At 70.8% G+C, this 56793-nt stretch carries 50 protein-coding genes and 1 pseudogene (2 of these 51 only partly in view); 18 read left to right on the top strand and 33 right to left on the bottom strand.

Going from position 1 to position 56793, the window contains the following annotated elements; translation table 11 throughout:
- Window positions 1-428: the end of a DUF1996 domain-containing protein gene (locus ACFWV3_RS12670; protein WP_382411228.1), read on the top strand. It extends 481 nt beyond the left edge of the window; the window shows 428 of its 909 coding nt (coding positions 482-909); its start codon lies off the left edge, out of view; its stop codon occupies window positions 426-428.
- Between the two features lie 32 nt (window positions 429-460).
- Window positions 461-955, top strand: a complete 495-nt coding sequence (locus ACFWV3_RS12665) for a DUF305 domain-containing protein (protein WP_382411227.1) — start codon at window positions 461-463, stop codon at window positions 953-955.
- Here the strand turns inward: ACFWV3_RS12665 and ACFWV3_RS12660 are convergent.
- From ACFWV3_RS12660 to ACFWV3_RS12630, 7 genes are all read right to left on the bottom strand, one after another.
- A complete protein-coding gene (locus ACFWV3_RS12660; protein WP_382411226.1) occupies window positions 946-3141 on the bottom strand; it encodes a discoidin domain-containing protein in 2196 nt (731 codons plus the stop codon). The genes ACFWV3_RS12665 and ACFWV3_RS12660 overlap by 10 nt on opposite strands.
- Window positions 3142-3235: 94 nt before the next feature.
- Window positions 3236-4249 (bottom strand): LacI family DNA-binding transcriptional regulator, encoded by a 1014-nt coding sequence (locus ACFWV3_RS12655; RefSeq protein WP_382411225.1) that lies wholly within the window; start codon window positions 4247-4249, stop codon window positions 3236-3238.
- Between the two features lie 40 nt (window positions 4250-4289).
- Window positions 4290-7427, bottom strand: a complete 3138-nt coding sequence (locus ACFWV3_RS12650; protein ID WP_382411224.1) for a PA14 domain-containing protein — start codon at window positions 7425-7427, stop codon at window positions 4290-4292.
- A 213-nt stretch (window positions 7428-7640) separates the two neighbouring features.
- Entirely contained in the window at window positions 7641-7919 is a 279-nt protein-coding gene (locus ACFWV3_RS12645; protein WP_382411223.1) for a DUF6510 family protein, read from the bottom strand.
- Window positions 7920-7930: 11 nt separating this feature from the next.
- Window positions 7931-8671, bottom strand: coding sequence for a ferredoxin reductase (locus ACFWV3_RS12640; protein ID WP_382411222.1), 741 nt, complete (start codon window positions 8669-8671; stop codon window positions 7931-7933).
- A complete protein-coding gene (locus ACFWV3_RS12635; protein WP_382411221.1) occupies window positions 8641-9240 on the bottom strand; it encodes a sulfite oxidase-like oxidoreductase in 600 nt (199 codons plus the stop codon). The genes ACFWV3_RS12640 and ACFWV3_RS12635 overlap by 31 nt, the downstream gene beginning before the upstream one ends.
- Window positions 9241-9306: 66 nt before the next feature.
- Window positions 9307-10050 carry an SDR family NAD(P)-dependent oxidoreductase gene (locus tag ACFWV3_RS12630; protein ID WP_382411220.1) on the bottom strand — a complete coding sequence of 248 codons (744 nt, stop codon included), beginning with the start codon at window positions 10048-10050 and terminating at the stop codon, window positions 9307-9309.
- 54 nt (window positions 10051-10104) lie between these two features.
- On the opposite strand from ACFWV3_RS12630, the gene ACFWV3_RS12625 reads away from it, so the two are divergent.
- Window positions 10105-10881, top strand: coding sequence for a crotonase/enoyl-CoA hydratase family protein (locus ACFWV3_RS12625; protein ID WP_382411219.1), 777 nt, complete (start codon window positions 10105-10107; stop codon window positions 10879-10881).
- On the opposite strand, the gene ACFWV3_RS12620 is transcribed toward ACFWV3_RS12625, so the two are convergent.
- From ACFWV3_RS12620 to ACFWV3_RS12610, 3 genes are read right to left on the bottom strand one after another with little or no spacing between them, the layout of a single operon-like run.
- Window positions 10878-13043 carry a penicillin acylase family protein gene (locus ACFWV3_RS12620; RefSeq protein ID WP_382411218.1) on the bottom strand — a complete coding sequence of 722 codons (2166 nt, stop codon included), beginning with the start codon at window positions 13041-13043 and terminating at the stop codon, window positions 10878-10880. The two genes, ACFWV3_RS12625 and ACFWV3_RS12620, sit on opposite strands and share 4 nt — an antisense overlap.
- Before the next feature lie 16 nt (window positions 13044-13059).
- Window positions 13060-15378 (bottom strand): FtsX-like permease family protein, encoded by a 2319-nt coding sequence (locus ACFWV3_RS12615; protein ID WP_382411217.1) that lies wholly within the window; start codon window positions 15376-15378, stop codon window positions 13060-13062.
- Window positions 15375-16070, bottom strand: coding sequence for an ABC transporter ATP-binding protein (locus ACFWV3_RS12610; protein WP_382411216.1), 696 nt, complete (start codon window positions 16068-16070; stop codon window positions 15375-15377). The genes ACFWV3_RS12615 and ACFWV3_RS12610 overlap by 4 nt, the downstream gene beginning before the upstream one ends.
- 140 nt (window positions 16071-16210) lie before the next feature.
- Here ACFWV3_RS12610 and ACFWV3_RS12605 point away from each other — a divergent pair, with 140 nt between their 5' ends.
- From ACFWV3_RS12605 to ilvC, 3 genes and pseudogenes are all read left to right on the top strand, one after another.
- Entirely contained in the window at window positions 16211-16990 is a 780-nt protein-coding gene (locus tag ACFWV3_RS12605; RefSeq protein ID WP_382411215.1) for a sensor histidine kinase, read from the top strand.
- Window positions 16987-17646 carry a response regulator gene (locus ACFWV3_RS12600; protein WP_382411214.1) on the top strand — a complete coding sequence of 220 codons (660 nt, stop codon included), beginning with the start codon at window positions 16987-16989 and terminating at the stop codon, window positions 17644-17646. Before ACFWV3_RS12605 ends, ACFWV3_RS12600 begins: the two co-directional genes overlap by 4 nt.
- Window positions 17647-17879: 233 nt before the next feature.
- A pseudogene (ilvC, locus tag ACFWV3_RS12595) lies at window positions 17880-18452 on the top strand (ketol-acid reductoisomerase); the annotation flags it as partial.
- A gap of 401 nt (window positions 18453-18853) precedes the next feature.
- Here ilvC and ACFWV3_RS12590 read toward each other — a convergent pair.
- The 12 genes from ACFWV3_RS12590 to ACFWV3_RS12535 all read right to left on the bottom strand — a co-directional run bounded on the left by ACFWV3_RS12590 (window position 18854) and on the right by ACFWV3_RS12535 (window position 32000).
- Window positions 18854-20197, bottom strand: a complete 1344-nt coding sequence (locus ACFWV3_RS12590; RefSeq protein ID WP_382411213.1) for an amidohydrolase family protein — start codon at window positions 20195-20197, stop codon at window positions 18854-18856.
- 39 nt (window positions 20198-20236) lie between these two features.
- Window positions 20237-21940, bottom strand: coding sequence for a CocE/NonD family hydrolase (locus tag ACFWV3_RS12585; protein WP_382411212.1), 1704 nt, complete (start codon window positions 21938-21940; stop codon window positions 20237-20239).
- Window positions 21941-22027: 87 nt separating this feature from the next.
- A complete protein-coding gene (locus tag ACFWV3_RS12580) occupies window positions 22028-22717 on the bottom strand; it encodes a 4-carboxy-4-hydroxy-2-oxoadipate aldolase/oxaloacetate decarboxylase (RefSeq protein WP_382411211.1) in 690 nt (229 codons plus the stop codon).
- The gene (locus ACFWV3_RS12575) at window positions 22714-23448 is read right to left on the bottom strand and encodes a PIG-L deacetylase family protein (RefSeq protein ID WP_382411210.1); all 735 of its coding nucleotides are present in this window, start codon (window positions 23446-23448) and stop codon (window positions 22714-22716) included. Before ACFWV3_RS12575 ends, ACFWV3_RS12580 begins: the two co-directional genes overlap by 4 nt.
- Window positions 23449-23499: 51 nt before the next feature.
- Window positions 23500-24201: an alpha/beta fold hydrolase gene (locus ACFWV3_RS12570; protein ID WP_382411209.1), complete on the bottom strand. Its 702-nt coding sequence runs from the start codon at window positions 24199-24201 to the stop codon at window positions 23500-23502.
- A 3-nt stretch (window positions 24202-24204) separates the two neighbouring features.
- On the bottom strand, window positions 24205-25050 hold the full coding sequence (locus tag ACFWV3_RS12565; RefSeq protein WP_382411208.1) for a class III extradiol dioxygenase subunit beta: 846 nt from the start codon (window positions 25048-25050) through the stop codon (window positions 24205-24207).
- On the bottom strand, window positions 25043-25396 hold the full coding sequence (locus ACFWV3_RS12560; protein ID WP_382411207.1) for a protocatechuate 3,4-dioxygenase: 354 nt from the start codon (window positions 25394-25396) through the stop codon (window positions 25043-25045). The genes ACFWV3_RS12565 and ACFWV3_RS12560 overlap by 8 nt, the downstream gene beginning before the upstream one ends.
- A complete protein-coding gene (locus ACFWV3_RS12555; protein ID WP_382411206.1) occupies window positions 25393-25671 on the bottom strand; it encodes a muconolactone Delta-isomerase in 279 nt (92 codons plus the stop codon). The genes ACFWV3_RS12560 and ACFWV3_RS12555 overlap by 4 nt, the downstream gene beginning before the upstream one ends.
- Window positions 25672-25892: 221 nt before the next feature.
- Window positions 25893-26591, bottom strand: a complete 699-nt coding sequence (locus tag ACFWV3_RS12550; RefSeq protein WP_382411205.1) for a Crp/Fnr family transcriptional regulator — start codon at window positions 26589-26591, stop codon at window positions 25893-25895.
- A 180-nt stretch (window positions 26592-26771) separates the two neighbouring features.
- The gene (locus ACFWV3_RS12545) at window positions 26772-28259 is read right to left on the bottom strand and encodes an aldehyde dehydrogenase family protein (protein WP_382411204.1); all 1488 of its coding nucleotides are present in this window, start codon (window positions 28257-28259) and stop codon (window positions 26772-26774) included.
- Between the two features lie 422 nt (window positions 28260-28681).
- On the bottom strand, window positions 28682-29212 hold the full coding sequence (locus tag ACFWV3_RS12540) for a hypothetical protein (RefSeq protein WP_382411203.1): 531 nt from the start codon (window positions 29210-29212) through the stop codon (window positions 28682-28684).
- Window positions 29213-29318: 106 nt separating this feature from the next.
- Window positions 29319-32000, bottom strand: coding sequence for an ATP-binding protein (locus ACFWV3_RS12535; RefSeq protein WP_382411202.1), 2682 nt, complete (start codon window positions 31998-32000; stop codon window positions 29319-29321).
- A 113-nt stretch (window positions 32001-32113) separates the two neighbouring features.
- On the opposite strand from ACFWV3_RS12535, the gene ACFWV3_RS12530 reads away from it, so the two are divergent.
- The 3 genes from ACFWV3_RS12530 (at window position 32114) to ACFWV3_RS12520 (ending at window position 36681) form a co-directional block, all read left to right on the top strand.
- Complete coding sequence (locus ACFWV3_RS12530) at window positions 32114-32434, top strand: hypothetical protein (RefSeq protein ID WP_382411201.1); 321 nt, start codon at window positions 32114-32116, stop codon at window positions 32432-32434.
- Window positions 32431-32931, top strand: coding sequence for a YceI family protein (locus tag ACFWV3_RS12525; RefSeq protein ID WP_382411200.1), 501 nt, complete (start codon window positions 32431-32433; stop codon window positions 32929-32931). The genes ACFWV3_RS12530 and ACFWV3_RS12525 overlap by 4 nt, the downstream gene beginning before the upstream one ends.
- Window positions 32932-33111: 180 nt before the next feature.
- Window positions 33112-36681: a discoidin domain-containing protein gene (locus ACFWV3_RS12520; RefSeq protein WP_382411199.1), complete on the top strand. Its 3570-nt coding sequence runs from the start codon at window positions 33112-33114 to the stop codon at window positions 36679-36681.
- On the opposite strand, the gene lgt is transcribed toward ACFWV3_RS12520, so the two are convergent.
- From lgt to ACFWV3_RS12500, 4 genes are all read right to left on the bottom strand, one after another.
- On the bottom strand, window positions 36608-37531 hold the full coding sequence (gene lgt, locus ACFWV3_RS12515; RefSeq protein ID WP_382411198.1) for a prolipoprotein diacylglyceryl transferase: 924 nt from the start codon (window positions 37529-37531) through the stop codon (window positions 36608-36610). The genes ACFWV3_RS12520 and lgt overlap by 74 nt on opposite strands.
- Window positions 37532-37595: 64 nt before the next feature.
- The gene (locus tag ACFWV3_RS12510) at window positions 37596-39380 is read right to left on the bottom strand and encodes a CocE/NonD family hydrolase (RefSeq protein ID WP_382411197.1); all 1785 of its coding nucleotides are present in this window, start codon (window positions 39378-39380) and stop codon (window positions 37596-37598) included.
- A 140-nt stretch (window positions 39381-39520) separates the two neighbouring features.
- Window positions 39521-40639: a fatty acid desaturase family protein gene (locus tag ACFWV3_RS12505; protein ID WP_382411196.1), complete on the bottom strand. Its 1119-nt coding sequence runs from the start codon at window positions 40637-40639 to the stop codon at window positions 39521-39523.
- 109 nt (window positions 40640-40748) lie between these two features.
- Window positions 40749-41804 (bottom strand): ferredoxin reductase, encoded by a 1056-nt coding sequence (locus ACFWV3_RS12500; protein WP_382411195.1) that lies wholly within the window; start codon window positions 41802-41804, stop codon window positions 40749-40751.
- A gap of 122 nt (window positions 41805-41926) precedes the next feature.
- Between ACFWV3_RS12500 and ACFWV3_RS12495 the strand changes: the two genes are divergently transcribed.
- Window positions 41927-43045 (top strand): PucR family transcriptional regulator, encoded by a 1119-nt coding sequence (locus tag ACFWV3_RS12495; RefSeq protein ID WP_382411194.1) that lies wholly within the window; start codon window positions 41927-41929, stop codon window positions 43043-43045.
- On the opposite strand, the gene ACFWV3_RS12490 is transcribed toward ACFWV3_RS12495, so the two are convergent.
- The gene (locus tag ACFWV3_RS12490; protein ID WP_382411193.1) at window positions 42972-43655 is read right to left on the bottom strand and encodes a hypothetical protein; all 684 of its coding nucleotides are present in this window, start codon (window positions 43653-43655) and stop codon (window positions 42972-42974) included. The two genes, ACFWV3_RS12495 and ACFWV3_RS12490, sit on opposite strands and share 74 nt — an antisense overlap.
- Window positions 43656-43771: 116 nt before the next feature.
- On the opposite strand from ACFWV3_RS12490, the gene ACFWV3_RS12485 reads away from it, so the two are divergent.
- The 8 genes from ACFWV3_RS12485 to ACFWV3_RS12450 all read left to right on the top strand — a co-directional run bounded on the left by ACFWV3_RS12485 (window position 43772) and on the right by ACFWV3_RS12450 (window position 51607).
- Window positions 43772-44323, top strand: a complete 552-nt coding sequence (locus tag ACFWV3_RS12485) for an RNA polymerase sigma factor (RefSeq protein ID WP_382411333.1) — start codon at window positions 43772-43774, stop codon at window positions 44321-44323.
- Entirely contained in the window at window positions 44320-45096 is a 777-nt protein-coding gene (locus tag ACFWV3_RS12480; RefSeq protein ID WP_382411192.1) for a zf-HC2 domain-containing protein, read from the top strand. The genes ACFWV3_RS12485 and ACFWV3_RS12480 overlap by 4 nt, the downstream gene beginning before the upstream one ends.
- A complete protein-coding gene (locus tag ACFWV3_RS12475; protein WP_382411191.1) occupies window positions 45093-45857 on the top strand; it encodes an ABC transporter ATP-binding protein in 765 nt (254 codons plus the stop codon). The genes ACFWV3_RS12480 and ACFWV3_RS12475 overlap by 4 nt, the downstream gene beginning before the upstream one ends.
- Before the next feature lie 103 nt (window positions 45858-45960).
- Complete coding sequence (locus ACFWV3_RS12470) at window positions 45961-46719, top strand: ABC transporter ATP-binding protein (protein ID WP_382411190.1); 759 nt, start codon at window positions 45961-45963, stop codon at window positions 46717-46719.
- Between the two features lie 5 nt (window positions 46720-46724).
- A complete protein-coding gene (locus ACFWV3_RS12465) occupies window positions 46725-48065 on the top strand; it encodes a hypothetical protein (protein WP_382411189.1) in 1341 nt (446 codons plus the stop codon).
- The gene (locus tag ACFWV3_RS12460) at window positions 48062-48625 is read left to right on the top strand and encodes a hypothetical protein (protein ID WP_382411188.1); all 564 of its coding nucleotides are present in this window, start codon (window positions 48062-48064) and stop codon (window positions 48623-48625) included. Before ACFWV3_RS12465 ends, ACFWV3_RS12460 begins: the two co-directional genes overlap by 4 nt.
- A 33-nt stretch (window positions 48626-48658) precedes the next feature.
- Window positions 48659-49141 (top strand): hypothetical protein, encoded by a 483-nt coding sequence (locus ACFWV3_RS12455; protein WP_382411187.1) that lies wholly within the window; start codon window positions 48659-48661, stop codon window positions 49139-49141.
- A gap of 225 nt (window positions 49142-49366) precedes the next feature.
- Window positions 49367-51607 (top strand): glycoside hydrolase family 3 N-terminal domain-containing protein, encoded by a 2241-nt coding sequence (locus tag ACFWV3_RS12450; RefSeq protein WP_382411186.1) that lies wholly within the window; start codon window positions 49367-49369, stop codon window positions 51605-51607.
- Here the strand turns inward: ACFWV3_RS12450 and ACFWV3_RS12445 are convergent.
- The 6 genes in view from ACFWV3_RS12445 to ACFWV3_RS12420 are tightly spaced (each overlapping or abutting the next) and all read right to left on the bottom strand, a layout consistent with a single transcriptional unit that may run on beyond the window.
- Window positions 51585-52358 carry a hypothetical protein gene (locus tag ACFWV3_RS12445; protein ID WP_382411185.1) on the bottom strand — a complete coding sequence of 258 codons (774 nt, stop codon included), beginning with the start codon at window positions 52356-52358 and terminating at the stop codon, window positions 51585-51587. The genes ACFWV3_RS12450 and ACFWV3_RS12445 overlap by 23 nt on opposite strands.
- Complete coding sequence (locus tag ACFWV3_RS12440) at window positions 52355-54103, bottom strand: class I SAM-dependent methyltransferase (protein ID WP_382411184.1); 1749 nt, start codon at window positions 54101-54103, stop codon at window positions 52355-52357. Before ACFWV3_RS12440 ends, ACFWV3_RS12445 begins: the two co-directional genes overlap by 4 nt.
- Window positions 54100-55239 carry a glycosyltransferase gene (locus ACFWV3_RS12435; RefSeq protein ID WP_382411183.1) on the bottom strand — a complete coding sequence of 380 codons (1140 nt, stop codon included), beginning with the start codon at window positions 55237-55239 and terminating at the stop codon, window positions 54100-54102. Before ACFWV3_RS12435 ends, ACFWV3_RS12440 begins: the two co-directional genes overlap by 4 nt.
- The gene (locus ACFWV3_RS12430; protein WP_382411182.1) at window positions 55236-56003 is read right to left on the bottom strand and encodes an alpha/beta fold hydrolase; all 768 of its coding nucleotides are present in this window, start codon (window positions 56001-56003) and stop codon (window positions 55236-55238) included. Before ACFWV3_RS12430 ends, ACFWV3_RS12435 begins: the two co-directional genes overlap by 4 nt.
- Entirely contained in the window at window positions 55996-56256 is a 261-nt protein-coding gene (locus ACFWV3_RS12425) for an acyl carrier protein (RefSeq protein WP_382411181.1), read from the bottom strand. The genes ACFWV3_RS12430 and ACFWV3_RS12425 overlap by 8 nt, the downstream gene beginning before the upstream one ends.
- Window positions 56256-56793 carry the 3' portion of a beta-ketoacyl synthase N-terminal-like domain-containing protein gene (locus ACFWV3_RS12420; protein WP_382411180.1) on the bottom strand. It continues 3161 nt past the right edge of the window, so the window shows 538 of its 3699 coding nt (coding positions 3162-3699); its start codon lies off the right edge, out of view; the stop codon is at window positions 56256-56258. The genes ACFWV3_RS12425 and ACFWV3_RS12420 overlap by 1 nt, the downstream gene beginning before the upstream one ends.

Here is a 56793-nt window from a genome sequence, read left to right as displayed (position 1 = left end):
AGTGCGGTGACAGCTTCCACAACTGGGACATCCCCGCCTACTGCACCCCGGGCACCCAGCTCAACGTCCGTTACCAGGCACCGAGCTGCTGGAACGGCCGTGACCTCGACTCGGCCAACCACCAGTCGCACATGGCCTACCCCGACCGTGCCACCCTGGTCTGCCCGTCGACCCACCCGGTCGCGGTACCGATGATCGAGTTCAAGATGGCGTTCCCCGTCTCCGGCGACATGTCCCGGGTCCGGCTCGCCAGCGGCCGCGGCTACACCTGGCACTACGACTTCATGAACGCCTGGGACGCCCCCACCCAAGCAGCACTCGTCCGCCACTGCATCAACGGCGGACTCCAATGCGACCCACGCGGATTCGACCTCTACAAACCGGATCGAGGAGCAGCACTCGGACCGGACTACCGGTTGCCGCGGTGACGTTCTCCTCCTCATGCACCCCAGGGCGGCGCGTGCCCTGGGGTGTTTCCGCGGTGCTGCTGCTGTCCGCGTGCTCGGCCGCGCCCGCCGACCCGCCCGCTCCCCCGTCCGCGTCGCCGTTCAACAGCACGGACACGGCCTGGGTGCAGCTGATGATCCCGATGAACGAACAGCTCCTGCCCGCCCTCGACGTCGCTCCGCCGCAGCTGCGGGAGTTCGCCGCCGAGCTGAGGACCTCGCACACGGGCGAGCTGGCCCGGCTGAGGGAACTGCGGGACCGGGCCGGGCTGCCGGACACCAACCTGCACGCCGGCCACCAGATGCCCGGCCTGGTCTCGGCGGCGGACCTGCTGGCCATCCGGTCGGACCCGGCGTCGCTCGCGAAGAAGCTCCACGAGCACCTGGACCAGACCGCGAAACTGGCGCGCAGCGAACAGGAGAACGGGACGGACGCCGCGACCAAGAGCTTCGCGGCGTCCATCGAGTCGTCACGCAGGAGGCAGCTGGACCGCCTCGGTCAGGGGTAGCTCACGACGTAGCGGACCTGGTTCGCCAGGTCCGCCTGACCGCCCGTGCCGTTGATGACGTTGGCGATCGTGCCCACCCCGCCCAGCGACACCGAGACCAGGTGCGTGAACTTCACACCCGACCGGTTCGGCGCCTCGAAGGCGTTGTCGGTCACGATGCTCGGGTCGGCCTGGTTGAAGGCGTAGACGCCGACGCCGAACGCCTGGTGCGTGGTCACCGAGTCGGCGACCTTGTAGCCCGCCCAGCCGCGCTTGGAGCCGTTCATCCACGCGGCCTGGTTCGGCGGGTCGTACGGCAGCTCGTTCTGGTACAGGTACACGCGGCCGCCGTTGGCGTTCCAGACCAGGTTGTTCTGCTGGTAGTGCTCGACGAACAACCCGTACGCGGTCACGTTCTCGCCGTTGACGACCACACCGTTCTGGCCGGGGTTCGCCGTCCAGCTCACGCCGGAGCCGTGGTCCGCGCGCCACACCCAGGTGTGGTCGATGATGGTGTTGCGGCTGTTGACCCGCATGCTCACCGTCGCCTTGCCCGCCTGCGACCCGCCGACGCGCAGGTACACGTCGTGCAACGAGGTCGGGTTCGACGAGTGGTCCGCGCTGGTCGAGTCACCGATCTCCAGCAGCACCGGCGAGTTCTGCACGCCGGCGTCGACCAGGAACCCGGCGAGCTTCACACCGTCCACATCGGACGTGGTGAGCGCCGCCTTGCCGGTGGTCGGGGTGAGCGTGGCGAGGCCCAGGCCGAGCACGACCGTGTTCGCGCGGGTCACCTTGATCGTGTCGTCGAGCTGGTGGATGCCCGGCGTGAGCAACAGGTGCTTGCCCTGCGCCAATGCCGAGTTGATCGTCGCGACCGGCGTGCCGGGCTTGACGATGAAGAAGTCGGCCAGCGAGATGGACGAGCCGGGGTTGCCGTTCTCCCAGCTCGTGCCACGGGAGTTGGTCCGCAGCGCCGGCACGAACACCCGGTACGAACCCGAGCTGTCGATGTACAGGTACGGCTTCTCCCGCGTCACCGGCGAGGTGTCGACGGTCGTGTGCGACGGGTTCGGGAAGTGATCGGCCGGAGCACCCTGCGTGCCCGCGAACACCATGTTCCACACCGAGCCAGACCAGCCACCGGCGAGGTTGCTGTTGCGGGTCAGGAACTGCTGCTGCGAGCCGGAAACGACGACGCCGTCGATCTTGCTGTCGACGATCAGACCACCACTGGCCCAGCCGTCGTAGCCGTTCCACAGGTGCGCCTGACCACGCAGGTGCATCCGCCGGTAAGCGGTGGCCTGGGAGACCGCCCAGCGCTCGATCTGGTTGGCGGGCAACGTGACCGAGAGGTTCTCGGCGCCGCGCCAGAAGTTCTGCGTGGCGTTGCCGAGGTTGTTCGGGTCGTTGCCCTGCTGCAGCCAGTCGGCCTCGACCCGGATGTGGCCGTTGATGTTCACGTCGTCCGGGTTCAGTCCCAGACCCGCGACCTGCGTGTAGAACCGCAGGTTCACATCGGCGTTGTACGTACCCGGCTTGAAGAGCACGGCATGGCGTTGCGAGCCGAACTGGTTCGTCTTCATCTGCGCGGAGATCGAGTCCAGCCGCGACTGCATCTCCGACTGCGACGACCCCGGCCCGTAGACGTACACGTTCGGACCGAAGTCCGGGTTGCGCGGGTCGGTCGCCGGGATGCCGGTCGAGCCGTCCTCGGTGAACACACCGAGCTCCCACAACGAGTAGCCGTAGCCGGTACCGCGCTGGGTGCCCAGCACCCGCACGTACCGGCCAGAGCCACTGACGTCGAGGGTCTGCGTGCCACCGGTGCCGGTCGTCGTCGAGTACACGCTTCGCCACGACGACGAGTCAGCGGCGTTGTCGGTCACCTGGACCTGGAAAGCCTTGCCGTACGCGCCTTCCCAGGTGAGGGCGACACGGCAGACCTGTTGCGTGGAGCCGAGATCGACCTGGATCCACTGCGGGTCCGAGAACTGCGACGACCACCGCGTACCCGCATTGCCATCCACCGCAGCGGAAGCGGGAGTACCACCGTTCTCGGTGGAGGACGCCGTGGCCGACTTGCCGAGAGCGACGTTCGTGGAGCCGCACGCGGCGGCGCCTGCCTGGGAGGGAGCACTGACGGTGGTCACCAAACACAGAGCGGCAGCGCCGAGCGCGGCGGCCCTGGACAGGGTTGAGCCCATGATCCTGCCTGACGGGGGAAGGGCTGAAAGCCTTGGACAGGGGCGTGAGAGCGCTCTCCCAAGGGACGTTAACGCCGGGTGTCGGACAGGTCAATCAGGCAGAGGCCCGTACGACGAGTTCCGGTTCGAAGATGACGGATCTCGGCCGTTGTCCCGGTTTTTCCAGGTCCGCCAGCAGGAGGTCGGCCATCTGCGCCGCCATCCGCTCGACGGGCTGCCGCACGGTCGTGAGCTGGGGGCGGCAGGTGCGGGCGGGCGCGCTGTCGTCGAACCCGACCACGGCCACGTCGTCGGGCACGCGCAGTCCGTGCTCGTGCAGCACGTCGACGGCGGCCTGGGCCATGAGGTCGTTCGCGGCGAACACGGCGTCGAGGTCGGGACACTCGACGAGGAGCCGCCGCATCGCCGTGGCCCCGCTTTCGGCCGTGAACCCGCCCTCGGCGGTCGGCACGTACGGGAAGCCGTGGCGGGCCATCGCGTCGCGGAAGCCGGCGTGCCTGTCCTGGCTCGCCAGCACGTCGAGCGGGCCGGAGATCGTGGCGATGTTGTAGCGCCCCGCCGCCACCAGGTGGTCGGCGGCCATCGTGCCGCCCGCACGGTGGTCCATGTCCACGTAGCTGACCGGCATCGGCCGGCCGGGCCGCGCGTAGAGGACAGCGGGCACTCCGGCCTCGAGCAGCCGGCCGGGCAGGGGGTCGGACGGGTGGGTGGTCACCAGGAGCGCGCCGTCGGCGCTGCCCTGTCTGAGGAACTCGACCACCTCGGTGCGCGACTGGTCGGAGTCGGCGAGCATGAGCACGGGGTGCACGCTGTGCGGCCGCAGGAAGTCCACGACGCCCGCGGTCACCCGGCCGAAGAACGGGTCGGTGAAGACGTCCGATCCCCCGCCGGCCCCGGAGATGACCAACGCGACCGTGCCGGTGCGGCGAGTGACGAGAGACCGGGCCACGCGGTTCGGCGTGTACCCGGTCTGCTCGATCGCACTGCGCACCGTCTCCTGGATGTGCGGGTCGACGTTGCGTGTCCCGTTGACGACCCTGGAGACCGTCGCACGAGACACGCCCGCCACTTTCGCGACGTCCTCCAGCGTGGGTGCGCTCTTGCTCATGCACCAGGTTGTACCACGTCTGGAGAGCGTTCTCCCAACATCAAGAGAGCTGGGCCACCTCCGCGTCCGTCAACGCCTTGCCGACCACGTCGACGTCGTCGACCGCGCCGCGCCAGTAGTCGACGTTCTGACCGTTGTACTTGGCCCGGCCGACGGTGAACGCGCCGGTGCTGACGAGCGCAGGACCCGCCGCCGCCGTCGCGACCTTCACGCCGTCGACGTAGAGCCGGATCTCGTTGCCGGCGCGGACACCGGTGAGCTCGTACCAGCGGCCGATCTCCGGCACGACCTCGTACCGGGCGCGGTTGCCGCCGGGCGTGCTGAACGCCCACGCACCCTGCCCGTACTGCAGGTAGAAGGGGTTCTCCCGCTCCCTGCCGTCCTGGCTGACCGCGGTCGCGTAGTTGCCGGGAACCTCGTCCAGCTTCACCTTCGCGTGCACCGTGTAGTCACCGGTCGTGTCGACGACCGGGCCGTAGGTGTCCGCGGAGCCGCCGCTGAACTGCAGCGCGCCGTCCTTGAACGTCACCCCGGCCGGCGTGAGCGACAGCGCGTTGTTGCCGCCGCTCGAGTCCTTCGCCGTGGTGCCCTTCTTCTCGTCGAAGTTCCACTCGCCCTTGCCCGCGTAGGGGTAGGGCTTGCCCGCGTTGGCACCGGCCTCGATGACGCGCCGGTTGATCTCACGGACGGGTCCCGGATCGACCTTGATGCGCTTGCGGTCGTAGGTCCAGAGCCCGTTGAGCTCGCCTTCGAGGTCGGTGACCTGCGTGTACACCGACGCCGACATCTCCTGGCGCGCCTGGCCCAGGTAGAACGTGCGGGTGTTGTCGACGTACTTCGCCGTCAGCGCCGCCTTGTCCGCCACACCGCTGTAGATCGCGATCGGCGCACCCGGCCACTGGTGACCCGGCGTGCGCAGCGTGAAGCCGCCGTGCTCGCCGTCCATCACGACACGCGAGCCACCGTCCGGGCGGGCCGGGTCGGTGTTGTTGTAGTCGTGGTGGTCGATGACGTCGCCCCTGCCGCTGTCACCCTTGGAGGCGCAGCAGTTCACGCCGCTGTGGGCGTTGACGATCCGGCTCGGGTCGAGCGCCTTGACCTCGTCGGTGATCTGCCCGGTGACGGTCTTGTCCCACTCGCCCCAGCCCTCGTTGAACACGATCCAGGCGTAGATGGACGGGTAGTTCTCGAGCTGGTGCATCAGCTCCTTGCCCTCCTTGACGAACCGCTCCTGCGAGAGCGGGTTGTTGCCGTCCTCGAGGGCCACGAAGTCCTGCCACACCATGAGCCCCAACCGGTCCGCGTGGTAGTACCAGCGGGCGGGCTCGGCCTTGATGTGCTTGCGGACCGAGTTGAAGCCGAGATCCTTCTGCGCCTTCAGGTCGAAGACCAGCGCCTCGTCGCTCGGCGCGGTGTTCAGGCCGTCCGGGTAGAAGCCCTGGTCGAGCTGCATCAGGTTGAAGATCGGCTGACCGTTGAGCGTGAGCTTCGGGACGCCGTTGATGGTCGTGATGCCGGTGGAGCGCATGCCGAAGTAGCTCTTGACCGCGTCCTTGCCGAGGGTGATGTCGAGCTTGTAGAGATACGGGTCGTCCGGGGTCCACAGGTGCGCGTTCGGCACCGGCAGCGACAGCTTGGAGTTCGCCGCACCGGTGACCTTGCCGACCTGCTTGCCCTTGGCGTCCCTGGCGACCGCCGTGACGGTGGCGTTGCCCGCGGACTTGACCTCGACCGCGAGCGAGCTCGTCGTGAGGTCCGGGACCGTCTTGATCTCGTCGATGCCCTGGTCGGCCACCGGCTCCATCCACACCGTCTGCCAGATGCCCGACGACGGGGTGTAGAAGATGCCGCTGGGGTTGGGCGACTGCTTGCCCTTGGGCTGGTTCGGGCCGGTCGTGTCGGTGACAGCGACGACGATCTCCTGCTCACCGCCGCGCTTCACCGCGTCGGTGATGTCCGCGCTGAACGCGGTGTAGCCGCCGGTGTGCTCGGCGACGAGCTTGCCGTTGACCCAGACCTTGGCCTGGTAGTCGACCGCGCCGAAGTTCAGCTTGAGCCGCTGGCCGTTGCCGATCTTCCAGTCGTGCGGCACGTTCACCGTGCGGCGGTAGAACATGTGGTCCTCGTGCCGCTCCAGCCCGGACAGCTGCGACTCGACCGGGTACGGCACGATGATCTTCTCGGGCAGCTTCTTCCCGAACGTGGGCGCCTGGCCCTCCTTGGCCGCCGAGAACTCCCACGGACCGTTCAGGTTCACCCACTTGTCCCGCTCGAGCTGCGGACGCGGGTACTCCGGCAACGGGTTGCGCGCGTCGAACTTCTCACCCCACGGCGTGCGAAGCCGTTCCGTCGAGGTGTTCGTGATGACCCGCGCGGCCTTCTCGACCTTCTTGCCGTCGACGGCGAGAGCGCCCGCGCCGTCGTAGTAGATCCGCACCAGCTGGCCCTTGAGGACCCGCTCGGCCAGCTGGATCGTGACCTTGTCCCGGCTGCTCGTGATGACCGAGACCGGCATCGGCGTCGCGTCGACCTCGACGCGCAGGTGGTCCTTCAGGTCGCCGACGCCCGAGACCCGGCCGCCGAAGTCCGCGGTGAGGGTGCGGCCGTCCTTGGAGACGGTCGCCGTGCGCGGCACGGCCTGGAAGCCCGCCGGCGGCGTGAACGCCGACTCCGGCACGATCTGCTTCGCGACGCCCGCGGTCGACCACCGCAGGAACATGTTGGCGCCGCCGACGTCCTGGAACATCTCCAGCTTGAAGTCGTACTGCTTGCCCGCGGTCAGCGTGACCGGCGCGCTGGTCTGCTCCTTGTCCCAGTCCGGGACCCAGTGGTCGATCACCGGCTGGCCGTCGATCAGCAGCCGGAAGCCGTTGTCGCCAATGGCGTAGAACGTGTAGTCGCCGGTCTGCGGCACGGCGATCTGCCCGGTCCAGCGGGCGGTGGTGTGCTCGGTCTGACCGTTCAGGAACCCGAAGACACCGGTCAGGTCGGACTGGTTGATCTGGCTGTCGAGCACGGTGCCGCCGAGCTTCGCGAAGTCGCGAGCCCCCGGCGCGGACATGCTGAAGTACTCGCCCTTCAGACCGTGCACAGCCTCGGCGGCGCTCGCCGGTGGCGTTCCGGGCAAGACGCCCAGCGCCAGCAGCAGCGCGAGGAGAACGGGGGCGGCTTTTCTCATCGGCGAGATTCCCCTTCGTTTTTACAACGTTGTAAGAGCGCTCCCGTACATCCACGCACACAGGTCGGACGCTGGTCTACGGCCAAATGGCGGTATCAGGCCTGTCAACCGGACAAATTTCGTGGAAATGACCGCGTTGTTACGTCAGGACTGGACGTGTTCCAGACCCGGAGGGCCCAAAACGTGGTCGCTCTCCCGGTGGGCACACGCCCGTCAGGACGGCAGCGGGATCTCCAGGCTGACCGTGCCGCGCAGGTCGAGCCACGCGCGGTCGCGGCCGCGCACGAGCCGCAGCACGACCTCCTCGCAGTGGGGGCAGCGCGCGACGACGCCCGGTGCGTTCTGGTAGACCCGCAACGTCGCCACCGAGCCGCGGTAGCCGCAGCCCGAGCACTGGCCGGTGGCCGCGGTGAGGTCCACGGCGAAGATCTCCCGGAGGTCACCCGCCAGGGCGTTGCCGTCCACGTGGCCGGGGTCGTGGTCCTCGCTCATCGGTGCTCCTGTCAGCCGAAACGTTCGGTGCGGACGCGGCGCGGGTCGTGGCCGAGGGCGACGAGGACGTCCGACACGGTCTCGACGAACCCGGTCGGTCCGCACACGAACGTCTGCGGACTGAACTCGGCGGGCCAGGCGTACGTGTTGAGGGTGGCCACACCCAGCCGGCCCGGCGGCTCCGGAGATCCTTCCGGAGCCTGCCGGGTGTACACGATCCGCACGTCCAGGCCCGCGTCCTCGCGGGCGCGGCGCCGCAGCTCGTCGGCGAAGTAGACGTCGCCGGGTGTGCGGACGGAGTAGACCAGCCGGAACGGCACGCGGCTGCCCTCCTGGGCACGCGCCCGGACCATCGCCATCAGCGGCGCGATGCCGGAACCGCCGGCCACGAGCGTCACCGGAGACGGGTCGGAGGCACGCCAGACGAACCAGCCGCCGACCGGGCCGCGCAGCTCGATCTGCGCGCCGACGGGCAGCACGTCGCACAGGTACGGCGACACCTCGCCGTCCTCGACGCGCTGCACGGCCAGCTCGACTCGGTCGCCGTCCGGTGCCGACGAGATCGAGTAGCTGCGCTGCACCGAGTAGCCGTCCTCGGCGGTGAGGCGCAGGTCGACGTGCTGGCCCGGCAGGTGACCCGGCCAGTCCGGTACGTCGAACACGAGCCGGCGCGCGCTCTTCGTGATGTCGCCCGCCTCGGCGAGCGACGCCAGCCGCCAGGTCAGTCGCCCTGATACCGCTGTTCGCGCCATGGGTCTCCGTAGTCGTGGTAGCCCGCGCTCTCCCAGAAGCCGGGTTCGTCCTCCAGCAGCAACTGGATCCCGCGGACCCACTTCGCCGACTTCCAGAAGTACAGGTGCGGCACCAGCAGCCGCGCCGGGCCGCCGTGCTCGGGCGTCAGCTCGTCGTCGTCGTAGCGGTAGGCGATCCACGCCTGCCCGTCGAGGAGGTCCTCCAGCGGCAGGTTGGTCGTGTAACCGCCGTAGGAGTGGACGAGCGCGTAGTCGGCCGCCGTCTCCACGTCCTCGAGCAGCACGTCGAGCGAGACGCCCTTCCAGCGCGTGCCCAGCTTCGACCACTTGGTGACGCAGTGGATGTCCGTCGTGACCTTCTCGGCGGGCAGCTCGATCAGCTGCTGCCACGACCAGGTGTACTTCTGCCCCACCTCGGTGCTGACGGTGAGCTCCCACCGGTCCGTCGGCACGCGCGGCGTGGGACCGGCCGTGAGCACCGGGAAGTCCTCCGCCAGGTACTGACCGGGTGGCAGCCGCACCTCCGGCGACTGGCGCCGTCCGGTGAAGCCGGGAGAGACGATGGCCATGGCGCACAGTAGACGGCATCGGCCGCCGCGGCGCCAGTGATCATGTCGGCGGTCACCGGGCGGGGCTCAACCGGCCGTGGCCCCGCCGTCGATCGGCAGCGCGGCGCCGGTGATGAACCGGGCCTCGTCGCTGAGCAGGAACGCCACGAACGCCGCGATCTCGGCGGGCGCGGCGGTGCGCTGGGAGGGGTTCGGCGCCTCGCCGAGGTCGTCGTCCGGGCCGGCGTGCAGCAGGCCGCGGTACAGCGGCGTGTCCACGTTGCCGGTGACCAGCGCGTTCACCCGCACGCCCCGCGCGGCGCACTCCAGGGCGACTGACCGGGTCAGGCCGATCACCCCGTGCTTGGCCGCGACGTACGGGGACATGCCGGGGATGCCGGTGGTGGCGCCGATCGAGGCGTTGTTGACGATCGACCCGCCTTCCGTCAGCGCCGGGATCTGGTGCTTGAGGCCGTAGAACACCGAGGTGAGGTTGCTCGCCAGGTCGGCGGCCCACGCGTCCGCGTCGATGCCCTGCACGGGACCTCCCGCCGTGACCGTGCCGGCGTTGTTCACCGCGACGTCCAGCCGCCCGAGCTCGCGCACAGCGGCCGCCACCAGCGCTTCCGCGTCGGCCTCGACGGTGACGTCGGCGCGCACGAACACCGCCCGCTCCCCCAGCTCGGCGACCAGCGCCCGGCCTGCCTCGGCCCGGCGTGCGCCGACGACCACCGCGACACCCTCGGCGACGACGCGGCGTGCGACGGCTTCGCCGATGCCGGAGGTTCCGCCGGTGACGAGGACGACCTTGCCCGCGAGACGTTCGGTCATCCGGTTTTTCCACCAGCCGGAAGGCCTAACCTCAGGTCGGACCGAGGAGGGCCGATGGACGACGTGCGCGTCGAGACGCGAGGCACGACGACGGTGATCTGGATGAACCGTCCCGACCGGCGCAACGCCGTCGACCGCAGGATGGCGGACGACCTGCGGGACGCCTTCGAGGCGTTCGAGGCCGACTCCGCCCAGCGCGTGGCGGTGCTCGCCGGGGCGGGCGGGACGTTCTGCGCGGGGGCGGACCTGAGTGCCGTCGGCGACCCGGAGCGGCGCAACGAGCTCGACCCGGACGGCGGCGGTTCGGGGCCGATGGGGCCGACGCGGTTGCGGCTCACCAAGCCGGTGATCGCGGCGGTCAGCGGGTACGCCGTCGCGGGCGGGCTGGAGCTGGCGCTGCTCGCGGACCTGCGGGTGGTCGAGAGCGACGCGACGTTCGGGGTGTTCTGCCGGCGGTGGGGTGTGCCGTTGATCGACGGCGGCACGGTGCGGCTGCCGCGGGTCGTGGGGCTGGGGCGGGCGTTGGACCTGATCCTCACCGGGCGTGCGGTCAAGGCGGACGAGGCGCTGGCGATCGGGCTGGCCAACCGGGTGGTCGAGCCAGGCCAGGCCGTGCCCGCCGCGCTGGAGCTGGCGGACCAGATCGCCTCGTTCCCGTTCGAGTGCGTGCTCGCGGACCGGGCGTCGACCTACGCGGGTCTCGACCTGCCGCTGGAGGAGGCGCTGCGGGCGGAGGGCGCGGCGGGAGTGCCTGTCGTGCAACGGGAAGGGGCCGCCGGCGCTGCCCGCTTCACGTCCGGAGCGGGCAGGCACGGCGGCTTCGAGGGTTAGAGGCAGCGCACGGAACGGGTGTCCGCGGCGATCTCCCGTTCGGTGAACGCGGCCGTCACCCACTGCTTCGCCGCGTACAGCCGGGCCTGGTCCGTGTGGTGCGCTGAGGCCGGGTCGGCGGACTCGCCGTAGACCAGCAGCGACCGCATGCGCGGGCCGGAGCGGGTCAGCTCCACCGCCATCACGAAGCTGGTGCCGTGCGGGATGTGCGCGGTGGGCCGGGGTGAGGGCGTCGAGATCACGTTGAAGCAGCCCTCCGGACCGCGGCAGCCGTGGATCGGGATGCCCTCGTACTGCTGCACGTCGTCCAGCCGCACGTCCACCGGGACGCTGCCGGACGCGAACAGGTTCACGGCGTCGGCGAACGCGCGCCGGACTCCGGGATCCGCGGCGTTGACACCGCGCGGGGTGTGCACGGGATCGGCCGGGTCGTACGGCACCTCCCACATCGACACACCGGGCCTGCCGGCCGCCGCGATGAACGCCCGCCAGAAGTAGGCGCCCCGGCTCGACGGACCGGTGTCGCCGGTGCCGGACCACGACGCCAAGGCGGCACACGCGGCACGGACGTCCACCGCGCTGCCGTCGCTCGCGGTCAGCGTCGGGTTGGCCTGACACATCGCCACCACGGCGGGGCGTCCCTGCTCGGCGGTCAGGTTGCGGTTGCGGAGCATCGTTTCCTGCACGCCCTCCAGCGAGAAGCCGCCCGGCCCGAACATCTCCAGCCCCATCCGGGTGCGCGGCGACCGTTCGGTGCCGACGTCGCCGACGATCGACGGGTACCCGGTCAGCGGCGCGGCCGGGTTGGCCAGCCACGGGCTGTCGTTCATGTTGCTCACCTGGTCCTGCCGCACCAGCTCCGGCAACCGGCCGGGGCCGAACCTGCCCGGCGCGACTGCGTCCTGGTCGCTCCCCCACCCGCACGACGCGCGGCTGCCGTCGAGGACCACCAGGTCCACGTCCAGCCCGGTGCCGCACGACGCGCGCTTGTCGTCCGTGACGTGCGGGACGACCTGGATGTCGCTGTAGTAGGCGGTTCCGGTGGAGTCGGACGCGAGCGTGTTCACCCACGGCAGCGCCTGGAACCGCACCAGTGCGGCGCGCAGTTCGGAGACCCTGCGGGCACGGGCGATGGCGAGCCATTGGTCGATGACCCGCAGGTTGCCGTAGTTGACGTCGCGCAACACATACGCGGTCGTGTCGGTCCACTGGAACAGCCGGTCGTCCTCGAACACCGGGCCGTCCGGCGTGCGGTACAGCGTCCGGGAGACGCCTCCCACCGTCACCTGCTCGGCGATCATGCGCCGCACCTGGCCGTCGACGACGTAGGCGGTGGGGTCGCCGGGGACGAGGGCCAGCTTCGACAGCGTCACGGTCTGCGCCTCCGACGCCGTGTGCGTCCACCCCAGCCGGTCGTTGTGGCCGATGTTGACCACGGGCACGCCGAACAGGCCCGCACCGCTGACGTTCAGCTCGCCCGGGATCGTGAGGTGGTGCTGGTAGAAGCGCCAGTCGTCGGCCCACTGGAAGTGCGGGTTGCCCAGCACGATGCCGGTGCCCGCGACCGTCGACGACCGGCCGAGCGCGATGCCGTTGCTGGCAGGCCGTTCCTCACGGGCGCGCATCGGCGCGGCGGCGGTCGGGGATCCCGGCGGCGCGGCGGCCACGAGCTGTTCCTGGAACCCCTCGGCACCGGTCAGCGTGGCCACCTGGTGGACGCGCCGCCAGATGTCGAGCTCGGTGATCGGCCGCACCCACCCCGCACCGCCGCAGGCGTTCGGAATCCTGGCGAGATAACGGTTGTAGCCGTCCGCGTAGCCGCGCACGAGGTCCCGCGCCTGACGGGACTGGGCGGCGAGCTGCCGTTCGACCACCCCGGACTGGTTGAGGCGCTGGTAGTACAGGTCGCTGTCCAGGCTGCCCTCCCCGAACCACCGCGACCGCTCCGCCGCCACCGTGACGACGACACCGGCCATCACGCACAGGTTGTCCTCGGCGAACGCGTACCCGAGGCCTTCGCCCAGCCCGTGGTAGTCCGCGGCGCGGACGTGCGGGATGCCGTAGGAGGTCCGTCTGATCACCGTGCCGCCAGCGGCGAGCGACGGTGGGCTCACGGCCAGAACTCCCAGCAGTGCCAACGACAAAGCCAAAACCTTCCGCATGAACTGACCCCCTGGTTCATTCGTTGTGCAGGACGGTGGCGATCGAGAGCCGTGCGGCTCCCCGAGCCGGGACGACCGCGCCGAGCACGGCGATCACGAGCCCGGAGAACGCCAGCGAAGCGAGCAGTGGCGCGTGGTAGACGTCCATGAGGATGTCGACGGCGTCGGACTGGCCGGCGCGCGCCATGGCCGGGACCACGAGCTGGTGCGCGGCGAAGCCGGCGGGCACACCGATCAGCCCGCCCAGCACCCCGAGCGCGCCCATCGACGTCACCAGCAACGCGGTGACTTGGCGCGGGGTCATCCCGATCGACTTCAGCATGCCGAGGTCGCGGCGGCGTTCCCCGGCGTTGAGGACGACGGTGTTGAACACCCCCAGGGCCGCGACGGCCCCGAGCACCAGCGAGAGCACGACGGCGGCGCTGACGATGATCGCGGCGGTCGACGACGCCCCGTCGCGCGGCGGCAGGACGTGCAGTCCCGGGTCCTTCGCCGCCACGGCACGGACCACCGCGTCACGGTCGGCACCAGCACCCAGCTGGACCTGGTACGAGCTGGCGCGGGTGCCGGGTACCAGCGCGTCCAGTGCGGACCAGTCGGCGTAGACCTGGTCGGCGTTGTTGGTCAGCACGACGCCGACGATCTGCAGCCGCGTCCGGTTGCCCGGCACCGACACGGTGACCGTGTCGCCCACGGCGAACCCGCGCTGGTTGAGGAACCGCGACGGCACCACGACCTGGCCGGGACCGTCGGGCCAGTGCCCCGTCAGCACACGCGGGCCCAGCGCGCCGACGTCGCCCCGGTAGAAGAAGACCGTGGCCTCCTGCGTGCCGCCCGCGACCTCGGTCTCCAGCTGCGTCAGGCCGAGCACGGCCGTCGCACCGGGCACCGAGCGCAGCAGCGCCTCGTCCTCGGCGTCGGACAGCCGCGCCACCTCCGGCCCCACGCCGACCGGCCGGACGTTCGGGGCACCGGGCGGCGGTCCCGCCCTCAGCACGACCCGGTCCGCGTAGTCCGGGTGCACCGCGTCGTCGTAGGCGGTCACCGACATCGTCAGGCCGGTCGCGAGCGTCACGGTCAGGACGCCGAGCACGACCGAGGCCAGCGTCAGCGCGCTGCGGCCGACCCGCGCGAACGGCAGGCCCAGGCCGAGGCTGACCGGGCGCGGCAACCGGGTGCCGCTGAGCAGGCGCTGGACCCGCACCGCCCGGCCGGTGTGCGGGGTCGTGCCCGCGCTGATCGCCCGCGCGGCCGGCAACCGGCGCGCCCGCAATGCCGGGACGAGCGCCGCCAGCACCACCACCAGCGGCATCCCCAGCGCCGCGACGACGTCGACCCACGGCGCGAAGCTCAGCTCGTCGATCCCGAAACCCTCGACGGCGTCCTGCACGATCGGCTTCGCGAAGAGGTTGCCCGCGACCGTGCCGAGCGCGCAGCCGGCGACCGCGGGAATCGAGATCATGACCAGGTAGACGGCCATGACCTGGTCGGGGGTGAAGCCGATCGCCTTGAGCATCCCGATGTGCCGCAGTCCCGCGACGACCGCGCCGCTCACGACGTTGGCGACGATCAGCACCGCCACCAGGAGCCCGAGCAGACCGAAGATCATCAGGAACGGGATGAACACGCCGAGCTCGGACGTCGCCTTGTCCTTCACGGTCAGGTGCGACAACGTGCCGAGCACCGCGTCCCCCGGCAGCCCCGCCGTCACCGCGGCCCGGCCGGCCTCGACCTCGGCCGCCGTGCCGGCCGCGGCGAAGCGGTACAGCATCTGGACGGCGCTGGGCCGCAACGCGGTCACCTGGTCCGGGGTGACCCACGCGTCGGCGGACCCGGTCACGGACTGGGCGAACCCGACGACCGTCAGCGCGGGACGTCCGGGCAGCGCGATCCTGAAGCCCAGGTCGATCCGGCCGTCCACGGTGCCGGGCATGCGGTTCAGCACGATCTCGCCGGGCCCCGTCGCCCACCGGCCCCGCCACACCGGCAGCCGGTCGACGGGCCCACCGGGATCGGCCCTGCCCACGACCGTGAGCGTGCCGAGGAAGACCTCGCCCTCCGACGTGTCCACGGTGGCCTGCCGGAACGGTCCCGCGTGCTCTCCCGCGGCCAGGGTCAGGTCTGCCTCCGACACCTTCGCCGGGTCGTACGCCACCGTGAGGTGCGCTCCCTGCTGCGCGGCGAACGCCCGGTCGAACGGCGCGGCCGACGCCTCCAGCAACCCCAGTGCCATCACCAGCGTCGCACTGGCCGCGCACACGACGACCCCGATCACGACGGTCTGCAGCGTCCGTCTGCGCACCGCGGCCCACGCGGCGGTCCACACGGCGGTCACGCCGTCCGCTCCAGGCTCTGCTCGCGGGCGATCCGGCCGTCGACGACCTCGATGACCCTGGTGGCGCACCGGGTCGCGAGCCGTTCGTCGTGGGTGACCAGCAGCAGCGTCTGGCCGATCTGGTTGAGGTCGAGCAGCAGGTCCATCACCTGCTCCCCGGACCGGCTGTCGAGCGCGCCGGTCGGTTCGTCGGCGAGCAGCAGGGCCGGGCGGTTCATCAACGCCCGCGCCACCGCGACGCGCTGCCGTTCGCCACCGCTGAGCTGCGCCGGGTAGACGTTCTTGCGGTGCGCGATGCCGAGCTCCCCGAACAGCTCCAGCGCCCGTGCGCGCGCCTGCCCCGCCTTCGTGCCGGTCAACTGGGCGGCGAGGGCGACGTTGTCGAGCGCCGACAGGTCGTCGAGCAGGTTGAAGAACTGGAAGATCATGCCGATCCCGCGCCGCCGGAACAGGGCGAGTCCCGTCTCGTCGAGCGCCCCCAGGTCGGTGCCGTGCACGACGACCGACCCCGACGACGGCCGGTCGAGGCCCGCGATCATGTTCAGCAGCGTCGACTTGCCGCTGCCGGACGGTCCCATCACCGCGACGGCCTCCCCGGCGCGGACGGTGAGCGACAGCCCGTCCAGCGCGACCGAGTCGCTGTACTCCTTGCGCACGTTCGTCATCTCGACGACGGCGTCTGCGTTCTGCATGGCGGCAATCCTGATCGGCGCGCGTCCCGCGGGGCGTCAGTCCCGGGAGGTAAGTCCGCGACCGGCGTCATCCCGGGGATGTAGCGGCTCCATCCGGGGTGTGATGCGCCGGTCGTCACGGCTCTGGGACAGTGGCGACCGTGTGGGAGCTGGTGGTGGCCGTCGTCGCCTGCCTGGCCGCCGCGTACCTCGGGGTTCGGCTGGCGTCGGCGCGGCGCGCGTACGCCCGTGCGGTCGAGGAGCGCGGCTGGTTGCTGGAGAAGGAACGGGAGACCGCCGCCCGCACCGCCGTCGACGCCGAACGGGCGCGGATCGCGCGGGAGCTGCACGACATCGTGAGCCACAACGTGAGCGTGATGGTGGTGCAGGCCGGTGCCGCGCGGCGGGTGCTCGGGTCGGACGAGGCGACCGACGCGTTGCTCGCGGTGGAGAGCGCGGGCCGCGACACGATGACCGAGCTGCGGCACATGCTGGGACTGCTCGCGCCGTCCGCCGACGGCGACGACCTGCTGACGCCGCAACCGGGTCTGAGCCGGCTGGGCTCGCTCGTCGACCGGATGTGCTTCGCCGGGCTGCCGGTCGAGGTCCGGATCTCCGGTGAGCCGCGGCCGTTGCCGTCCGGTGTGGACCTGACGGCGTACCGGATCGTGCAGGAGGCGCTGACCAACGCGTTGAAGCACGGTGACGGGCGGGCGGCGGAGGTGACCGTGCGGTACGCGGACCACCACCTGCGGGTCGAGGTGCTCAACGCCGGTCCCAGCGTGCTGTCCGGCTCTGTGGTGTCCACTGAGGACGGACAGGGGCGTGGGTTGCTGGGACTGCGCGAACGGGTGGCCGTCCTCGGTGGCGACCTCGACGCACGGCGTCGGCTCGGTGGCGGGTTCCGCGTCCGGGCGAAGATCCCGATCGGGAAGCCGTGAGCGCGCCCCGCGTCGTGATCGCCGACGACCAGGCGTTCGTGCGCATCGGTTTCCGGATGATCCTCAAGTCCGGCGGTATCGAGGTGGTCGGCGAGGCGGCCGACGGCGCCGAGGCGGTCACGGTGGTGCGCGAGGTGCGGCCGGACGTCGTGCTGATGGACATCCGGATGCCGACGATGGACGGCCTCGAAGCCACCCGCCGGATCGTGCGCGGGCCGGGTGACTGCCGGGTGCTGATGCTGACGACGTTCGACCTGGACCGGTACGTCTACGAGGCGCTCGCGGCCGGTGCCAGCGGGTTCCTGCTCAAGGACGTGACACCGGAGCACCTCGTCGCCGCCGTGCGCCTGATCGAGACGGGCGACGCGCTGCTGGCGCCGTCGATCACGCGCCGGCTGGTGGAGCGCTTCGCCTCCGGCGCACCGGTGGCGCCGGCCGTGCACCGCGACCTCACCGCGCTGACCCCACGCGAACGGGAGGTGCTCACGTTCGTCGGGCACGGCCGGTCCAACTCGGAGATCGCCGACTACCTCACGCTGAGCGAGGCGACGGTGAAGACGCACGTGGCGCGGATCTTCGCCAAGCTGGAGCTGCGGGACCGGGCGCAGGCCGTCGTGCTCGCCTACGAGACGGGCCTCGTCACGCCGGGCGCATGAGCGGCGCTCCGGTCCGGCGGGTGAAGCGGCCCGCGACCAGGCGATTGCACGAAATCGTCGCGATTCCGCATCACCCGTCGAACACAGTGGCGCCACCGAACCGCCGTGCCATGGAGAGCTCGACTTGATGCGTCCCCCACCCCGCCCGGGCCTCCGTGCCCCGCGCACCCACGTCGCCCACCAGGGAGCCGACCGCCAGGGGCCAGACCGCCCACGGCGCCGCCGACTCCTGCGTCCCCGCCCTCATCGCGGTCGAACAGGACGCCTCCGGCGGAGCAGAAACCCTCGCCCTCTCGTACGCGAAGGCCATCGGCGGCACGCGCGCCAGTGTCATCAAGACCACGTTCACCGAGGAGACGGAAACCGATCTCTTCGGTGAACAGGCCGTCTTGGCAGGTGGCGCGGTCTCGTTGGTGCAGACCGGTTTCGAGGTCCTCACCGAGGCGGGCTACGCCCCCGAGGTCGCGTACTTCGAGTGCCTGCACGAGCTCAAGCTGATCGTCGACCTCATGTACGAGGGTGGCATCGCCCGCATGCGCTACTCGATCTCCGACACCGCGGAGTACGGCGACCTGACCCGCGGCCCGCGCGTCATCACTCCCGCCGTCAAGGAGGAGATGAAGAAGATCCTGGGCGAGATCCAGGACGGCACCTTCGCGGGCGAGTGGGTGGCCGAGGACGACAACGGCCGTGCCCACTACCGCAAGCTCCAGCAGGACGGCGAGAACCACCCGATCGAAGCGACCGGCAGGAAGCTCCGCGACATGATGTCGTGGGTCGACCGCCCGATCACCGAGACCGCCTGACACCACACCGCACCGGTGCCGACCGGCCGGGCAGGGCGCCGTCGGACGCACGCACGACGCCCTCCCCTGCCGCCGTCCGGCCGGTCGGGTCGCTGCCGGGCACGCCGTGGTGAACCCACTTCCGACGCGGGGTACGTACGCAGGTGAGGCGAATCCGATCATGGACTTTCCCATCGCCTCGTCCTGGAACCCGACTGTTCGGAAAGCAGAAGCGTGCGACGCCATTTCCTTTTTCCGGTGCCCCCGGGCCCACGGGCACGTGAACCCCGCACCTCCCCTGGCAGAAGAGCTCGTGGCCCAGGTGCTCCGCTGATCGGTGCGTTCCTCAGCCATCCGGAGACCGAACGCGGGAACAGCGTCCGCACCCGCGACGACGCAGGTCAGCAACACCTGACGAAGCACTACCGGGAGTGGTCGAAGAGGTAGTGCTTCGAGTCCTCACCGTCCCGCGCGAGCTTCCCGTAGTCGAAGCCGGTGAGCTGCCCACCCCACTTGGCCACCGCCCCGTTCACGAAGACCGCGTCGACGTTCGCGATTCCGGCGAAGTTCACCACCGTCCCGGCCGCCGAACCCGAGATGCGCGTCTGCACCGGTTCCAGCGCGAGCACGACGAGGTCCGCCTTCTTGCCAGGGGCCAGCGTGCCGACCTGGTCCGCGAGTCCCGCGTTGATGGCACCGCCGATCGTCGCGGCCCTGAGCGCGTCGAGAGCTCCGTACGGCGCGGGAACGTCCGCAACGCCGGAATAGGTCTCGGCGAAGCTCAAGCCGCGCTGGATGGTCTGCAACACCCGCATCTCGGTGAAGAGGTCGTGCCCGTAGGCCACTTCGTTGTCGGAGCTGATGCCTTCCTGGATCCCTCGTCGATTCACTTCGAGGATCGGGATGGAGGCGCCGAGGCCGAGGTGGGAGTCGGACCGGGGTACGACGTTCACCGCCGCGCCGCTGTCCGCGATGGCGGCCCAGCACTCGTCGGACAGACCCGAGCAGTGGTTGAGGGTGTGTGCGGAGCTCAGCAGACCGGAGGTCAGGAGCTTCTCCAGGTCTGTGACCCAGCCGCCCACCTCGGATGACACGTCGAGGCCGTGCTCCGCGGCGAACGTCCAGCTCTCCACGGTGGGCCAGCTGTCCATCATCCGTACGGAGATGAGTCCGTCTGCCGAGGAGTAAGCGTCCCTCAGCCTGAGGACGTCTGCGGGAAGTTGGTGCTCGTGGTCCCCCTCATGGGCAGGCCCCGCCGCGTACACGGCGCGGATGCCGGAGGCGCGCAACGCCTCGACGGCCGCGTCGGAGTGCTGCTTGGTCCGCGAGTTGTGGCTGTTGTCGACGATCGTCGTCGTCCCCGCGTTCAGAGCCTGGGCAGCGGTCAACCGCTCCCCGATCGCCATGTCCTCCGGCCGATAGGCCTTTCCGAGCCGGCCGTGGAGCAGTGCCATGTACTCGGCGAAGCTCACGTCGGGGGCGATGCCGCGAAGCTGCCCCTGCCAGGCGTGAACGTGCGAGTCGACCAGTCCGGGGATGAGGATCGATCCGGACAGGTCCACGGCGATGGCGTTGTCGTGCACTCGATCCGCGATACCTGGCCCGAGAGCCTCGATCCTGTCTCCCTCGATCAGGACGTCCCCCACGAACTCGCCTCGGTCGTCCATCGTGACCACGTGCGCTCCGGCGAGCAGGATCCGCCGGTTCCGATCTCCGGCCGTGGCCTTGATCTTGTCCAGCTGCTCCATCTGACGTGACGTTGACATCTGAGATTCCTGACTTGTACGACAGCCGGTGAACGGCGGTCAGCGACTCGGCTGGGTGGGTGCTGCGGCGTCACGGATGACGGGGACGAGAAGGCGCGACGGATGGTCGCCGCCCGTGTGGATCGTGTGCGGGCCGACGTTGAGCGGTTCCTGGTGGTGGATGACGGCCGGGACCCCCGGATAGGTGTGGAACTCCGTGCCCTTGACCCGGAGCACGAGTCCCTCACCGGCGCGGAAGAGGGTCGACGACGGCCAGATCTCGATGTCCACCAGGGTGGGGACCCCCACCTCCAGCGGAAGCGACCTGGCATGCGTGTGCCACGGTTGCCCGGGGGTCGAACGCCCGGGGTCGAGTTCGCGGTGGCTCGCGCGCAGCCAGCCCAGTGCGACTGGTCCGTCGTGGAACATCGACTGCAGGGGAAAGGTGACCCGTCGACCGTCCCGGTCGAGCTTCTCGATCGCCACGAAGAGGTCGGCGTCGTCGGAAGCGCTCTCCACCCACAACTGCAGCGACATGGTGCCGGTGAGCTCGGTGTCCTCGCCGAACGTGATCGTGAACTCCGCGTGGTCGCCGTCGTCCTGGGAGTCGTACGCGACGGACGCGGCAGGGGGAGCTTCCCGGCGAAGTCCCTTCGACGACGCGTCGAGGTACAACGGTGTCCAGGTCGTCGCTTCGAGCGGCCAGGCCTTCTCGTCCCGCACCTCTCCGACGAAGTGCGACTCGCGCACCTCGATGGTCACTGGCGGCCAGTCCAGCGTCGCACCGGCCGGCTTCTTGAGGAACGTCGTGAAGAACTCCAGCTGCCGGGCCAGGCTTTCGGGACGGTAGTAGTACGGCCACTTCATGCGGCCGTGGACCTCCAGCCACTTCTCCGTGGAGCTCGCCTGCTTGAAACCCTCGATCGTCCCTCTGGTGTGGATTCCGTGGTCCCCCCAGTCGACGACGGCGTAAAGCGGCACCTCGATCTTGGAGAGATCGGGCGTCCTCGCCGCCCAGTAGGCGTCGAAGTGCGGGTGCTGCTTGCACATCTCCACCACGTCCTCCACACGGTTGCGCGAGTACGCCGTCGACTCGATCCACCAGGAGCGGAAGCGCGTCTCCCGCATGCCCCCGTGCATCGAGATGTCCCGATAGGGGTCGGAATACCCTTCCCAGGGATTGATGGCGTACAGGTGCGGCGGCCGGGTGGCTGCGACGTTCCACTGGCTCCACGCCAGGTAGGACACTCCCGTCATGCCGACCCGGCCGTTGCTCCACGGTTGGCCTGCCGCCCACTCCACGAGGTCGAAGCCGTCGTCCGCCTCCTGGGGAGAGTGGAAGGTGAGGGTTCCCTCCGACCCCCAGGAGCCACGAGCGTCGGCGTTCACGACCGCGAAACCCCGACCGCACCAGTACAACGGGTCCGGTCCCTCCCACACCGTGTAGTGGGAGACCGTCACGTCTTCCGTGCCGGGGTCGACGAAACCGCGATCCTCGTCGCCCTGCGGGTACAGCATGTGAAAACCCTTGCGCGCGTGCTTGCCGTACGGGCTGTACGTCAGCAGCACGGGAAGATCGGACTGTCCCTCCGGCCGGAACACGTCGACCCGGAGGACGACGCCATCGCGCATCCGCACCGGCACGTCGCGTTCCACCAGCAGCCCGTGCTCGACACGACGTGACGGTGAAAGGCCCGGATACTTCCCCTCTTCAGGCGGGATCGGAAGTCGGTAGAGCAGCTCGAACGGCTCGCCGTAGGGCATGGTTTCGTCCTCATCTCGCCGTTGACGGCAGGTAGTTCTCTGAATGTGGCGCCCGATCGGGTCGATGCGAGGAGCACGCGGCACGTGCTATTCGGGCGGCGCGGTTTCGTACGTCACCCCGAGTTCGGCGAGCACGCCCCGCAACCCGTAGATGTCCATTCCCAGCTCGCCGCGCCGAAACGCTTCGCGGTTGCGTTGTTCCTTCGCTTCCCTGGCCTCGGACGCCGTCACAGCGGTGGCGACGTCGGCGCGCGGAACGATCATGACTCCGTCGTCGTCCGCGATCACGACGTCACCGGGAGACACCAGCGCGTTGCCCATGTGGACAGGGATGTTCACGGAACCCCCTGTCGCCTTGACCGTTCCCTGCGCATTGATCGCCCGCGACCAGACGGGGAAGTTCATCGCTCGCAGCTCGGCGACATCCCGGACCCCGGCCGAGATCACCAGCCCTCGTACACCTCGGTGCTGCAGCGCCGTGGCGAACAGTTCGCCGAACATGCCGTCCGACGACTCCGACGTGGTCGCCACGACGAGGACGTCCCCCTCGCGGCACTGCTCGACCGCGGCGTGGATCATCAGGTTGTCTCCCGGCCAGCTGAGCACCGTCACAGCGGTGCCGGCGATGCGCGCGCCGGCCTGGACGGGCCGGATCGCCGGGCCCACCAGCCCGGTTCGGCCGAGTGCCTCGTGCACGGTGGCGACACCGAACCGGGTGAGCGCCTCGACACCGTCGCGCGCCGCGCGCGGGGGGTCGGTGAAGATGATCTTCCTCATCGCAGGACGTCCGTCGCTTCCGGGTAGTAGCGCATGAAGGCCTCGCCCTTGCTCCCGGTCGTCAGACCGAGGTTGGGGCCCGCGTTGCGCCTGACCTGCACGCCCCGGCGCGTGGCGAGGTCCGTGTAGTAGTCCCACAGGTGGGTCTGGGCAGGCAGGCACTCCATCGCGGCACGCTTGGTCGCGAACGCGTCCGTGATGTCGAGGAGCACGTTCGGTTTGAAGTCGCACTGCTCGGGCTGGTGGGGCTCGAAGAAGAACACGGGAGGCGCGCCCAAGGGCTCACCGGGTGACTCGTACCCCACGGCCTGGGCGAGGATCCGCGCCTGGACCGCCATCCTCGCCGCGGCCGGGTGGTCTCCGTTGTACGGATCGACCAGCGGGTGGGTGAGCACCACGGTGGGCCTCACCCGGCGGTAGATTCCGACGAGCCGGTCCACCAGTTCGCGCGACTCCGTCAGCGGGTAGTCCCCCGCGTCGAGGAACTCGACCTCGGCGCCGAGAACCGCCGCCGCGCTCTCCGCCTCGGCCCGGCGGACGGCCTTGATCTCCTCGAGGGTCCTGCCCTCGAGCCATTGGCTTGCCGACTCGCCGCGTTCGCCGTAGGAGAGGCACACGATCACGGCGCGTTCACCGCGCCGCGTCGCCTTCGCGATCGCCCCGCCGGCGCGCCACACGAAGTCGCCGGCGTGCGCACTCACGACCAGGGTGGCAGGTTCACTATCGGTCATGGTCTTCCTCACGAATGGACAGACAGGAGAAGGTGGGCGGGCTGGACGGATTCACGTCAGCCGCAGGAGAAGAGCGGACAGCTCCTCGGGGGCGGTGACCATGGCTTCATGTCCGGTGGCGATCTCGTGCACGTCCCAGCCCCGGCGGCGACCTCGATCGGCCTGCGCTGCGAAGACGCGGAGCCAGTCGGTGCATTCGACGTAGGCAGCGGGGACCCGGTTCGCCGCGGCGCTGAGCGCAACGGGTTCGCGGTACGTGCCCCACGGCTGTGGAGTGAGCCGAGGTGACAGCCATTCCAGATCGGCGGAGTCGGTGACTCCCAGCACTTCGAGAGAGCGCGGCGGGATCAGCCACCCGAACCCTCGATCCCTGACGGATTCCCGGTAGTGCGCAGCCACCGGCTCGGGGAGCAGGCTGATGGCGGACTCGCCATCTCCCGGGACGAAGGCGTCGAGGTAGACGCGGAGCCGGAGCGCCTCGGGTCGTGCCCCGGCCACGCCGCTCAGCACCATGCCGGCGTAGCTGTGACCCACGAGCACGACCTCGGTCAGCCCTTCCGCGTCCAGGAGGCGCACCACGTCATCGATGTGAGTGCTGAGGTCGACGGCGGGTGACACCAGATGAGCGCGATCGCCCAACCCGGTGAAGGTCGGCGCGAAGACCCGGTGCCCCTCGTCACGCAGCAGCGGAGCCACGCGGGACCAGCACCATCCACCGTGCCACGCTCCGTGCAGGAGTACGAACGTGGTCACCGGTCAGGCTCCGTTCTCGAACAGCGCGAGGCCGGCCGCGGTGTTCGACGCCGGCACGTGGTAGGCCTCCGCGATCCGGGTGACGTTCTGGCCCAGGGCGCCGCGCATGACGAGCCACATGATCATCTCGATGCCCTCGGACCCCGCCGCGCGCACGTAGTCCTCGCGGGTGAGGTCCGCCAGCGATCGTGGGGCGTCCTGGATCTTGTCCAGGAACATCCGGTCGAAGGCGGGGTTGATCAGGCCGGCGCGTTCCCCCGCGAGCTGGTGCGACATGCCACCGGTCCCGAAGACCGCGACCTTCAGGTCTTCGGGATAGGCCCTGACGGCCCGCCCGATCGCTTCTCCGAGTGCCAGGCAGCGGTGAGCGGTGGGTTGTGGGTGCTGGATGACGTTGACGACGACGGGGATCACGGGGCACGGCCAGGCATCGCCGGGCTCGGGACAGTAGACGGAGAGCGGCACCGTCAGCCCGTGGTCCACCTCGAGCCGGTGCGCGACGGTGATGTCGAACTCTTCGTCGAGCAGGCTCTCCACCAGATGGGTGGCGAGGTCCGGATGACCGATGACGGCGGGCACGGGCCGCCTTCCCCAGCCCTCGTCGGCTACTTCGAACCGAGCGGCCGTCCCGATGGTGAAGGTCGGCATCAGGTCGAGCGAGATGGCGTTGCCGTGGTCGTTGTAGACCAGGACGATCGCATCGGGTGGGTGCGCGCTCATCCACGCACGCGCGGGGCGGTAGCCGTCGAAGAGCGGTTTCCAGTAAGGATCCTCGGTCTTGCCCTGATCCAGTGCGGCGCCTATCGACGGCACGTGGCTCGTGGCCAGGCCCCAGGTCACTTCAGCCAAGGCGACGTCCTCCTGCCTCGAGTGCCGAGATGAAGTCCTCGGTGGTCATGTGGGTGAACACCCCGCCCAGGTACTGCATCGACCTCCCGTCCACCATCGCCAGCTTGCAGACGTAGAAGATCGACCCCCCGGCGTCGAGCATCGCCTTCCAGTCGCGGTCGAGCAGTGCGGCGCGTTGGTCCGCGGAGAGGCCGAACTCGTCGCAGTAGGCCGCTTCGTCCGCCAGGAACCGCATCCGGTTCCGGGGCGTGGCGAGGGAGGCGCAGAGCGCGTTCAGCGCGAAGCCCCGTCTGCAGTCCTCGATGCCGAACACGTAGGTGCCCGGGATCTCCGGTTTCGGCGTCATACCTGCTCCTGCGGATGAGCAGCGAGGGGTTCGACGACCGCATCGATCCAGGCGAAGCTCGGGAGAGAGGCCAAGGCGTCGTGGAGCGCCGTGGCGTCATCGGCTCGCCACAACCCGATGACCGCGCGCCTTCCAGGCACGCGCCACAGCCTCGTGAGATGGCCTGCTTCGCGCAGTTCGGCGGCGCGGGCGCGTTCCCGGACACGGAGGTTCTCGCGTTCGGCCGCGGTCATCGAGTCCGGAAATGCGGTGTCGAAACGGACCAGGAATTCCACGAATTCACGTCCTTTCGCATGGCTCGGTTCACCGCGCTGCCTCTCCGGCGCGTCAAATGAACACTCGTGAGTTTTCGGTGCAGACCGGAATGTTCGGCCGCGCTCCATCTTTTTTCAGGGCGCACCGCAAACCTTAGACACCGGTTTTCGCGGAGTCCGTAACCTGAGTTACAGGTGCTCGGCGCAACGCAGGTACTACGACCTGGGGCAAACCGTTCGTCTCACACCGCAGCCGAGGAAGCGATTCCGTGCAATCTCGCGGGGTCGAGCAGTCGGATCACCTGGGAGCCACGCTCGATGACGCCCTCTCGCGCGAATGCCTTGAGCGTCCGTGCGACGACTTCGCGGACCGATCCGACCGCGCGCGCGAGCTCGTCCTGGGTCGCGTGGACGACCAGGTCCTCGCCTTGTCGCGTGCACAACTCCAAAAGGTGGTACGCGACGCGTGGTGGCATCTGCTGGAAGACGTTGGTGCCCCACAGCTGCTCGGACACGTGCAGCGTCTCGGCCACGTAGCGCGCTATGGGCCACGCCACCCGAGCGTCCCGGCTCGCGATGCGCACCAAGCTCATCGCGGACAGCAGGACGACCTCCGTGTCGATCATGACCTTGATGCCGACGTTGGGATTGCTCCGTCCGGCGACGAGGGCGGGCAGTCCTACGACCTCACCGCGAGAGACGTACCGCACGGTCATCTCTCGTCCGGACTCCGACGACACGTAGACCCGTGCCAGTCCCTCGACGATCAGGAAGACTCGGCCCGGCTCTTCCCACAGGTACTGGATCGACTCACCGCTCGCCAGGCGTTGCTGCTTCGCGCCCTCGAGCAGCACCCTCACGGCCTCTTCGGGGAACTCGCCGAGAAGGCTGTCCTTCCACGCCTCCCGTGCCGACGGGCCGAGAGCCGCCAGGGTCGTCACCTCACGCCTCCCTGGCAGCTCAGCCCGACGGAGCCGGCGCGGCGGCCCTCGAGATCCTGCGCGGGACCGGTTCGCAGCCGTGCTCCGCGCGTCGTCCATCTTCTCATGTGCCCGCCGGCACCGGCGGTCCGACGCGGACGGGTCCGCACCTCCTGGGCGCGGCCCGGGCACGGCTTCCGCTCACTCCGAGATCGGGTACCTCGGCGTTCCCGGGCCCTCGATGGTGATCCACTCCACTTCGGTGAACTCCGTGAGGCCCGCCCGTCCGCCGGACTTCCCGTAGCCGCTGTTCTTGACTCCGCCGAACGGCATCTGCGCCTCGTCGTCCAGAGTCGCGCCGTTGATGTGGCACATGCCCACGTCGAGGCGTTTGGCCAGATCGAGTGCCAACGTCACGTTGCGGCTGAAGATGGCGGAGGTGAGCCCGTAGTCGTTGTCGTTCGCCACGGCGAGAGCTTCCTCCGGCCCGTCCACGGGGATGACGGTCACCATCGGCCCGAACGACTCCTCCCGGTAGGCACGCATCTCGGAGGTGACCCCCGCGAGCACCGTCGGCGCGAAGCAGGGCCCCTCTGCCCGGCCTCCGGCGAGCAGGTCGGCGCCCCGCGCGACGGCATCGTCCACGAGCTCCTGGACGTGCTTCACGGAGTTCGGGTTGATCAGAGGACCCAGCATCGTCTCCGCGTGCCGCGGATCGCCGTACACGATCGAGCCGGCCACCTCGGCCAGGCGGTGCGCGAACTCCTGGGCGATGCTCCGATCGACCACGATCCGCCCCGTGGACAGGCAGCCCTGTCCCGTGTTGGCGAACGAGCCGAAAGCCGCGGCACTCACGGCAACGTCCAGGTCGGCGTCGGCGAGCACGATGAACGGCGCGTTGCCCCCGAGCTCGAGCACGACCGGCGTGAGAGTCCTGCTCGCCTTCTCCGCGATGATGCGCCCCACGCGGGTCGATCCGGTGAAGTGCACCCGACGCACGTCCCGGTGCGAGACGAGAGCGTCGACGACGTCGGCCGCGTCCTGCGGTGCGTTGGTGATCAGGTTGATCACTCCGTCGGGAAGCCCTCCTTCTGCGAGGCAGCGCACGACCAGCCCGTGCGTGCGAGGCGTCTGTTCGGAGGCCTTCATCACCACCGTGTTGCCGAGCACGAGCGCCGCCGGCACCGACGCGCCCACGAGGAGAACCGGTGCGTTCCAGGGCACGATGCTCGCCACGACTCCCACGGGCTTCCTGATGGCGAGCGCCGTCCGGCGGGTGTCATCGGACGGGATGACCTCGCCCGTCAGTCCCTCATAGGCGCACATCGCGGCATACCGGATCTTGTCGACCAAGATCTTGATGTTGAAGTGGCCCCACCCCGCGGGACCGCCCATCTCGGCGGTGACCGCCTCGGAGATCTCCTCCGCTCGCGCCTCGATCGCGTCGGCGCACGCGAACAGGATCCGGGAGCGCTCGGCCGGCGCCCGGCTCGCCCACTCGGGGAAGGCCCTCCTCGCGGCGGCGACCGCACGGTCGACGTCCACCGCCTTGGCGGCGGCGGCCCGGCACGCGGGTTCACCGGTGAACGGGTCCACCGACTCGTACACCGCCTGGTCCTCGGCTGACGTCCAGCTGCCCCCGATGAACAGCTCCTGGTGCAGGACGCCGCTGACGGCCGTTGACGACATGATCCATCTCCTCGATGTCCAGAGCCTTCCGCCGATCCGCGCCGATCGCGAGGGCAGAACGCGACCGGTCGAACGTAAAGGACCGTCGGCACGGACACTGTGACCTGAGTCCGCTCGCGTCACCGGAGGTGAGTCGGTACTTCCCGCCCGCCAGCGGGGGTTGACCACCACGCCTTCGGTACCTTCGCAGCGTTCCTCAGCGGCGACGTAGATGCCCTGCCTGCGGGGTCACGCCATGGCGGCATCTGTTCCCTTCATGGGGAATCGCACGCCGGTGAGGTCTTCCGAGATGTTCCGGAGGCGTTGCTGCACGGCCAGGTCGTGAGAGGCGAGGCTGGGAGGTGACGAGCTTCGGGTTGCCTCGCGACGCCGCTGGTCGGGGATGTCGGCGGCGCCGCGAGCGGACAGGCCCCGGCCGCGACTCAGCAGTTCACGCCGACCGGGGGTGTCTGGGTGGTGAGGGTGATCGACGGCGGCGAGTATCCGGGCGGTGCGTAGAAGGTGTGGCGCCCGACAGTCACCCAGTACGCGAGCCGTCCCTGGCAGATGTCGTACGCGGTCGACGTCAAGGGGCCCGCGGTGGTGAGGTCGTAGGCGAGAGAACCGATGCCCGTCAGCGTGTAGCCGTAGCCGTCCAGGTAACGCCACAGCTCGGCCTGGGCGCGGACCTGGGCGACGGGCGCCGTGCAGGAACTGCGGGACTTGCCCGTGACGGCGCTGGGCGTGCCGCTGGAGTTGTGCGGGTAGTCGGAGGTGCCGGTGCAGGTGATCACGTCCAGGGTGCCTGGACCGCCGGACCTCGTGAACACGATCGGGCCGTTGTCCGTGCTGACGCCGGTCAGCCCGGCGCGGACGTCCACCGCCTGCGCCGACGCGGCGGGCATCGTCGCGAACGAGGAGATCGCGACGAGTGCCGTCGCCAGTACCGCCAGGGTTGTGCGATGCCAGGTCATGGGTGGAACACCTCCGCTGGGATCGGAAACCGACAGGACGCATGCTGTTCCGGCGAACTGGACGCGGAATGGACGAGGACTGAACCGGCCTGCGAGACGGGTCTCGTCACGCCTGGCGCGTGAGCGACCAGGCGGCGATCTCGGTCCTGGTGCGCAGCCCCAGCTTGGCCAGCACGCTGCGGACGTGGGTCTCGACGGTGCGTTCGGACAACGTGAGCCTGGTGGCGATCTGCCGGTTCGTGAGCGCCTGAGCGATCAGGTCGACGACCTCGGACTCGCGCGGGGACAAGGGATCCGCTGCGCGTTCCTCGACGCCGATGCGCTGGAGCAGGCGGTCGGCGTCAGCGAGCCGGGTGGTCATGCCCAGGGCGCGGAACTCGGCCGCGGCCTGGGTCGCGAGCGTCCTGGCGGCCGGGAGATCGCCCTGCTCGGTGAGTGCCCGCGCGAGGCCGAGCCTGCTCAGTGCGAGGAACGGGCGGGCGCCGATGCGCGCGTTCATCTCGGCGGCCAGGCGGTAGTGCTCCGCGGCGACGGCGGTGCGGCCGCAGGTCATCGCGAGGTCGCCGAGCAGCTGGGGTGAGGCGGCGCTGCAGAACACCGCGCCAGAGCCGTCCGCGGAGAAGTCGGGCTCCAAAGTGGACAGCGTGCGGTACGCGAGGCCGGCTGCCTCGCCGTCGCCGAGCAGGCAGGCGATCACGCCGATCTGGCTGACCAGCGGCGCCCACATCGGGCCGGCCTCGAGCGTCTCCGGCATCCTCCTGAACTCCTCGAACGTGGACCGGGCCTGGTCGAGATCGCCGAGCAGGGCGTGCAGGAACGGCACGTAGACGCGGGCCAGCGGGATGTCGGCGACCTCCTCCAGCACCCCGAACGCCTCGCTCGCCGCCTCCCGGTCGATCGTGCCGCGCATCTGCGCGAGCCAGTGCTCGAACGCGTAGTACATGCCCTTCGCGGCGGTGGCGCCGATCCGTTCGGCCACCTCGCGGGCGGTCTCGTTGTGCTCCCGCGCCGCGTCGAGCCTGCCGACCAACGCGGCTCGCGTCGCCCGCAGCCGGTGCAGGTGCCACCACGCCACGGCGTGCTGCCGTTCCGCGGCGAACTGTTCGATCAGGTCCAGCTCGTGGTCGACGGCGGCCAGGTCGCCTGCCTGGAACGCCGCGTCGACCAGCCACACGTGCCCCCACAGCGAGGCGTGCGGCTGCCGTGCGGTCGCGGCCAGTGCCACGGCCCGGTGCGCGAGCGCGACCCGTTCGGCGCGGAACTGCGGTGCGCACAACGTGATGTGGCGGGCGTGGATGCCGTCCAGCTCGGCGTCCGGGTCGCCGCTGCGCTCGGCCAGGTCGAGCGCGGCGGCCGACAGGTCCCGTGCTCGTGTCGCCTCGCCCGTCACGGTCGCGGCCATCGCGCGCCGTGCCAGCAGCCGGGCGCGCAGGGCGGTGGCGTCCTCCGGTAGCGAGCGCAACGCCGTCGTGCACAGCTGGTCGACGGCCGTGAGCAACGAGCGGTCGCCCATGCCGGTGATCACGAGCGCGGCCTCGGCGACCAGGCCGGGTTCGCCCGCGTCCTGGGCCAGCCGGGCGGCGGCCCGGCAGTGGCCGAGGCTCGCGAGGGCTTCTCCGGCCAGGAACTCGGCCCGCGCCAGGTCGAGGGTGAGCGCGGCGGTGGGGTTCGGTGCGGACGTGAGGGCGAGGGCGGCGAACCGGGCGGCGTCCTCGTAGGCGAGGTCCGCGGTGGCGGCCTTCGCCGCTGCCGAGGCCCACTTCGTGCACTCGGCGGGGGCGTCCGGACCGCTCGCGCGGTGCCAGTGCGCCGCGATCCTGCCCGGCGCCCCACCGGTCTCGGCGAGCGTGACGGCGGCCCGCCGGTGGAGGTCGGCGCGGGTGGACGGAGCGAGGTCCTGGTAGACCGCGTCGCGGACGAGCGCGTGCGCGAAGGCGCCGTCTTGGAGCACGCGGGCGGCGACCGCTTCGTCGAGCAGGGCGGCCGGGTCGTCGCCGACGAGGGCGGCGAGCACGACGGGTTCGACCCGCTCGCCCAGCACGCTGGCGGCCGCGAGCACGTCGCGGGCGCGCGGGCTCAGACCGCCCAGCCTGGACAGCACGAGCCGGTGCAGCTCCGGTTCGGCCTCGCCGCTGTCGAGCAGCATGCGGACGTAGAGCGGGTTGCCGCCGGTCCGCTCGACCAGCCTCGCCGCCACCGCCCCGGCGTCGCCGTCCGTCGTCCTGCTGCGCACCCACCCGGCGACGTCCGCGCTGGTCAGGCCGGTGAGCCGGATCACCCGCGTGGCCGGTGCCCGCACGAGGTCGGGCAGCACGCCGTGCAGCCCGCCGTCGCGGTAGGTGGCCACGACCAGGACGCGCGAGCCGGCCAGGTCACCGGCGAGGTGCGCGAGCAGCCTGAGCGACGTGCGGTCCGCCCAGTGCAGGTCCTCCAGCACGACGAGCAGCGGACCGGCCGCGACCAGCGCGTCGGTGGCGTCGGCGACCATCGCGAACCGGGCACCGGCGTCCGGGTCGAGGCGCGCACCGGACAGCACGTGGTCCAGTGCCGGGAGGTCGCGGGCCACCCGGCGCCACGGCCACAACGGCGGCATGCCGGGATCGTCGACGGCCTGACCCCGTACGACGGGCACGCCGTACTCGCCCGCCATCGCCGCGGCCGCCGCCGCGAGACGCGTCTTGCCGATACCCGCGTCACCGCCGACCAGCACCAGCCGCCCGGTGCCGGCCGCCACCGCGGCGCGCAGCTCGGCGAGCTCGCGGTCCCGCCCGAAGATCGGAGCCTCCACACCCGGTGTATCGCCGCCCGGTGGCGGTTCAGTACCGGACTCCGCACTGGCACGGATCTGCCGGCGACGCGCGCGGCCGAGACTCGGAGCCACCAACGACCAGGAGGCGGACCATGTACGCGCAGCTCACCTACTTCGACGGACCGCGCAGCCCCGAGCAGCTGGCCGCCGCGGACTTCGCGGCCAGGCACCGCATCGCCCCCACCGCCGCGGCCGTGCCGGGCACCCTCACCACCTACGTGCTGCGCCGGGCCGACGGCGCCGAGGTCGTCGTGACGATCGCCGAGTCCGAGCAGGCGCTGATCGACACCCAGAAGGCGATTCTCGGCACCCAGTTGCTGCCCGGCGAGGACCCGGCGCTGCTGCCGGGGCCGGACCGCGTCGAGATCTACCCGGTGCACGAGGTCTTCGAGCCCTCCGGCGCGCGGTCGTGACGGCCGCGCCGGGCGTCGGCCTGTGGCAGGCCGACCTGTCCCGCACCACAGCGTCGTTCGAGGTCGGCAACCTGGGCCGCAGGGCGCGCGGCACGGTGCCCGTCACCGGCGGGTCGGTCGAGATCGCCGCGGACGGCTCGCTGCTCGCCGTGCACGGCACGCTCGACCTGGGCGCCATCGACACGGGGATCGCCAAACGCGACCTGGACCTGCGCAAACCGCGTCTGCTGGACCTCGACCGGCACCCGGCGATGACGTTCACCGCGTCGTCCGTCCAGCCCGTCGCCGACGGCTGGCAGGTGACCGGCACGCTCACCGCGCGGGGCACGTCCATGTCGGTGAGCGGGATCGCGCAGCTGTCGTCGGTGGACGGGCGGGAGGCGGTGCTGACCGCGACCGCCCGCTTGGACCGCCGGACGCTCGGGATCAGGGCACCGGCGGTGCTGATCGGCCGGTACGTCGACATCACCGTGACCGCGGTGGTCCAGCGGTCCTAGGGCCGGGTCCGGTCCGAGTTCCGGGAACCGCGTTCTGCCTGGAGAGAGCTCCGATGTCCGACCCGGCGGTGACATCGATGTCGAACCGGAGAAATCCTGTCTTGCTTGTCTGGTTGACCGAGGAGGACACGAGACCGAAGCTTCCTGGCAACGTTGTCAGGGCAATGATCGGAGCTCTCAATGGCGCAGGACTTCGGCAGCGGTGTGTCGCGGAGACAGGCGTTGACCATGGGCGGCGGGCTGCTCGCCGGGTTCGGGCTGAGCGGCGTGGTGACCGCGGCCGCACACGCCGCACCCCAGCCGGGAGCGCAGCCGAAGGACCTGGCGCTGTTCCGCCCGGTGTCGGTCTCGTCCACCGACTACGCGGCGACCCCGGCGGAGTTCGCCGTGGACGGTCTGGCGCAGGTCGGCGTCAAGGGCTCCGGCTGGCGGGCCGCCCAGGGTGACGCCCAGTGGCTGATCGTCGACCTGCAGGGCCGGTGCGACATCAGCTCGGTGGTCCTGACGTTCGAGGCCGGGCCCGGTGACCCGGCGTTCGACGCCAACGCCTCCCGCGCCGACACCCTCGGCACCGAGATCCTCTCCGGCTACGCCGTCGTGTTCGACCTGGACGTCTCCGACGACGGCCGCACCTGGCGCACCGCCTACAGCACCGGCTCCGGCACCGGTGGCGTGGTGACCATCCCGCTGGCGGTGAAGGCGCGCTGGGTCCGGTTCTCCTCGTCCCGTCGGTCCACCACGAACCCGTTGGGGCTCAACGGGTTCCAGGTCTTCGGCACGACCAGGGACACCCGGCCCGCCGTGCGCGGGTGGACCAACTGGCCGGTCCAGAACCACGAGAGCCCCGCGCTGGCGGTCGCCGCCGACGGGTCGGTACCGCTCGAGTCGGGCTGGGTCCTCACGATGGCGGACCTCGTGCCGGACGGCGCCGCGCTCTCGGGTCCCGGCGTCGACACCCGCGGCTGGGTGCCCGCGACCGTGCCCGGCACCGTGCTCGCGTCGCTGGTCGAGCAGGGTCACCTGCCGGACCCGGTGCAGGGCATGAACAACCTGAGGATCCCGGAGGCGCTGTCCCGGCACTCGTGGTGGTACCGGCGGGCGTTCACCCTGCCGCGCGGGCTGGACACCGGCGCCGGTCGGCACGTCTGGCTGGAGTTCGACGGCATCAACCACGAGGCCGAGATCTGGCTCAACGGCAGCAAGATCGGCGCGATGAGCAACCCGTTCGGCCGGGCCGCGCTGGACGTCACGGGCGGCCTGCGCCAGGGCGAGCAGCACCTCGCCGTGAAGATCACGCCGATGCCGTTCCCCGGCAGTCCCGGCGACAAGGGGCCGCGCGGCGAGGCGTGGGTCGGCGCGAACTCGACGATGTTCAAGAACTCCCCCACCTACCTCGCGGTGTCCGGCTGGGACTGGATGCCGGCCGTGCGCGACCGGGCCTCGGGCATCTGGAACCACGTCCGGCTGCGGTCGACCGGCGCCGTCGTCCTCGGCGACCCGCGCATCGACACGGTCCTGCCGGACAGGGCCACCGCCGAGGTCACGTTCACCGTGCCCGTCCGCAACGTCGAGGCCACCGCGCGGAGCGTCACCGTCACCGCCGCGTTCGACGGGATCAAGGTCAGCAAGACCGTCAGCGTGCCCGCCAAGTCCGAGTCCGCGGTGGTCTTCTCCCCCTCCACCCACTCCGAGCTGCGGATCAAGAACCCGAAGCTGTGGTGGCCCAACGGCTACGGCGACCCGGCGCTGCACGACCTGACGCTCACCGTCGCCCAGGGCACCGCGGTCAGCGACCGGAAGACCGTCAAGTTCGGCATCCGGCAGATCACCTATCAGTACGACCTGCCGATCACCATCGTCGACGGCGCCGCCGAGCAGACCGTCGACTTCGCCGCCCAGCAGGCCCGGTACGTGCGGATGCAGGGCCTGAAGCGCGCCACCAGCTGGGGTTTCTCGGTCTTCACCCTCTCCGTCGTGGACAGCAGGTCGCCGGACGCGGACCTGGCGCGGGGCAGGACCGCCGAGGCCTCCTCCAGCGCCGACTGGACCTCACCGGGCGCGGTCACCGACGGCGACCCGAAGTCGCGCTGGACCTCGAACTACAACGACAACGAGTGGGTGCAGGTCGACCTGGGCGCGAGCACGTCGTTCGACCGGGTCGTGCTGCGCTGGGAGACCGCGTACGCGGCCACGTTCAAGATCCAGGTCTCGCAGGACGGCCGGACCTGGACCGACGTGGCGGACCGGGACAACTCCCCCAAGCCGCTGGTCGTCCTCGTCAACGGCGTCAAGATCTTCTGCCGCGGCGGCAGCTGGGGCTGGGACGAGCTGCTGCGCCGGATGCCCGCCTCCCGCGCGGACGCCGCCGTCGCGCTGCACCGGGACATGAACTTCACCATGATCCGCAACTGGGTCGGCTCGTCCTACCGCGACGAGCTGTTCGACGCCTGCGACAGGTACGGCATCCTGCTGTGGAACGAGTTCTGGCTCGGCTGGTCCTCCGACCCGGCCAACCACGAGCAGTTCTTCGCGCAGGCGGAGGACACCGTGCTGCGCTACCGCCACCACGCCTGTGCGGCGATGTGGTTCGGCTGCAACGAGGGCAGCCCGCCGTCGGCCGTCGACCAGGTGCTGCGCGAGATCGTGCACACCAACACCGACCTGATGTACCAGCCCAACTCGGCCGGTGGCGTGATCACCGGCGACGGCACCTACCGGTGGGTGGACCCGCGCTCGTACGGCACCGGTGAGGCCACGGGCGGGAAGTTCGGGTTCTGGAGCGAGATCGGCCTGCCGACCGTGTCGGTGGTGGAGAGCATGCGCAACCTCGTCGGCCAGGGCGACGCGGGCTGGCCGATCGGTGAGGCCTGGTACCACCACGACTGGTCGGAGAACAGCAACCAGCAGCCGGGCGGCTACAAGGCCGCGATCGACGCCCGTCTCGCGCCGTCGAGCAGCCTGGAGGAGTTCTGCCGCAAGGCGCAGTTCGTCAACTACGAGAACATGCGCGCGATCTTCGAGGCGTGGAACGCCAAGCTGTGGAACGACGCGAGCGGCGTGCTGCTGTGGATGTCGCACCCGGCCTGGCACAGCACGGTGTGGCAGACCTACGACTACGACCTGGACGTCAACGGCAGCTTCTACGGCTCCCGCAAGGGCTGCGAGCAACGGCACGTGCAGGCCAGCCCGTCCACCTGGCAGGTCACGGCGGTCAACCACACCGCGTCCGCGCTGACCGGTGTCACCGTCAAGGCGCAGCTGCACTCGTTGGACGGCAAGGCGATCGGCCAGGCGCAGCAGCAGAGGCTCGACGTCGGCGCGACCGGCACGAGCACCGCGTTCACCGTGCCGTTCGACGACGCGCTGCCCGCGTTCCACCTGCTGCGCCTCACGCTGACGGACGCCGGCGGTGCGGTGCTCTCCGAGAACACCTACTGGCGGTACCGGACGGACACCGCGATGCGGGCGCTCAACCAGGTGCCGTACACGCAGCTGGCGACCACGTTGAGCGCCGACAAGAACGGCTACACCGCGGTCGTCCGCAACACCGGCAAGACTGTGGCGGCGATGGTCCGCTTGTCGCTGCGCGAGCGCAACGGGACCGACCGCGTCCTGCCGACGTTGTACAGCGACAACTACTTCTGGCTGCTGCCGGGCGAGAGCAGGACCGTCACGATCAGCCCGCAGCGGTCCGTTCGGACGCCTCGGCTGCTGGCGGAGGCGTACAACTCGGCTCCGAAGCTGACCTGAGGTCCTCCCGGCCGGGGTGCCGCCGCGCCGACCACACGGTCAGCGCGGCGGCCACCACGCAGACGATGACGGAGGTCCAGATGTTCAGGCGCAGGCCCAGAACGGTGTTCGCCTCGTCGATCCGCAGCGCCTCGATCCACAGCCTGCCCAGGGTGTAGAGCACGACGTAGAGCCCGAACGCGCGGCCGTGCCCGAGCCGGAACCGGCGGTCGGCCCAGATCACCACGGCGGCCGCGGCGAAGGTCCACAGCAGTTCGTAGAGGAACGCCGGGTGGAACGTGCCCAGCACCACGGGCCGGCCGTCCGGCCCGAGGACCGCGCGGCCGGCGCTCTGGTCCCACTGGTGGATCGTGAGCGCCCACGGCAGGTCGGTCGGGCCGCCGTAGACCTCGTTGTTGAACCAGTTCCCGAGGCGGCCGATGCCCTGGCCCAGCAGGATTCCCGGCGCGGCGGCGTCCGCGAGCGGCGGCAGCGCCACCCCGGCCCTGCGCGCCCCGATCCAGCCGCCGAGCGCCCCGAGGGCGATGGCGCCCCAGACACCCATCCCGCCTTCCCAGATGTAGAGCGCTTTGAGCGGGTTGCCGCCGGGGCCGAAGTACGGCTGCCAGCTCGTGGCGACGTGGTAGAGCCGGGCGCCGACGATGCCGAACGGAACGCCCCACGTCGCGATCTGGTTGATCACGCCGGGTTTGCCGCCGCGCTGCACGTAGCGGCGTTCGGTCAGCCAGGCGGCGACGAGGATGCCGGCGATGATGCAGAGCGCGTACGCCCTGATCGGCACCGGCCCGAGGTGCCAGACGCCCTGCGTCGGACTCGGAATGACGGCTAAAGCTGCTTCCCCCACGGACATCGCGCCAGGCTAGGGGGACGGGTGCCTGCGCGCTGTGAAGTCACGGAGCGCAGGCACCCGGTCATCAGGCGGTGGCCACCGCTCCCCCGACGATCGGGAGCACCACCTTGCTCAGCCCGAGCGAGACGTCGAGCGCGATGCCGCTCGACCCGGTGTCCCGCGCGATGTACGAGCTGTGGTTGGTGACGAGCACGATGCCGATCCGGTGCCCGGCCGGGATCAGGGCGTCGCGCGGGTGCAGCTTCCACGTGACGTCCACGGCCTGACCGGTGGGCAGCGACGTGCCGGTCTCCAGCGACGACCTGTTCTTGGCGTCGATGGCGCCCTTCGTCAGCATCGTCGCGGTCACGGCCTGCACCGAGACGTCCGGCGGCCGCGCGCAGCCGGTGCGGTCGCGCAGGTCGTTCTTGGCGCAGGTCTCGGTCGAGAGCTGCAGCGGACTGCGGTCGGTCAGCGTGGCCTGCGTGCTGGGCCCGTAGTCCACGAGCACCGCCGTCAACGCCGTCGACGCGCGGTTCGAGGTGATCCGGGCGGTCACGCTGACCTCACCGGACAGCCTGGTGTCCTTGGCCAGCGGTGCCGTCGCGTAGACCAGCCGACGTGAGTCGGCCGTGTCCGGGTTGGCCATCATGGCGGCCTCGGTCAGGTTCGTGTTGTCCGCCAGGCGTTGCGTCCCGCTCGTCACCGGGGTGGTGGTCAGCGAGCCGGACACGCCGCTCGCCGCCGGGCCGAGGTAGAGCGTGGTCGCCGCCGTACCGGGCCGCGGCCAGGAGGAGTCCTGCTCCCAGCTGCCGTCCGGCTTCTGCACGTCGGCCATGGGCTCGTCCATGATCCCGTTGTCGGCGCCCTTGAGCCAGTGGTCCATCCACAGGCCCATGACGCGCTGCCACTCGGCCTGGCGGAACGAGATCGGGTCGAGGTGACCGCCGCGGTGCAGCCAGATCTTGCGCGGCACGTTGCGCGCCTCGAGCTCCTTCCACCAGCGGCCGAACTGCGACAGCTTGACGTTCCAGTCGGACTGCCCGTGCACGACGAACACCGACGCGGTCACGTCCTTCGCGCCGACCCGGTAGTCGCGGGCCTTCCAGAACGACGTGTAGTCCCACGACCCGTCGCCGTCGTCGGCCGTCAGCTTGTCGAACACCGCCTTGCACTTGGGCTTCTGCGCGGCGCTGACGACGTAGTTGGCGAGGAACGTCGGGTAGTCGGACTCCCAGCCGCTGTAGCCGATGCCCTGGTCGCGGGCGTACTCGTACCAGCTGGAGATGGCGGCGATCGGCACGATCGTCTTGACGCCGGGGATGTTCGCCGCGGCCGCCGCGTTGGGCAGCGTGCCGTTGTAGGAGACGCCGAGCATGCCGACGTTGCCGGTGCTCCAGGTGGCGCTCGCCTCGCGGCCGTCGGCGTAGTAGGCCTTGGCACGGCCGTTCAGCCAGTCGACGACGGCGCGGACGCTCGCCGTGTCCTCGGGGCCGCCGGTGGTCGGGCAGCCGGTCGAGCGGGAGGTGCCTTGCATCTCCACCTCGACGACGGCGTACCCGCGCGGCACGAAGTACTCGTCGTACCACCGGCCGAAGCCCCGCGGCACGCCGGCGCTGGTCGCCTTGGCGGCGCTCAGCCCGTAGTAGGGACTGGCCTCCATGACGATCGGCACTCGTCCGGTGGTGTCCGGCCGCATGACGTCCGCGGCGATCCGGTCGAGCTTGCCGTCCGAGTCGCTGTCCATTGCGGACTCGACGTAGACGGTCTCGGTGATCGCGGCAGCGGCCGCGGCGTTGGCGGTGGAGACAGGCGTGCAGACCGTCGCGGCCATGAGCAGGGTGGCCGCGACGAGGTAGACCCTTCGCATAGGTTCCTCCGTCGGAGGGCCCGATGCAGCAGCAGGGGTACAACGTCTCGGGCCCCACGAAGGAATCTCACCGGTACCGGCGTGTCAGCCGGTACGGCCGAAAGATCTAAACCAATTTCTGTCTTGTAAATGTCTCGTTGTCAGGCGGCGACGAGCTCCTGGTCGCGGTCCGGCGTCGTCACCTTCGGCTTCTTGTTCGGCAGCGACAGGCGGAAGACCTTGTGCCAGGCCGAGAAGACCTGCTTGGGCAGCGGGCCGGAGACGTAGTCCAGCTCGTACTTCTCGAACAGCGCCTTCACCTTGACGGCGACCTCGGCGTACCGGTTGCTCGGCAGGTCGGGGAAGAGGTGGTGCTCGATCTGGTGCGACAGGTTGCCGGTCATGATGTGCATGGCCTTGCTGCCGCTGATGTTCGCGGAGCCCATCATCTGGCGCAGGTACCACTGGCCGCGCGTCTCGCCCTTGATCGAGCGGCGCTCGAAGGTCTGCACGCCCTCGGGGAAGTGACCGCACATGATCACCGAGTGGGACCACAGGTTGCGGACCAGGTTCGCGGTGAAGGTCGCGGCGAGCGTGGTGAGGAACGACGGGCCCGACAGCAGCGGGTGGATCACGTAGTCCTTGAGCACCTGGCGGCGGATCTTGCGTCCCACGGCCTTCGCCCGCGCCCGGAACTCCGGGTTCTTGCGGCGGCGCTTGTGGAGGTTCTTGCCGAGCTCCAGGTCGTACGCGGCGATGCCGTACTCGAAGAAGCAGGCGTTGATGAAGTTCCACAGCGGCTGGCCGAGGTGCATCGGGTGCCACTTCTGGTCCTCGTCGACGCGCATGATGCCGTAGCCGAGGTCGTTGTCCTTGCCGATCACGTTGGTGTACGTGTGGTGCAGCTCGTTGTGGGAGTGCTTCCACTGGTCGGCGGGCGAGACGTGGTCCCACTCCCAGGTGGTGGAGTGGATCTTCGGGTCGCGCATCCAGTCCCACTGCCCGTGCAGGATGTTGTGGCCGATCTCCATGTTCTCCAGGATCTTCGCCACGGACAGGCCGGCGGTGCCGATCAGCCAGGCCGGCGGGAAGAGGGAGAACAGCAGGATGCCCCGGCTGGTCAGCTCCAGCTTGCGCTGCACCGAGATGACCTTGCGGATGTAGGCGGCGTCCTTCTCACCGCGGCTCGCGATGACCTCGTCGCGGATCGCGTCGAGCTCGCGGCCGAGCTCCTCGATCTGCTCGGCGGTGAGGTGGGCGGTGGGGTCGATGGCGGTCATGGGGCTCGCTTTCGCAGTGGAGTGGCTGGGGGTGGGCCACTTCGCGGGGGGAGGGAGGTCTGTGGCGGGGACGGTCGACGGTCGGTGTGCGACGGTCAGCGTTCGAAGGTCAGCGTTCGAGTTCGCAGGGGCCCGCCGCGGCGGACACGCAGGTCTGGACGAGCACGCCGTCCTCGGCCTCGGTGATCTCACCGGTGCGCAGGTCGCGCACCGCACCCGCCTTGAGCGGGGTGACGCAGCCGAAGCAGATGCCCATGCGGCAGCCCGACGGCATGAGCACGCCCGCGTTCTCGCCGACGTCCAGCAGCGGGGTGGCGCCGTCGGCCTCGACGGTCTTGCCGGTCTTGCCGAACGTGACCTCGCCACCGTCACCGGCGACGACCACGGTCGGGCGGAAGCGCTCGGTGTGCAGGCGGTCGGCGACGCCGTGCTCGGTCCAGTGCGCCTCGGCCGCGTCGAGCAGGCCGGTGGGACCGCAGGCCCACGTCTCGCGCTCGGCCCAGTCCGGGACCAGCTTCTCGAGCTCGGCGACGTTCAGCATGCCGTCGGTGTCGGTGTGCAGCTCGACGAGCGTGAGGGACTTGTCCGCGACGAGGTCGTGCAGGTCGTTGCGGAAGATGACGTCTTCCTTGCGCGGCGCCGAGTGCACCATGACGACGTCGGCGAGCTGCGCGTCGCGCAGCATGCCCATCACGGGCGTGATGCCGCTGCCGGCGGTGAGGTAGAGGACCTTGGCGGGGGTCGTGCGGGGCAGGACGAACTCACCGGTCGCCTGGTCGAGCTGGATGACCGTGCCGGGTCTCGCCTTGCGGACCAGGTGGTTGCTGACCTTGCCGTCGGGGATGGCCTTCACCGTGATGGTGATGCGGCCGTCCGCGCGGCTGGTCGGCGACGTCACCGAGTACGCGCGCCACAGGCGCACGCCGTCGACGTCGACGCCGACGCGGATGTACTGGCCGGCGACGTGACCTCGCCAGCCCCGGCCCGGCCTGATCACGATGGTCGCGGCGTCCCCGGTCTCGGGGTGCACGGCTTCGATGCGACCTCGCAGGTCAGCGCCCGCGCGGAGCGGGCTGACCAGGTCGAGGTAGTCAGACGGCAGCAGCGGCGTCGTGACCAGCTCAAGCAGTTTCCACGCCCTGCTGCGGAGGGCGGCACTCGTCATGACTCCAGCTTGATGCGCCTCAGGGCGTAAAGTCCTGTCCGTACGACGTGAATCTGCTCGGCAGAATTGTTCGCGGGGAACAAATCGTGAGTCATGCAATACAGCGGGCCACCGAATTGGCCTTGGACGAGAAGACAGTCACGGCGTTGCGCGCGGTCCTGAGGACCACGGCCGACGAGGTGGTGCAGGCCATCATCGACGAGGTCCCGAGCTACGCCAACGCACTTTCGGGGCGCATGGGCGGCACCATCCGCCGGGCCGTCCGCACAGCGCTCGGACACTACCTCGACCTGGCGGGCGGCACAGCGACAGGCGGCGACGCGAGCGACGCGGCCTACGAACTGGGCCGCGGCGAGGTCCGCGACGGCCGCTCGATGGACGCCCTGCTCAGCGCCTACCGCGTGGGCGCCCGCGTGGCCTGGCGAGGCCTGGCCGCAGGCGCCGTACCAGCGGGTTTGCCGGCGGCGGAGGTGGCGAAGTTCGCCGAGCTGACCTTCGCCTACATCGACGAGCTGTCCGCCGCCTCGGCCGCGGGCCACGCCGACGAGCTGGCCGCGCGAGGCCTGGCCCACGAACGCCACCTGGAACAACTGGCCCGCGACCTGCTGGCCGGCGCGAGCACGGAGGTCCTGCTGGCCGCCGCCGGCCGCGCCGCCTGGCCCGTGCCGACCTCGCTGACCGTGGCCCTGCTGCCCGCCGCCCTCGCCCGCCCCGCGTTCCGCTCACTGGACCCCGGCACGCTGGTGCTCGACGACCTGCCCGACTCCCTGGGCGTGCTGCTCGTGCCGGACGCCGACCGCGCCCACCTGCTACGACAGCTGAGCGGCCGCCATGCCGTCGTGGGCCCCGCGCGACCGTGGATGCGTGCGTCGACCTCGTACGCACGGACGTTGCGCGCGCGCTCGTTGTCCACGGACATCCGTGACACCGAGGAGCACCTGTCCGAGCTGGTGTTGAGCGCCGATCCGGACGCTTACGCCGACCTGCGGGCACGTGCTCTGGCGCCGTTGCGGTCGTTGTCGGCGGGGACGGCCCAGCGGTTGGAGGAGACGTTGCGTGCCTGGTTGCTGCACCAGGGGCGGCGGGAGGAGGTGGCGACGGCGTTGTTCGTGCACCCTCAGACCGTTCGGTACCGGGTGGGGCAGTTGCGGGACCTTTTTCCGGATCTCAGCTCGCCGCAGCGGGTGTTGGAGCTGACGCTGGCGGTGGGGTTGCCTGCTGGAGCCCTCGGAACAGGGTGAGCTCGACCTGAGCCGCCGTGCAGCCGCGCTCCCCTGCCCAACGGGCGAGCAGACCGCAGTACCGCTCGTAGGTCTCCGCAGGCCACGGGCCGTACCGGTGGAGCGAGGCCCAGCCGCACTCGTCGCGCAGCCTCGTCGCCACGACCCGGTCGAGGATCGCGCACGGGTGCTCCGGCGCCCCTCCGCCGGCGAAGTACAGGAACTTCGTGAAGAACGAGGGCCCGAACGACCGGATGGCGTTGTGCCTGCCCGGCCGGAGCAGCGCGAACGCCCCGGCCGGGTCGCTCCCCGAGAGCTCCGCGGCCTTCGTCAGGAGGCGCTCACAGCCCGGCACGTCCGCGGCGACGCTGTCCAGGCGACGCAGGTTCAGCCGCAGGTACGGCCCCGATCCCCAGGCCAGGGTCCGCCACAGGAGCGTGAACACGTCGTCCGCCGGAGCCCAGACCTCCGCTCTCGTCAGCTCTTCCCCTACCGGCGGCACACCGGGCAACCGGCGCGAACCGATCGCGTCACGCCACCAGTCCGCCTTGATCTGCACTCCATGCTCGTCGACGACCTCCTGTGCGGGATCGGCCCAGGCGGGCAGCGTCAGCGTCGTCAGGTCCGTCATCGGCACACCGGCCACATCGCGGCCCACACGCACCCCCGTTACCTTGCCAGTGACGCACGCCACACCACGACGAGAACCCGTCCGCCGCCCCCAGCGTCTTGCGGAGTGTGAGAGCCATCCGGGGTGAGCCGGCCGACCTGGACGAGGAGCAGCTCGTGCGTCGTGTCGCACGGGGTGATCGCCGCGCCTTCGAGGAGCTGTACCGGCGCACCTCGCCGTGGCTGACGATCAGGTTGCGCAGGCGGTGTTCGGACGACCAGGTCGTGGCCGAGGTGCTGCAGGAGACCTACCTGGCGGTGTGGAGGGCGGCGGACGCGTTCGCCGGGGCCTCGGCCGGCGGGAGTGCGGTCGGGTGGTTGTGGACGATCGCGGCTCGGCGGTTGATCGACGCGTTCCGGCGGCGGGCGCACCACGCGGCGCCGCCCGCGGCTGCCGCGCCGGACCTCTCCTCTCCCGCTGCCGAGGACGCCGTGCTGCACGACGTGGTGGGCGACGAGGTCGGGGACGCGTTGCGCAGGCTGGCGCCGGAGCTGCGGCAGGTGTTGCAGGCGATGGTGCTCGACGGGCTGTCGGTGCGGGAGACGTCGCTGCTGCTCGGCGTGCCGGAGGGGACCGTGAAGACGCGGGCCCGGCGGGCGAGGATCGCGATGAGGGAGGCACTGGCATGACGCACCATCCCGGCGACCTGTTGCTGAGCCGGTACGCGCGTGGTGACGACGACATCGCGGCCGATGAGCTGTGGGCGGTCGAGTCGCATCTCGAGACCTGTGCGCCGTGCCGGGGCAGGCTGAGTCCCGAGCCGATCGCACAAGCCGTGTGGGCGGACCTCGAACCGATGCTCGACCGCACGCCGCAGATGCCGAGGGCGAAGCGGCGGCTCACCGGGTGGGTCTCGCCCGCGGCCGGGCCGTGGCTCGCCATGCTGCTGCTCGTCACGGCCGCCGCGGTGGCGCTCGACCAGCTCGCCGGTGCGGGCAACGTGTCGGTGGTGCTGCTGATCGCGCCCGTGCTGCCGGTGCTCGGGGTCGCGGCCTCGTGGAGCCGGGCGCTGGATCCCGCCTACGAACTGATCGCCGCAACCCCGCGCGCGGGGTTGCCCTTGGTGTTCCGGCGCACGGCCGCGGTGCTGGCGGTGGTGGTGCCGGGGCTGGCGGTCGCGGGTCTGCTGACGGGCGTCGACCTCACCCGCTGGCTGTTGCCGTGCCTCGCGTTCACGGTCGGCACGCTCGCTCTCGGCACGCTCGTCGGGATCACCCGCGCGGCCGTCGCGCTGACAGCGGCCTGGGCCGTGGCGATCGTGGCGCCGACGATCGCGTTCAGCCGGATGTCCGCTGTGCTCAACGAGAACACCACACCCGTGTGGGCCGCCATCCTCGCCGTGGGACTGCTCGTGATCGCACGGCGCAGGATGGCCTTCACCCGCCTGGAGGCGACCCGATGACCGCGCCCACCACCTACGCCTGGGAGATCGAGGCCCGCGACCTGGAGGTGAAGGCGGGCAGGCGAAAGGCCGTCGACGGCGTCACGCTGACGCTGGGCCGCGGCGTGCACGGGCTGCTGGGTCCCAACGGCGCGGGCAAGACGACCCTCATCCGAGCGCTCGCGACGGTCCTGAAACCGAGCGCGGGCACGCTGTCCCTGCTCGGCGAACAAGATCTCCGGCGGGCCCGCCGCAAGATCGGGTACCTCCCGCAGGAGTTCGGGCACTACCGGCGGTTCACGGTGCGCGAGTTCGTCGCGTACGTGGCGTGGCTCAAGGAGATGCCGGACCGCGAGATCCCTGCCGCCGTCCAGCGCGCCGTCGACCGGGTGGGTCTCGCCGACCGCGCCGACGACCGGATGAGGACGTTGTCCGGCGGCATGATCCGACGGGCCGGCATCGCGCAGGCGATCGTCAACGACCCCGAGGTCCTGCTGCTCGACGAACCCACTGTCGGCCTGGATCCCGCGCAACGGCTGAGGTTCCGCGAACTGCTGACCGAGCTGGGCTCCGACGCGTGCGTGGTCGTCTCCACCCACCTGGTCGAGGACGTCGCCGCCGCCTGCACGGACGTGGTCCTGCTCAGTGCGGGAAAGCTCGTCTTCCAAGGCACTCCGGCCCAGCTCGCCGCGGCGGGCACGGCGGAGCACCCCGGCGACAGCCCGCTGGAACGGGGCTACAGCGCGCTGCTGGCGTTCCCCGGCCGCCCCGGCACGTGGTGACCGTCCACAAAGGATGTGCTCCGAGTCACAGCGAACGGAGAACCGGACGAGCGATCCCGTCGTCTTGCCGGTCGTACGCGGAACTGACTTGAAGGAGAACAGGATGCGGGCGATCGAAGCCGACAGCCTGGTCGTGCGGGTGGGCGGGCGCGGCGGCCGCAACGCCGTCGACGGGCTGGACCTGAGGCTCGGCCAGGGCGTGCACGGGCTGCTCGGCCCCAACGGCGCGGGCAAGACGACGCTCATCCGGACGCTGGCGACGGTCCAGAAACCGAGCGCGGGCACGCTGTCGCTGCTCGGCACCCCGATCGGCGGCAGGCTGCGGCCGGTCCGGCGCCGGCTCGGGTACCTGCCGCAGCACTTCGGGTTCTACAAGCGGTTCAAGGTCCGGGAGTTCGTGGAGTACCTGGCGTGGCTGAAGGAGATGCCGGCCAAGGAGATCCCCGGCGCCGTCAACCGGGCGCTGGACCGGGTCGGGCTGGCCGACCGCGCCGAGGACAGGATGAAGTCGTTGTCCGGCGGCATGGTCCGGCGCGTGGGCATCGCGCAGGCGATCGTCAACGACCCGGACGTCCTGCTGCTCGACGAACCCACCGTCGGACTGGATCCCGCGCAACGGCTGAGGTTCCGCGAACTGGTGGCGGAGCTGGGCAAGCGGTCCTGCGTGCTCATCTCGACGCACCTCGTCGAGGACGTCGCGGCGGCCTGCACGGACGTCGTGCTCGTGTCGGAGGGTTCCCTCGTGTTCCAGGGAACGCCGAAAGACCTCGTCGACGCGGGAACGAGCGACCACGTGGGCGACAGCCCGATCGAACGCGGCTACTCGGCACTGATCAGCGCGAAGTCCGGGGGTGCCTGGTGACCGGCTTGCGCATCGAACTCCGGCGCTCCACCGCGCTCTGGGCCGGGCTGGTCGTCCTCGCGGCCGGCACCGGCATGCTGGCGCTCGTCACGACGGAACACGCGCGCTGGAAGGGCAACTCCACCTCGGCACTGCTGGAACTGCGCCTGCCCATCGCCTACGTGTGGGCGCTCGTCGTCGGCCTGGCCGTCTTCCAGGGCATGCGGGACAACCGCGCGCGGGTGACCGAGCTGTTCACCGCCACGTCCCGGCCGGGCTGGGTCCGGCTCGGCACGCTCGCGACGGCGGTGGCGGGCGTCGTCGCCGTGGCCGCGGCGCTGCTCTGCGCGGGGCTCGTGGCCAGGGTGGCGCTGGGCGGCGGGTTCGTGTCGGCCGGGTTCGTGCCGCTCATGCTGACCGTGGTGCTGGCGCTCGCGTCGAGCGTCCTGGTGGGGCTCGCGATCGGGCGGATGCTCCCCCACCCGCTGACCGTGCCGGTGTCGCTGGTGGCGACGTTCATGCTGGCGACCACGGCCGGGCAGGCGCTGCAGGTGGACTCCCCCGGCGCCGAGATCCCGCGGTTCGCCCTGCTCACGCCCGTCTTCGACCCGCCGAGCTCGGACCTCGTCACCACGTCGACGTCCGTGGACCTCGGCCAGGTCGTCTGGTTCACCGGCCTCGGCGTGACGGGGTTCCTGCTGCTCGTGTCGCGGACGGTCGCCGCGAAGCTGGTGGCGTTCGTCCCGGCGGGGCTGGCGGCGGTCCTCGCCCTGGCGGTCCTGCCCGCGAAGTTCTCCGACGTGCTGGTGACCGACTCGTTCGCGGGAAAGCTCGTGTGCGACGGCCCGGTGTGCCTGAGCCGGGTGCACGCGGACGCGCTGCCCACCGTGGCCGCCGTGGGCGAGGAGGTGCTGGCGAAACTCGCGGTGCTGCCCGACGCGCCCACGGAGATCCGCGAGGACACCTCGGCGATGGCTCATCTCTCCGCGCCCCGACGCGGCAGCGGGGTGGTCTACCTGCCCTCGCAGGGCTACCCCAGGGTGTGGGAGCTCTCCCCCGGCCAGCTGCGGCTGGAACTGCTCGCCGGGGCGGGCGTGCCGGGCTGCGCCGCCCCGAACACGAGCGACTCGCGGGAGGGCACGGTGCGCCTGCTGACCGCCGGCTACTTCAACGGCGGCCTGACGGAGCTCGCCACCGAGAGGTACGTGTGGGGCAGCTCGGAGCTGCGCGCCGGGGTCGAGTCCGCCTGGCAGGCGCTGCGCAGCCAGCCGGCGCAGGAGCAGCTGGACCGGGTCGCGAAGGCGCGGAGCATGCTGCTGACGTGCCAGGACTCCGAGTCCACCCTCGCGGTCCTGGCGGCACGATGAGGGCCCTCGCGCTGTATGCCCGGTCGCGTGGACTACCTGCCGCGGTCGTCGCACTGCCCGTGGTCGTGCTGGCGGCGTGGTCGGCCCTGCACGACCCGTGGACCGCGATCAGCGCCTCGCTGACGGCACTGGCCGCGGTCCTCGTGGTCACGGTCGGTCTCGCGGGCCAGGACCCGGAGCTGGACGGCTCGACGGCGGTCCCGTGGCCGGCGTGGCGGTTCGGGCACCTGCTGCTGGCCACCGCACTGGCCGCCGTCGCGGTGCTCCTGGCCCAGGCGCTCGGCGACGCGCCGTCCGACGTGGCGTTCGTCCTGCGGGACGCGGCCGGGCTGGCCGGTCTCGCCGGACTGGCGGCGACGGTGGCGGGTGCCCGGCTGGCGGCGGCCGCGCCCGTGCTGTGGTGGGCGGTGAGCGCGATCATGCCGCCGGGCGACTCGCTGACCTGGCGCATCGTCACGTGGCCTGCCGGGGCGTCGGACGACCCGGTGACGAGGTGGACGGCCGTCGTGCTGTTCGCCGCCGGGATCGCGGCCTACACGGCACGCGGTGCGCGGCGCTGAACCGACCACGGCGGATGTCCGTAATCCACCTATGTGACCCGCTTCGCCCTCGTCGTGCTGCTCGCTCTCGGCGCCTGCTCCGCCCCACCGGCGGAGGACGCCCGGGAGGAGGCGGCCGGCCCGGTGGCGGGACCGGCCCAGGTCCTGCCGGGTGACATCGCGAAGCTGCAGGTCCTGGACTCGCAGGCCGGCCAGGTGCTCGCCGACCGCGAGCACTACACGCTCTACCTGAACACCCAGGACGGCACGAACCCGCCCAAGCCGACGTGCGTCGAACCCGAGTGCACGCTCGTGTGGCCGCCCCTGCTGGCGGCGGGCGGCAAGTTCGAGGCGCCGGGCGTGGACCCGTCGCTCCTGGGCACGGTGAAGCGCCCGGACGGGCTGGAGCAGGTGACCGTCGGCGGCCACCCGGTCCACCGGTACGTCGACGACGAGGCCGCGGGTGACATCACCGGCCACGGCGTCGACGACCGCTGGTTCGCCGTCGGGCCGAACGGGGCCCCGGTCTCGAAGTAGGGCCGGAACCCGGTCCTGACGAAACGTCACCCCCACGACACCCACCGGAACCGGCTGCCCCGCGGGTAGCCGGTTTGTCGCGTTCGCGAGGGTGAAAACCGCTTCTCAACCGATTCGTTTGTACCGGAAATCGAGAAACCGGTATCGCGCGGAACCGGTTTCAGGTATCAACTGTGAGAGCGCTCCCATAGACGCTGCCGCCGCACGAGCCCTCTCGGAGACCACATGGATCGCGACGACGTGCCCTACCTCGACGCCACGCTGCCCACCGCGGAGCGGGTCGCCGACCTCCTCGGCCGCATGACGCTGGCCGAGAAGGTCGGGCAGATGATGCAGCTGGACTCGAGGGAGGACCTGGACGACCACGTGCTGCGCAAGCACGTCGGCTCGATCCTGCACACCTCGCCGGAACGAGTGCTGCGCGCGCAAGACCTCACCACGCAGACACGGCTGCGCGTTCCGCTGCTCATCGCCGAGGACTGCATTCACGGCCACTCGTTCTTCGAGGGCTCGACGATCTTCCCGACGCAGCTGGGCATGGCCGCGACCTGGGACACCGGCCTCGTCGAGCAGGTGGCACGCGTGACGGCGGTCGAGGCGGCGGCGACGGGCGTGCACTGGACGTTCTCCCCGGTGCTCTGCATCGCCCGCGACCTGCGCTGGGGCCGGGTCGACGAGACGTTCGGCGAGGACCCGGTGCTGATCGGCGAGCTGGCGGCGGCCATGGTCCGCGGCTACCAGGGCGACGGCCTGACCGACGAGACCGCCATCCTCGCCACCGCGAAGCACTTCGCCGGCTACTCGGAGACCCAGGGCGGCCGGGACGCGAGCGAGGCGGACCTGTCGCGGCGCAAGCTGCGGTCGTGGTTCCTGCCGCCGTTCGAGAAGGTCGCGCGCGAGGGCTGCGCCACGTTCATGCTCGGCTACCAGACGACCGACGGCGTGCCGATCACCGTCAACTCGTGGCTGCTCGACGAGGTCCTGCGCGGCGAGTGGGGCTACCAGGGCACGCTCATCACCGACTGGGACAACGTCGGCCGCATGGTCTGGGAGCAGAAGCTGCAGCCGGACTACGCGCACGCCGCCGCGGCCGCCGTGAAGGCCGGCAACGACATGATCATGACCACCCCGCAGTTCTTCGAGGGCGCGCTGCAGGCCGTCGAGGACGGGCTGCTGGCCGAGTCGGACCTCGACCGGGCCGTGACCCGCATCCTCACGCTCAAGTTCGACCTCGGCCTGTTCGAGAACCCGCGCAGGCCCGACGCCGAGCGGCAGCGCACGATGATCAACCACGACGACCACGTGGCGCTGAACCTGCAGGTCGCGCGCCGGTCGCTGGTGCTGCTGCGCAACGACGGCGTGCTGCCGTTCGCCCGCTCCAAGGGCAGGATCGCGGTCGTCGGCCCGCTGGCGGACGACGCCCAGACGCAGCTCGGCGACTGGGCCGGCTCGTCCGGCCAGGCCGACTGGCTGCCCACCGGCCACCCGCGCGAGATGATCACCACCGTCCTGGACGGCCTGCGCGAGCTGTCGTCGCAGGAGGTCACCCACGCCCGCGGCGCCGACATCCTGACGCTGGAGCCGGACCCCGAGGGCGACACGTTCCCCGACGGCCAGCCGCGCCCGCCGGTCGTGAAGCCGTGCGCGCCGGACGCGAACCTGATCGCCGAGGCCGTCGCCGCCGCCGAGGACGCGGACTACGTGGTGGCCGTGGTCGGCGACCAGATCGAGCTGGTCGGCGAGGGTCGCTCCACCGCCACGCTCGACCTGATCGGCGGCCAGATCGCGCTGCTCGACGCGCTCGCGGAGACCGGCAAGCCGCTGATCGTCGTGCTGCTCGCGTCGAAGCCGCTGGTCCTGCCCGACTCCGCCCGCAACGCCGCCGCGCTGCTGTGGGTGGCGAACCCCGGCATGCAGGGCGGCCGGGCGATCGCCGAGGTGCTGCACGGCCTGGTCGAGCCGAGCGGCCGGCTGCCGATCTCGTTCGCGGCGCACGCGGGCCAGCAGCCGACGTACTACAACCAGATCCGCGGCCAGCACGGCACGCGCTACGCCGACCTCACGCAGGAGCCGGCGTTCGTCTTCGGCGAGGGCCTGTCGTACACGACCGTCGAGTACGGCGACCTGCACGTGGAGACGGCGGTGCTGCGCCCGGACGAGACCGTCAAGGCCTCGATCGAGCTCACGAACACGGGCTCGCGGCCGTCGCGGGAGACCGTGCAGGTCTACGTCAGCGACGCCGTCACGTCCGTGAGCTGGGCGGACAAGGAGCTCAAGACGTTCACGCAGGTCGACGTGCAGCCCGGCGAGACCGTGAAGGTCGACCTGGAACTGCCCGTGTCGGACTGCACGATCGTCGACGCCGCCGGCAACCGGGTGGTCGAGCCCGGCGAGTTCGTCCTGCTCGTGGGTCCGAGCTCGAAGGACCTGCGCCGGGCCGAGTTCACCGTAAAGCCACTGCCTTGAAGGGGCCGGGCACGATCGTGAGGTAGCGGGGAGGCACCTCCACCGCCCTCGTGATCGCCTTCTTCACCGCCGGGACCAGGTCCGCGTCGACGAGCGCGACCGCGGGCCTGCCCGGCGGGTCGACGAGCATGCTCGCCCCGCGCGCCCCGGCGGCCAGCGCGGCGTAGACCACGGCGTTCTGCTCCGGGTCGGGGTCCTGGGCGTGGTGGTAGGCCGTCAACGCCGCCCCGAGGTCCTCGGTGCGCGGCGTGTACGGCCGTTCCCCCTGCGGTTCGGAGCGCCGGATCCGCGTGTCGACGACGAGCAGCCGCTGACCCGGCAGGTCCAGCTCGAACGCGGGAGCGTCCTCGGGCGGGTCACCGGCCAGGTCCGCGAGCGCCAGCGCGACCGCCGTCCGCAGGGCCTCGCCGGCGGACAGGCCGCTGCCCTGCGGCAGGTCGACGCTGCACATCAACGCCGCGCCACCCGTCGCGTCGACCCCCGCCGCCCACGCCGGGACGTCGTCGGACGGCAGCAGCGCGCGTTCGGTCGGCCGGTTCACCGACACCAGTTCGAGCAGGCCGTCGTCGCGCTTGTCGCCCGCGACGATCGCGCCCCACTTGGCGGGCACCTTGACCGCGCCCCCGAGCAGGTTCAGCACGCCGGGCGCGTACCAGACGCCCTGCGCGGGCCTGCCGAACGTGCGGCGGAACGCGTGCGGCACCAGCCGGAGCTCCGGCGCGATCTCCGGCCGGTCCGCGATGTCGATCATGACGCCTCAGCCGCTTCTTTCCGGGCCAGGAGCCGGTACGCGTTGCCGTTGCCGGTGCGCTTCGCCAGGAACCGGTTCACGGTCTGGTCCAGTGCCATCGCCACGAAGAACGCCGGGATGCCGAGCGACCACACCAGGAAGCTGCGCGTCCGGCGGAGCCTCACCCGCTCGGGACGCCACGGCGCGGGCGTGCGCGGCGCGATGTTGCCGAGGAACAGCAGCAGCGCGAGCGTGAAGTCGTTGCACAGGTGGGCTTCCGCGCGTTCGGTGGCCACGGTGGTCATGCCGCGGTCGGCCAGCGCGTGCTCCAGGTTGCCGATCGGCATCATGTGCTGGTGCTGCGGCTGGAACCACGGCATCCAGTACTGGCCGAAGAGCTTGCCGAGCCGCCACTCCGGGTCCGGCAGCTCGATCAGCAGGTAGCCGCCGTCGGGCAGCACGTCCGCGGCGATGTCGAGCTCCTCCCACGGGTCGCGCACGTGCTCCAGGTAGTGGTGCATGGAGATCACGTCGTACCGGCCCTTGAGCTCGCCCGCGAAGTCCTTGAAGCTGCCGCGGTACGACTGCTCGATCCGGCCGAGCCGCGCCGCGTCCTCGATGGCCGCGCCCTGGTCGAGCCCGTCGAACCGGGTCTGCGGCAGGACCTCCTTGGCGCCCAGGCAGAAGTGCGCGTGCCCGGAGCCGACGTCCAGCCACCGCTCGGGTTTCGTGAACGGCTCGACCATCCGCGCCCGGCCGTAGTACGGCTCGGTCTTGCCGGAGAACACCGCTTCGGCCGACGTCTCGCCCAGACCGTCGTAGAAGTCGCGGTAGTAGAAGCCGAGCCCCTCCTCGGACAGCCGCGGGTTCTGCCAGACGTGTCCACATCGGACGCACCGGTCCATCGTGAACGTGCCGGGCTTGCGCTGCACCAGGTCGTGCGCGGTCACCCAGAGCCGGAGGTCCTGGCTGCCGCACGACGGGCAGGTGTCGCGCCGCGACTCGTGGAAGTTGCGGTCGCGGTTCTCCTCGTACCAGGGCGCGGCCTGTTCGAGATGCGCGGCCTGGCGCTTCTCGGCGGTGGACTTCTTGCCGCCGGACGTCTTGAACCACAGGTACGGCGTCCGCAGCACCCGCGGCACCCACAGGTCACGCGGCCGCAGCGGCGTCCCGGCGAAGACGAGCAGCGGGTGCGCCGAGTAGGCGACGAGCGCGCCGAGTCCCCACCGCCAGTCGGTGGCCAGCGCGCCGATGACGGCCGCGTAGCCGATGACCGAGCCCGCGATCCACAGCGACGGCCGCTTTCCCAGCTGCCGCAACGTGGCCGCGCGGTAGCCGAGGTCGTACGGCCCCGCCTTGAGCCCCGGCGCGACCGCGATGTCGACCGTCGCCCGCACGTGGTCCTTGACCCGCCGGACGTACGCGACGAACTCGGTGGGGTCGTCGGCGTCGACCTCCTCGGCGTACTCGTCGCGCACCAGCACGGCCTGCGAGGCGCTGATGCCGCGCGCCCACTGGTCGTCGCGGTACTTGCCGGGGTCGACCGCGCCGAGCAGGTCGAGCGCGGCGACCGTCGGCAGGTCGCGCGGCACGAGGTCGACGAGGTCCGCGTCGGTCTCCCACGACCCCTCGGGATGCACGCCCGTGGCGTTGAGGAGCTTGTGCTCCCCCACTCCCTGCGCGAGCACCCGCAGTTTCGACGCGCGGGAACGCAGGCGCAGCACGTCCAGCAGGACGACCACGACCACCAGCACGGTGAGAATCACCCGGCCACCACCTTCTCCAGTCGGTCGGCCGCGGCTGCCGCGCCGCCCGCCGCCAAGAACGAGTCCCGCACCAGTCCGGCGGCGGCCGCGTACTCCGGCTCGTCCAGCACGGACTCGACCGCACTGCGGATGTCCACGGCCCGCGCCCGCGAGTACGTGAGCCGCACCCCGGCACCGGCGGCCACCACCTGTGCCGCGACGGTCGGCTGGTCGTCCCGGATCGGGGCCACGACCAGCGGCAACCCGTGCGCGAGCGCCTCGCAGACCGTGTTGTGGCCGCCGTGCGTGACGACCGCGTCGAGGTGCGGCATCAGCGCGAGCTGCGGCACCGACGGCAGCATCAGCACGTTGTCGGGCGCCGGTCGCGGATCGGCCACCATCACGACCTTCAGCTCCAGGTCCGCCACCGCTTCCAGGGCCTGGCCGAGGAAACGCTCGCCGGCGGGGCCGTTCAGCGTGCCGAGGGAGACCAGCACGTGCCGCGCGTCCACGCCGTCGCGCACGAGCCACTCCCAGGGGAAGTCCACCCGCTCCACCCGGTGGCTCAGCGCCGGGCCCACGAAGGCCACCTCGTCGCCGAAGTCCTGTCCCACCAACGCCTTCGAGCTGTAGACCAGCACCAGCCGGTCGGAGAACCGGACATCGCCGCCCGCGAAGTCGTGCAGCAGGTCGCGCACCCACGCGTCGACCTTCGGCATCGTCCTGAGCGGGTTGACGAGCTCGGCGGACGTGCTGGCCGACGTGACCCACGGCAGTCCGGCCTCGCGCGCCACCACCGGTCCCGCCAGCGCCTGCTGGTCGGCCACGACCACGTCCGGGGCGAACAACGTCACGGCGTCCGAGACCCCCGGCAGCATCGAGTGGCCGAGCGGGACCAGGAACTCCTCCCAGAAGAACTTGAGCACCGCCATCCCGCGCAACGCGAGCCACCGCTCCCGCTTCGCGCGGATGTCGGCCTCCAGCACGTCGTCGATCGCCGGGAAGATCACCGCGCCGTCCGGCAGGAGGGGTGCGAGCGTGCCGGAGTGGCCGACCCACGCCACGTCGTGCCCGCGCGCCAGCAGCTCGCCGCCGACGGACGCGGTCGGGTTGACGTGGCCGGTCAGCGGCGGCACGACGAACAGGAACCGGCTCATGACGGCAGCCAGTCGAAGAGCACGTCGAGCAGTTCGGGCGTGGCTTCCCGCAACACCGTGTGCCCGAGGCCGTTGACGACGTGCAGACGGCAGGACGGGATGCGTTCCTGCAGCTCGGCCGCCGCGCCGATCAGCTCGGACTCGCTGCCGTACACGCCGAGCACCGGGCAGCGGACCTGCGTGAGGTCGAGCTTGGCGCCGGAGCCGAGGTCGTCGATCAGCGTGGTGCCGTTGAGCAGCGCGTTGGCGTTCACCGCGAGCTTCGCGATCTTGCGCTGGCCCAGGGCCATCAGCTGGTCCTGCGTGCGGTCGAACTCCAGGCCCAGCGCCGCGACCGTCAGCGTGTTGGTGATGTCCTCGAACCACGCGTCGCCGACCACTCCCCCGACGGCCGACTCGACGAGCACGACACCGCCGACCCGTTCGGGGGCCTGCACGGCCGCGTGCATCGCGACGACACCGCCGTAGCTGTTGCCCAGCAGGAAGACCGGCTCGGTCACGCCGATCTCGTCGAGCACCGCCACGAGGTCGTTCGCGCTCTCCTCCGGCGTGTACCCGGTGGGCGGCCGTTCGGACAGGCCGTGGCCGCGCAGGTCGAACAGCACGGTGCCGAACCCGGCCTGGGCCAGCGGTGCGGCGAGCGTGTAGTAGAAGCTCGACAGGTTGTCCATCACCAGGCCGTGCACGAAGACCACGGTCGGCGCCTGCTCGGGCCCGAGCCGCTGCACGTGGAACCGCAGCCCTCGGGCGTGGACCTCAGACACGGGCCGTGATGTGGTCGACGAGCCGGCCCACGGACATCGCCATGATCTCGTCGATGTCCATGTCCGCGAGGAACGCCACGAGGTCGACGCCGTAGTGCGCGTTGAGCTTGTCCGCCAACGCGACGAACTCGATCGACTCGAGCCCCAGGTCGTCGCTGAACGTGGTGTCGCGGGTGATCTCCACGCCCAGCAGGAAGTCCGGCCCGACCACCTCGGTGATCAGCTTGGCCACCTGCCGCAGCACCTCGTCCATCAGTTCTCCGTTCGCACGCGGGCCGCGGCTCCGCCTCGGTCCGACACGACTTCGACCCGCGGCACGGCGAAGGCGCCGCGCACCTTCCCGTCGGCGGCCACGGTCAGCTCCACCGGGAAGACCGGTCCCGCTCCACGGCTCCACAGCCACGCGCGCACGGCGTCCTTCGCCGCGATCACCCGCAGCAGCCAACCGCGTTGCGCCGGCACGTCCAGTCCGCCGTAGTGCCTGCGCTCGGCGGAGTTCAGGTAGCGGCGCATGATCAGGTCGCGGGTGGCGCTGTCGGACCAGTTCTCCCGGACGCGCAGCCACTCCTCGTCCTGCACCGACAGCATCTCGGTGCCGGGCTTGAGCTTGACCTGCCAGATCCGGTCGTCCGTGGTGAACCGGCGGGTGGTCCACCCGGTGATCCGGCACCACAGCACGCCGTCCACGGTCAGCTCGGCATCGGCGACCATCGTCTGGGCGGTCACCTCGCGGATCCACGCCGTGCAGTGGACGTCGCCGGTCGGCGCCGGTCCGTGGAACGTCACCTGC

The organism is Lentzea sp. NPDC059081, from assembly GCF_042738015.1.
In the GTDB taxonomy this organism is placed as follows: Bacteria; Actinomycetota; Actinomycetes; order Mycobacteriales; family Pseudonocardiaceae; genus Lentzea.
This window is presented reverse-complemented; position numbering and strand designations above follow the sequence as displayed.

Bases quoted from the DNA above. Each gene is read 5' to 3' on its own strand.
- ACFWV3_RS12545 (WP_382411204.1), bottom strand. From the start codon at position 28,259: ATGTCGTCAACGGCCGTCAGCGGCGTCCTGCACCAGGAGCTGTTCATC.
- ACFWV3_RS12610 (WP_382411216.1), bottom strand. From the start codon at position 16,070: ATGCAGAACGCAGACGCCGTCGTCGAGATGACGAACGTGCGCAAGGAG.
- ACFWV3_RS12620 (WP_382411218.1), bottom strand. From the start codon at position 13,043: ATGCGGAAGGTTTTGGCTTTGTCGTTGGCACTGCTGGGAGTTCTGGCC.
- ACFWV3_RS12580 (WP_382411211.1), bottom strand. From the start codon at position 22,717: ATGAGGAAGATCATCTTCACCGACCCCCCGCGCGCGGCGCGCGACGGT.
- ACFWV3_RS12645 (WP_382411223.1), bottom strand. From the start codon at position 7,919: ATGAGCGAGGACCACGACCCCGGCCACGTGGACGGCAACGCCCTGGCG.
- ACFWV3_RS12450 (WP_382411186.1), top strand. From the start codon at position 49,367: ATGGATCGCGACGACGTGCCCTACCTCGACGCCACGCTGCCCACCGCG.
- ACFWV3_RS12445 (WP_382411185.1), bottom strand. From the start codon at position 52,358: ATGATCGACATCGCGGACCGGCCGGAGATCGCGCCGGAGCTCCGGCTG.
- ACFWV3_RS12575 (WP_382411210.1), bottom strand. From the start codon at position 23,448: ATGACCGATAGTGAACCTGCCACCCTGGTCGTGAGTGCGCACGCCGGC.
- ACFWV3_RS12585 (WP_382411212.1), bottom strand. From the start codon at position 21,940: ATGCCCTACGGCGAGCCGTTCGAGCTGCTCTACCGACTTCCGATCCCG.
- ACFWV3_RS12540 (WP_382411203.1), bottom strand. From the start codon at position 29,212: ATGACCTGGCATCGCACAACCCTGGCGGTACTGGCGACGGCACTCGTC.
- ACFWV3_RS12635 (WP_382411221.1), bottom strand. From the start codon at position 9,240: ATGGCCATCGTCTCTCCCGGCTTCACCGGACGGCGCCAGTCGCCGGAG.
- ACFWV3_RS12520 (WP_382411199.1), top strand. From the start codon at position 33,112: ATGGCGCAGGACTTCGGCAGCGGTGTGTCGCGGAGACAGGCGTTGACC.
- ACFWV3_RS12470 (WP_382411190.1), top strand. From the start codon at position 45,961: ATGCGGGCGATCGAAGCCGACAGCCTGGTCGTGCGGGTGGGCGGGCGC.
- ACFWV3_RS12655 (WP_382411225.1), bottom strand. From the start codon at position 4,249: ATGAGCAAGAGCGCACCCACGCTGGAGGACGTCGCGAAAGTGGCGGGC.
- ACFWV3_RS12560 (WP_382411207.1), bottom strand. From the start codon at position 25,396: ATGACGCCGAAACCGGAGATCCCGGGCACCTACGTGTTCGGCATCGAG.
- ACFWV3_RS12650 (WP_382411224.1), bottom strand. From the start codon at position 7,427: ATGAGAAAAGCCGCCCCCGTTCTCCTCGCGCTGCTGCTGGCGCTGGGC.
- lgt (WP_382411198.1), bottom strand. From the start codon at position 37,531: ATGTCCGTGGGGGAAGCAGCTTTAGCCGTCATTCCGAGTCCGACGCAG.
- ACFWV3_RS12435 (WP_382411183.1), bottom strand. From the start codon at position 55,239: ATGAGCCGGTTCCTGTTCGTCGTGCCGCCGCTGACCGGCCACGTCAAC.
- ACFWV3_RS12460 (WP_382411188.1), top strand. From the start codon at position 48,062: ATGAGGGCCCTCGCGCTGTATGCCCGGTCGCGTGGACTACCTGCCGCG.
- ACFWV3_RS12530 (WP_382411201.1), top strand. From the start codon at position 32,114: ATGTACGCGCAGCTCACCTACTTCGACGGACCGCGCAGCCCCGAGCAG.
- ACFWV3_RS12640 (WP_382411222.1), bottom strand. From the start codon at position 8,671: ATGGCGCGAACAGCGGTATCAGGGCGACTGACCTGGCGGCTGGCGTCG.
- ACFWV3_RS12480 (WP_382411192.1), top strand. From the start codon at position 44,320: ATGACGCACCATCCCGGCGACCTGTTGCTGAGCCGGTACGCGCGTGGT.
- ACFWV3_RS12510 (WP_382411197.1), bottom strand. From the start codon at position 39,380: ATGCGAAGGGTCTACCTCGTCGCGGCCACCCTGCTCATGGCCGCGACG.
- ACFWV3_RS12490 (WP_382411193.1), bottom strand. From the start codon at position 43,655: ATGACGGACCTGACGACGCTGACGCTGCCCGCCTGGGCCGATCCCGCA.
- ACFWV3_RS12500 (WP_382411195.1), bottom strand. From the start codon at position 41,804: ATGACGAGTGCCGCCCTCCGCAGCAGGGCGTGGAAACTGCTTGAGCTG.
- ACFWV3_RS12660 (WP_382411226.1), bottom strand. From the start codon at position 3,141: ATGGGCTCAACCCTGTCCAGGGCCGCCGCGCTCGGCGCTGCCGCTCTG.
- ACFWV3_RS12425 (WP_382411181.1), bottom strand. From the start codon at position 56,256: ATGGACGAGGTGCTGCGGCAGGTGGCCAAGCTGATCACCGAGGTGGTC.
- ACFWV3_RS12475 (WP_382411191.1), top strand. From the start codon at position 45,093: ATGACCGCGCCCACCACCTACGCCTGGGAGATCGAGGCCCGCGACCTG.
- ACFWV3_RS12630 (WP_382411220.1), bottom strand. From the start codon at position 10,050: ATGACCGAACGTCTCGCGGGCAAGGTCGTCCTCGTCACCGGCGGAACC.
- ACFWV3_RS12505 (WP_382411196.1), bottom strand. From the start codon at position 40,639: ATGACCGCCATCGACCCCACCGCCCACCTCACCGCCGAGCAGATCGAG.
- ACFWV3_RS12625 (WP_382411219.1), top strand. From the start codon at position 10,105: ATGGACGACGTGCGCGTCGAGACGCGAGGCACGACGACGGTGATCTGG.
- ACFWV3_RS12590 (WP_382411213.1), bottom strand. From the start codon at position 20,197: ATGTCAACGTCACGTCAGATGGAGCAGCTGGACAAGATCAAGGCCACG.